Origin of the sequence: Streptomyces sp. NPDC012935, assembly GCF_042900345.1 — a bacterium.
GTDB lineage: Bacteria > Actinomycetota > Actinomycetes > Streptomycetales > Streptomycetaceae > Streptomyces.
Map to the genome: position 1 here is coordinate 171,428 of NZ_JBIBBC010000017.1, position 40,774 is coordinate 212,201.

Here is a 40,774-nt window from a genome sequence, read left to right on the forward strand (position 1 = left end):
GGCCATGTCCTCGGCAACGACCCCAAGCCGCACTTCATCCACCAGTCCAACCTGGCCGAGGACCGGATCGCCTACCCGGTCCTGGACGGCGTGCTCGACACCTACGACACGCTGTTCGCGCAGAACACGCCGATGGTGAACCTGCGGATGAAGGACATCGGCAACGAGCTGAAGCAGCGCGCCTCCTGGCGGGCCGCGGTGGGCGACGGGACGGTCAACGCCTACCGGATCGGCGACACCGTCACCGTCGAGAGCCCCGACGGCGTGGCCGTCCCCGCCACCATGCCCGAGGGCACCGCACGGGCCGGCTCCGTCTTCGGCCAGGCGTACGCGGGCGAACGGTCCGGGTGGACCACCCCGGCCGCCGGGCCGCTCACCCTCACGCTGCCGCAGTCCGCGGCCTCCTCCACGGCCCCCGGCGCGGGCGGTTCCGCGCCGGCCACCGACCCGGCACCGGACGCCCGCGTGCCCGAGGGCGTGGCCGAGCCGGTCCTTCCCGCGGGGAGCTGACCGGCGTACCGGCAGCGAGGTCCCGGCCGCCAGACGGCAGGCCGGGACCGGCACCCCTCCCCACACCTCGGCCGTGGAGCACATCAATGCACGTTCACCACGGCGCGCGACGCAACGACGCCGCGCGCGTCACCCTGCTCACCGAAGGCACCTACCCGCACAGTCATGGCGGTGTGAGCGTCTGGTGCGACCAGCTCGTCACGGGCATGCCCGACATCGAGTTCGACGTCATCGCCGTCACCGGCACCGGACGGGAGCCGATCGTGTGGGACCTCCCCGACCATGTCCGCGGCGTCCTGTCCGTTCCCATGTGGGGTTCCGCTCCGGAGGGCCGCCCGCCGCGCGGCCGGTCCCGCAGGCGCCTGGCCGCCGCGTACGAGCGGTTCCTGACCGCGCTCGTAGACCCCGGCGCCGAGGACGGCTTCGCACCCGCCTTGCACGTCCTGGCGTGGGCTGCGGCGGGCGGCGAGCTCAGCCCCTTCCTGCGGGGCGACACAGCGATCTCGATCCTGACCGCCGTATGGACGCGTCCCGGGCTGGCCGTGCGCGAGGCGCGGCCGACGCTGCACGACGCGCTCACCGCCACCGCCCTGCTCGAACACGCGCTGCGCCCGCTGGCCGCGCCGTCCCCGCAGGACGGCGTCGCGCACGCCGTCAGCGGAGGCGTCGCCGTCCTGCCGGGGCTGGCCGCCCGGGAGCGGCACGGTGTTCCGCTGCTGCTCACCGAGCACGGGGTCTACCTGCGCGAGCGCTACCTCGGATACCGCACCGCGCCCTACCGCTGGCCCGTCAAGGAGGTGATCCTCGGCTTCTTCCGGCTGCTGGCGGAGGAGAGTTACCGCCAGGCGGCCCTGATCACCCCCGGCAACCGCTACAACCGGCTGTGGGAGGAGCAGGGCGGCGCCGACCCGGAGTCGATCCGCACCGTCTACAACGGCGTCGATCCCGCCGCGTTCCCGCCGGCCGGTCCGGAGCCGGAGGCTCTCACCCTGAGCTGGGCCGGGCGGGTCGACCCGATCAAGGACCTGGAGACACTGATCCGCGCCTTCGCCCTCGTCCGGGACCGGCTGCCGGACGCCCGCCTGCGGTTGTTCGGGGGCACGCCCCGGGGCGGCGAGGCGTACCGGGAGCGCTGCGAGGCCCTGGCCGCCGAGCTGGGGCACGGCGACGCGGTGACCTTCGAGGGCCGCGTCGACGACATCAAGGACGCCTACGCGGCCGGGAACGTGGTGATGCTGTCCAGCATCAGCGAAGGGTTCCCGTTCACGCTGATCGAGGCCATGTCGTGCGGCCGGGCGACCGTCTCCACCGATGTCGGCGGGGTGCGCGAGGCCGTCGGCGACACCGGCCTGGTGGTGCCGCCGCGCGACCCGGCCGCCATGGCCGCCGCCGCGCTGGAGCTGCTGGACGATCCCGTCCGGCGTCGGGCGATGGGCGAGGCGGCGCGGCTGCGGGTGATCGAGCAGTTCACCCTGCGGCAGACCATCGACACCTTCCGCGCCATCTACCACGAACTGGCCGCAGAAAAGGCGGAGTTGCCCGCCAGAGTCGTGCTGCCCGCTCCGGTGGTCACCGGCACGAGGAGCCTCACCGGATGAGCGGGCCGATATCCCTCGAACCCGGCGACGCAGGGCAGGACACCCTCGCCCTGCGGCTGGCGGAGCCCCGCCCGCCGCGCCGGCGCCCACGCTGGGCCCTGGACGACGCCACACTCGCGATACGGCTGCCCGGCCACGGTCCCGACGAGGAGGCGGTCAGCACGCTCGCCGCCGAACTCGCCGAGGCCATAGGGCCCGCCGTACATCCCTACGAGGTGGCGGCCCTGCTGGAGGCGGAGGGCCTGTCCGCCTCGCTGATCAAGGAGCGATACGGCCACCCCAACCTCTTCTCGCTGGCGACCGCGCTGTACGAGAGGGTGCCCCGGACGTTCCCCGAGCCGCCACCGGCGACCGACCCGTGGCGCCCCGACACCCTGCGCTGCCTGCTGCGCGGCGTGCTCTTCGCGCTGCCCGCCCTGGCCTACCTGCTCCTCGCGCCGCTGTGGCCCATCGACCGGCACGCGCCTGTGCTGATCGTCGCGGGCATCGCCTCGTGGGCGTGGGGACAGGCACTGGGCCATCGCGCGCACCTGCGGCTGGTGACGGGACGCCGGGAGGCGTCGGGCACGTTGCTGGCCGGGTCCGTGCTGGGCGCCACGGTGGCCACGGCCCTCGCTGCGCTCCCCGCGGACGGGGCGTCGGCCGTCGCAGTGGCGGCGGCCCAATCGCTGTACCTGGCCGGAGCGAGCGTGCTGCTCGTCCTGGGCCGCGAGCGACTGCTACTGGCCGCGCTCAGCCCGCTGATCGCGGGAGCCGCCGTGCTCCCGTGGTGGGAACCCGGACCGGAGCTGCGGGTCGGGCTTCCCCTCCTCGCCCTGCTGGCCACCTCGGTTGCCGCGGGACGAGTCCTGTGGGCGGGGCGCGCCGGTCCGGCCGCTTCCGACGCCGGGCGGCCGCGACTTCGCGCATCCGTGCCGTACGGCCTGTTCGGACTCGCGGCGGCGGTGCTCGTCATGCTGGAGGGCCGACGGCAGCCGTACGCGGTGATCGCGCTGACCCTCAGCATGGGCCCCGCCGAGTGGCTGCTGTACCGCTACCGCGGCTGGTCGGTCGCCGCGTTACGGGCCAGCGCGACACCCGGCACGTTCCTGCTGCGCTCGGCCGCCGTGCTCGGCCTGTGCCTGTCCGGCTATCTGCTGTTGCTGCTGCCGGCGGCCCTGCTCACCGACTCCGAGGCCACTCTGCTCCTGCTCGCCGCGGCACTGTGGACCGCCCTGCTCCTGCAGGCGTTCGGGGTGGCCTGGCCGCCCGCCGTCCTGTGCCTGGCCGCCGCCGGCGCGGCCGCAGCCGTGACCCTGCTGCACCTGCCACCGGGACCGGTCGTGCTGCCGTCCGCCTGCGGTGCGGCCGCCGTCTGTCTCGCGGCCTGCGCGATACGCCTGCTCGGCCGGCCCTCCCCGCACGCCTGACCACGCGCACCACTCCTGGCAGACCACAGACGCCGCATCCAGCCCCGTCCACGCCGGGTCTCCCGTCTGACAACCACTACGAAGGGACAAAGAGTTGACCTCCGCACCGCTCGCCGCCGTCACCGGCGCCGAAGGATTCATCGGCTCGCATCTCACCGAGGCGCTCGTCGCCTCCGGCCACCGCGTGAGGGCCATGGCCCAGTACAACTCCTTCTCCTCCTACGGCTGGCTGGAGACCCTGCCCTCCGATGTCCTCGACCAGGTGGAGATCGTCCTCGGCGACGTACGGGATCCCGGCTCGGTACGCGGCCTGCTCGACGGCGCCGACTGCGCGTACCACTTGGCCGCGCTCATCGCGATCCCGTATTCCTACCAGGCTCCGCACAGCTACGTGGACACCAATGTCACCGGCACGCTCAACGTGCTGGAGGCGGTGCGCTCCCTCCAGACCCCGCGACTGGTGCACACCTCGACCAGCGAGACGTACGGCACCGCGCAGACCGTGCCGATCACCGAGGACCACCCCATCAACACGCAGTCCCCGTACGCCGCTTCGAAGGCGGGCGGCGACCGGCTGGCCGACAGCTACCACGCCAGTTTCGGCACCCCCGTGGTGACGCTGCGGCCCTTCAACACCTTCGGCCCGCGCCAGTCGATGCGCGCCGTGATACCCACGGTCATCGGCCAGGTGGCGGCCGGGCAGCGCACCATCACCCTCGGCGACCTGCGTCCCACCCGGGACTTCACCTTCGTCGAGGACACCGCGCGGGCGTTTCTCGCGGTGGGCACCGCGCCGGCCGAGCAGGTCGTCGGCCGCACCTTCAACGCCGGGACCGGCGGCGAGATCTCCGTCGGCGACCTCGTCGCGCTGATCGGCAAGGTCATGGACGCCCCCCTGGACGTCCGCGAGGACCCCGAACGCCTGCGGCCCGCGGCCTCCGAGGTGATGCGGCTCGTCGCCGACGCGACCCGGCTGACCGCGGCGACCGGCTGGCAGCCCGGCCACACGCTGGAGGAAGGGCTCGCGCGAACCGCCCGGTGGTTCGTCGATCCGGCCAACCTGGCCCGCTACAAGACCGGCATCTACAACATCTGACCCGACCGGCACGTACCCGCAGGAGGTATGTCATGCACGCAGTCATCCTGGCCGGAGGAAAAGGCGTCCGGCTGCGGCCGTACACCACCGCGCTGCCCAAGCCGCTCGTCCCCATCGGCGACCAGCACGCCATCCTGGAGATCGTGCTGCGCCAGCTGTCCACGGCCGGCTTCACCCGCTGCACCATCGCCATCGGCCACCTCGGCGAGATCATCCGCGCCTACGTCGGCGACGGCACCCAATGGGGCCTGAGCGTCGACTACGCCACCGAGGAGAGCCCGCTCGGCACCATGGGCCCCCTGCTCACCCTGCGCGACCGGCTGCCCGAGAACTTCCTGGTCATGAACGGTGATGTGCTCACCGACCTCGACTACGCCGACGTGCTGCGCACCCACGAGGCGTCCAGCACGCCCCTGACCATCGCCACCTACGCCCGCAAGGTGCACATCGACTTCGGGGTGCTGACCACCGACGCCAGCCGGGTGGTCGCCTTCACCGAGAAGCCCAGCATCGACTACCGGGTGTCCATGGGCGTCTACGGCGTCTCCCGTGCCACCCTCGACGGCTACACCCCCGGGCTGCCGCTCGGCTTCGACGAGCTGGTGATGGACCTCCTCGCGGCCGGACGCCCGCCGCACGCCTACGAGTTCGACGGCTACTGGCTGGACATAGGCCGCCCCGACGACTACGACCGGGCCAACGCGGAGTTCACCAGCCGCAAGTCGCTGCTGCTCAAGGGGGCCTGAACAGCCATGCGCATCCTCGTACTCGGCGCCACCGGCTACCTGGGCACGCACGTCGCCGAGCACCTGCGCACCCTGCCCGGCGCGCGGGTCCTCGTCGGCGGCCGCTCGCCCGCCGCCGACGCCAGGGTGGACCTGGCCGCCGACCGTCCCCAGGAACTGGCAGCGGTCGTGGCCGAGGTCGCGCCCGACGCCGTCGTCAACTGCGCGGGCGCGACCGGGGGCGACGCCGTCACCCTCGCGGAGGTGAACGCCCGTGGCCCGGCAGTGCTGTGCGCGGCACTGCGGGACGCGGCGCCCCGGGCCCGCCTGGTCCATCTGGGCTCGGCAGCCGAGTACGGACCCACCGAGGCCGGCACGCGGGTGACGGAGTCGGCGGCGACCCGGCCGGCCGGCCCGTACGGCGCGACCAAGCTGGCCGGCACGGTGGCGGTGACCGCGTCCGGGCTGGACGCGGTGGTGCTACGGGTGGGGAACCCGGTCGGCCCTGGGGCCCCGCCCACCGGGCTGCCCGGCCGCGTCGCCGCAATGCTCGCGGGTGCCGGGGACGACCCGGCAGCCACGCTTCGGCTCGGTGACCTCTCCGCATACCGTGACTTCGTGGACGTACGGGATGTGGCGCGGGCGGCCCGACTGGCGGTCACCGCCCCAGGAGCGCTGCCGCCGGTGCTCAACATCGGCGGCGGCGACGCCCGCCCGGTGCGGGACATGGTGCGCGGGTTGGCGGACGCGGCCGGTTTCCGCGGCCGGATCGACGAGGCGGGGTCCGGCGCGTCGGTCCGCTCCGCGCAGGTGTCGTGGCAGTGCTCGGACATCACCGCCGCCCGTGACGCCCTGGGCTGGTCGCCGTCCGACACCCTCGACGCGTCCCTGGCAGCACTGTGGGCGGCCGTCCGCCCACGGGCCCGCAGCGCCGAAGGGGCACCGGCGCGGTGAGCCTGCTGATTCCGCTGTACGTGCATCCCGCCGAGGACCCGGGCGCCTGGCACCGGCTCATCACGTGCGCCGCGCGCACCTACGCCGTCGTACTGAACCCGGCGAACGGCCCCGGCCGGGCCCCGGATCCGGCGTTCGCCAAGGCCGCCGAGGCACTGCGGGCGGCGGGGGCCCGCCTGCTCGGCTACCTCGACACGGACTACGGAGCCCGTGAACCCGCCGAGATCACCGCGGATCTGCGGCGCCATCAGGAGTGGTACGCCGTCGACGGCTGCTTCCTGGACCAGGTACCGGCGGCCCCGGACGCGCTGCCGGACTGCCGCCGCCTGGTCCGCTCCGCCCGCCGGCTCGGGGCCTCGACCGTCGTCCTCAACCCCGGCGTCCATCCCGCACCCGGCTACGCCCGGCTCGCCGACCTGACGGTCACCTTCGAAGGCCCCTGGTCGAGGTACGTATCGGACTTCAGCCGCCCCTCGTGGACCGAGCGGCTGCCCGCCGACCGCCTGTGCCACCTGGTCTACGGCGTACCCGAACCGCTCGTGCCGCTCGCCACCAGGACCGCGCAGGAGCGGGGCGCGGGCGTGTGCGGGCCGGTGACGGGAGAACCACCGAACCCCTGGTCGGGGCTGACCCCGGCGCTGACCGAGGCGGACAGGTGAGGCGGGCGGCCTCGGCCGACGCACCCACCTGGTCGACTCTGGTGACCCGTCCGTCGACGTGACCGTCCACGACCTCGACGGTAACGACCTCTACGACGACTGCCCCACGGCCGTGCGGGGTGGTGGTCGCGACTGAGCCGCGACCCGCGGTGCGAGGCCGAATGCCGTGGCCCCGCACCGCGAGTCGGTCAGATGCCGAAGGGCGCGGCGTAGCGGACCGTTCCGCCGGGGAGCGGGTGGGCGGCGTCCAGCGTGAGGGCCATCAGGGCCTCGTCGGGTACGTCGATGGTCAGGCCGATGCCGTGGGCGGAGGCGCGGTCGAAGCCGAACCGGGGGTAGTACGTCGGGTGCCCGAGGACGACGACGTGGTGCTCGCCCTTCTCCTCGGCCGCTGCGAGAGCGGCGCGGATGACCGCGGAGCCGGCGCCGCTGCTCTGCTGCTCGGGCCGCACGGCACACGGGGCCAGGCACAGGGCCGGGGCCTCGCCGATGTGGCAGCGGGTCAGCAGGGCGTAGCCGACGGGGCGGCCGTCGTCGTCCGTGGCGACGAGGGACAGCCCCTCGATCCAGGCGGGATCGGCGCGCAATGCGTCGACGAGGTCGGCCTCCAGGCGTGTCTCGAACGCGGCCAGGTTGATTTCGCGGACGGCGGGGATGTCGGCGCTGGTCTCAGCGCGCGTGATCCAGTTGCGCATGATGGATGATGATCCGTTTCCGGGTGGTGTTCGGGCAGGCGCCCCGCGAGCTCACGCTCCCGGCGAGGGCGGACAGGACGGCGTCAGGCCACGGCCCGGGACGTGAGGGAAACCCGGACACTGTGCACGGTGGCCACGAGCTCGGTCATCAACCCCACCTCCCCGTATCTCGGATCACCTGCTGACACGAACAGCCATCAGCATAACCGGGGCGCCTGTGTGAGGTGCCGTCAGGATCACTCCTCCCGGCACACCGTACGAGGGTCGGCCCCCTTGCGGCCCGGCGGTGCGGAGAGCGGCTGGTCGCTTCCCGCGGGTCGCCCGCAGACGGTCGCCGAGCGCACCTTGTGGTCGCGGTAGGTCACCCGCACGATCTTGTAGCCGTGCCCCCGCTGGTCGGCGTAGGGCTGGCTGCCCGCGAAACTGACCGTGCCGACGGGAAGGTTCGGGTTGGGGCGCCAGCGCAGGTCTGCCCAGGTCTCCGGTGCGGTCTGCGGGGCGTCGCCGTTCTTCGAGGCCCGGTACAGCACCGCGGTGGCACTGTAGGCCAGGACCGACTGACCGCTGGAGAACAGCGCGTCGTTCCACGGCCGGACAGGGTCGGCGAGCGCCGTCGCCCCGGTGCCCGCAGGGAGCAGGTCGCTGATCACGCGGTGGGCGTCCTGATAGAAGCCGGTCGCGCCGACGAGGTCCATCGGTGCCAGGGCGAAGTGGTAAAGGGTGACCTCCGGAGGGATGCGTAGACTCTCGCCCTCCTCGTAGTTGCTCTTGGTCAGGTCGTCGCCGGTGAACACGGTCATGTGCCGGCCGGAGCAGCCGGGCATGGAGCCGAGCTGGGACATCAGGTTGGGCACGTCCTCCACCCGGCCCGCGAAGTACAGGGCCCGGGGCACGGGTTGACTGGCGCAGATCGCCTCGACCGGATCGGTGAGTTCCGGTTCGCCGTTGGGGCTGAGCCGGTAGGACCGGGAGGGCAGCAAGCTGAAGCCGGCCCGGTCCAGCATCCCTTTGCCCACCCTGGCCTGCTCGGTCGTGTAGAAGTCCTTCTCGCTGCCGACCTTGCGGGCCAGCACCACGGCCCGGGCGCCGTCCTCGCGTTGGGCGAGTTGCCTGGCGACGACGAGCAGCGCGTTCGCCTCCTCCTCGTCGGTGGCCGCCAGACCGAACCAGTTCGACAACTCCCGCGCCAGGTGGCTCCCGGAGTTGGTGGTGCTCACCACGGGCAGGCCCGCACCCTTGAGGATCTCCACGGCGTCATCGCTCTCCGTGGTGTCCCGTCCCAGGCCGACGACGCCGACGACGGACCGGTCGCGCCGGGCCAGCTCGGCTATGTGCCGGGCCATGGGCAGCACCTGGAGCATGTTCTCGCCCGCGTTGGCCAGCAGGACTCTTATCTTCGTCGGCTGGTGAGTGCTGACATTGGCGTACCTCTGGTAGAGGTAGACGCCCGTGATCTCCTCGAGCCCCTTGCGGGTGCCGGACTCGTCCGCCGCGGTGACCGGGCCGGCGTAGACGATCGTCACGTACTTGTCCTTCGGGCCGATCTTCGCGTTCTCGGCCCGGATCGCCTGCTCGACGGCGTCGAAGGTGACGCCCTTGCCGGCGCCGTACAGTTCCAGCTCGTTGCCCGCGGCCAGCCGTACGTCCCCGGTCGCCACCCCCACGCACTCGCCGCCCACCAGGACCGAGTCCGTGTTGGAGCCGACCAGCCGGCCCTCGCAGTAGCGCTGGGCCATCCACCGGTTGCCCAGGAAACCCAGCCCGAGGGCGATGGCGAGGACCACCGCCAGACAGGGCCTGGACCACAGCAGCCAGGCCGCAGTACGGCGGATCCTGGTGGTGGAGTGCTGCGTGGAGTGCCGACGGACCAACTCGTCGGCGGACAGCGGTATCCGCAGGATCCAGGGCAGTGCGGCCGACCGCCCGGGGGACTGGCCGACGTTGAGGCCGGTCACCCACTCCTGGTACCTGGCGTCCGCCCCGAAGGCGCGCTCCGGATCGTCCCCTGCGGCACCGGAGGGATGGGGTGCGCCAGGAAGCCCGGGCTGCCCCGCATGCAGCCCTGGCTCCTCGGATCCCGGTGGCCGCAACCGTTCGGCCGCCGGGATCGCGGCCAGCACCAGCAGCGGGTCCACTTCGCTGCGGCGGGTGCGTACGTTGCTGATCGCCCGCAGCAACAGCAGACCACCGTCGTCCTCGGTGGCGCACGGCAGATACACCACGGGCGGGACCGTGCGCTTACGGCGGCGCAGGTCCAGCGTCCTGGGCCGGAAGTTCTCGCGGAGGTCCTCCAGCAGCGCCAGCACCCGCAGCTCCAAATGGAACTGACGTGCCGTCACGTCACCGGACTCGGCGGCGACGATCTGCTGGGCGGCGGCGAAGGCCCGGCCGCGGATGGTCTCCCAGGACTTCGTCGGCCGCCACCGGGACCACTCGGCGGCGGCCGGCCGGTCGCTCGAAGGTGCCAGGAACGTCGTGGTCGCGAACCACCGGCTGGCTCGGCGCAGCCACAGTAGCGGCGGCGCGCTGCGCGCCAGCAGGTGCGCCACGCCGAAGGCGGCCAATGCCAGGGCACCGCCCCACACAGCCGTCTGCCAACCGCCCTCGCCCAACAGCACGCTCAGGCAGGCGATGAACATCGCCCCCACGAAACCGGACGGGTTCACCACCGCGCCGACGGTGTCCGCCAGCGCCGAGGCGCGGTTCGCCTCGTCGGCGCCGTCCGGGTCGCGCCCCGGACGCCAGCGCAGTTCGGCCAGCCGCCGCATCAGCCGTTCGCGGCGCTGGGCGGCCGACCACACTGTGCTGACCTCACCGCCGACCTCCGGCGCGGCCTGCTCGATGGCCCGCAGCAGCCGAGAGCGGGGAAAGGTGAACGGCTTGTACTGCGACTGGTTCTGGTTGTCCCAAGGGTGCTCGCACAGCTGGCGCACCATGTCGATCGCGGAGGAATAGGCGTCCACGCCGCCTGCGCCGTCCAGCCGTTTGGCGATCAGCCCCCGCGGCTGATGGCCCTGGCGGACGAAGTCCACGACCTGTTCCACCCGCCGGTCGAGAGTGCCGGTGTCGTCCTCCTCGATGGCCTGCAGCACCACCAGCGGCGTCACCGGCGGGTTGTCCCGGAAGTTGTCGATGAGTCGCCTCATCAACTCGAACACGGCGTCGGCCGCCTCGATCCCGGCGCTGCCGCTCCACACCTCTCTGCCCACTCGCTCCGCCCCCGTCGCATCCGCCCGACCCGGCACTCCCGGATCCGAAGGAGATACCCACAGCCAAACACCCTGCACCGTACGGGCGTTGCGAATTCTCACGACTCGTCACGAGCGGGTGTGCGAGTCGACCAAGGTCAGCCGGTGGGATCGAGAAGGATCTTGCGGACCCCGTCCGAGCGGTCGGCGAAGAGTTCGTACGCGGCAGGGCCCTGGGACAGGGGGAAGCGGTGCGACACCACGACCTCCGGCTTGATCCGGCCGGCCTGGGCCAGCGCGATCAGGGTCGGAAGCTCGTAGTGGATCGAGCACAGACCGATGGCGAACTCGAGTTCCTTGATCTGCGCCAGTCCCATGTGGAAGGGGAACGCCTTGCTGTGGCTGACTCCGACGACACTGACCCGGCCGGCCTGCCGGACCGCCTTGAGGGCGAGCTCGATGGTGGCGTCCGAGCCCACGGCCTCCACCACCGCGTCCGGTCCACGCCCCCCGGTCATCTCCCGTATGGCGGCCTTCGTGTCCTCGCCCTCGACCGGCTCGACGCCGAGGGACGCGGCGAACGAGCGTCGCTCCGCGACCAGGTCCGCACCGAGCACACGCGCGGCGCCCATCGAGAAGGCGGACTGGGCGGCCATGAGGCCGACGGGTCCCAGACCGATGACCAGCACGGTCTCGCCGGGCTGGATGCGGGCGCGACGGCAGCCGTACCAGGCCGTCGGAGCATTGTCCGTCAGGACGACGGCGGCCTCGTCGGAGATGCCCTCGGGCAGGTGCACCAGGTTGATGTCGGCATGGGGCACCGCGAGGGCCTGGGCCTGGCTGCCGGGGAGCTGAGGGCTCACGCCGTAGCAGAGCTCCGTACTGGACTTGGCGTTCTCGCACCGGGCGGTGAACCCGGCCGCGCAGGCACGGCACCGGGTGCAGCCGGCCGAGGCCGGGACCAGGACCCGGTCGCCGGGCTTGAACCGGGTGACCTGGTCGCCGATGTCGACGACCACACCGACACACTCATGGCCCGGTGTGTAGCCCAGTTCCGGGCTGAACGGGTTGCCGTGGTAGATGTGCAGGTCGCTGCCGCAGATGCCGGCCGTGGTCACCTGGACGACCGCGTGCGTGGGGCTCGTGACGGCCGGATCGGGGACGTCGCCGTAACGGATGTCGTGGCGGCCGTGGTAGGTGAGTGCCTTCATCGGATCGTTCCTCCCCCCGGCCCGTCAGTCCGCGATCTTCAGCACGAGCTTGCCCTGGTTCTCACCACGGAACAGGCGCATGAGCGTGTCGGGGAACGCCGCCACGTCACCGGACACCACGTCCTCGAGTGACTTCAGCCGGCCTTCCTTGCGCCACGTGGCCATCCGGGCGATTCCCTCGGCGTATCGGTCGGCGTAGTCGAAGACCACCATGCCCGTCATGGTGGCCCGGTTGACCAGCAGCGACAGATAGTTCGCGGGGCCTTGCGGCTTGACGCTGTTGTACTGGGAGATCGCGCCGCAGACGACGACTCGGGCGCCGCGTGCGAGCCGCAGCAGTACGGCGTCCAGGACGTCGCCGCCGACGTTGTCGAAGTACACGTCGACGCCGTCCGGGGCGTGGGTGCGCAGCGCCTTGCGTATGTCCTCGTTCTGGTAGTCGATGGCGGCGTCGAACCCGAACTCGTCCACCAGCAGCCGGCATTTGGCCTCGCCGCCGGCGATGCCGATGACCCGGCAGCCCATGATCTTGGCGATCTGGCCGACGACGCTGCCGACCGCTCCCGCCGCGCCGGAGACGACGACCGTCTGTCCCGGCTCGGGACGCCCGATGTCGATCAGGCCGAAGTAGGCCGTCAGCCCCGACATGCCGAGGGTGCCGAGATATGTCGGGAGGGGGGCCGCCGCCGGATCGACCTTGATCACATCTCGGCCGTCCGCCAGGCAGTACTCCTGCACGCCGAACGACCCGGACACATGGTCGCCGACCGCGAATCCGGAGTGCCGTGAGTCGATCACGCGCCCCACCGCGCCGGCGCGCATGACCTCGCCGATCTCCACGGGGCGGATGTAGGACCTGCCCGCGTTCATCCAGCCGCGCATCGCCGGGTCGATCGACAGACAGAGCACCTGCACCAGGAATTCCCCGTCGCCCGGTTGCCCTACCGGCTCCGTCACGTGCTCCCAGTCGGTGGGCCGCGGCTCGCCCACGGGTCGGGCGGCCAAGCGCACCTGGTGGTTGGTTCGGCTCATCTTCGGCGGCTCCTCAGTCGGACGCGGTGACTCTGGTTCGGGACATACCATCCGGTCGGTATGGCTCGTGAGCGTACGGGCCCGATGGGTGTGGGGCAAGAGATGATCGGCCCGGGACACGGAGCAGGTTTCACATAGGGCGCCGCCAGAGGTCGGACGCACGGGTTCGCTGGGCATCCGGACAGGGAGCAGCTGTACGACGGGTAGCTACGAGGGGTAGCTACGACCAGTAGCTACTACAAGGAGGGTCGACGCCATGGGTACCGCCGTCCACGTGCCGCAGACCCGGGACATGATCGGGGAGGAACTCTCCGGTGACGAGGCGTTCGCCGCCCTGCGCCACTACGGGGGACTGCGGCTGCTGGCCGACTCCTTCACACGGTTCCGTTACGCGGACGGGTTCACCAACGCGCGGGCGCTGGCCTTCCAGGTGGTGCTCGGGCTGGTTCCCTGCACCGTGGCGCTCGTCGGCCTGGCGACATCGGTGCACACCGAGGTCGTGGGCCGGGTCATCGAGGACACGCTCGGCCGGCTCGTGCCGGGCGCCAGTGCGGGGATCGTCGAGGACGCCTTCGAGGGGACGCGGCGCACTGCGCACGGCGACGTCTGGAGCACGCTCGCGCTGTGGCTCGGTCTCGCCTTCGCGCTGCTGAACCTCGCCTCGGCCATGGGCCAGATCGAGCGCGGCGCCAACCGTATCTACGGCATCGAGCGGGACCGTCCCTTCCCGCGCAAGTACGCGCGGGCGATGGTTCTCGCGCTCGCCGCCGGTCTGCCCCTGGTGCTGGGGTTCGTCGTGCTCGTCGCCGGCGAGGCCGTGGGCGACGCGGTGGCGGACACCACCGGCCGGGAGGGCGGCGGGCCCCAGTGGTGGGGTGCGCTCGACATCCCGGTGGGGCTCGCACTGGCCTGGGTGGCCTCCGCCGTGATCTTCCGCTGGTCGCCGCGGCGCGTCCAGCCCGGCTACACATGGCTGGCCTTCGGCTCGGCCGTGCACCTGTTGCTGTGGGTGTCGGCCACCTGGCTGCTCGCCCTGTACGTCAAGGAGAGCGGTGCCTTCGGCGCCGTGTACGGGCCGCTCACCGCCTTCATCGCCCTGCTGTTGTGGGCCAACCTCACCGCGGTCGCGCTCTTCCTCGGCATCGCGTTCGCGGCCCAGCTGGAAGCGGCCCGCGCCGGCATCGAATCAGCTGTCCGGCCGGACCCCGGACCGGGCAGGTGAGGCCGAGCGGCCAGCCTGCCGTTCCCCCTGACGAGGGATCACGGTGGTCTGCAGGCATAGACCTTTCGGCGCGGGGCACTTGGATCTCTGCTCGCGCTGCTCTGTGCCGATCAGCGGCGTGAGCCATCTATGCAGCCTGTTCCTCGCGGCGGCGTCGGCCGCCTGGCGAGCTGTGCTTGGAGAGAGGAATCGCCATGCTCCTTCCGGCTGAGAAGGAACTGCGTGCCGCGCTGGCCCGGTTCGCCGAGGCGCGCATCGCCCACGACGTGCTTCCCACCGGCCGCACCAGCCGCGCTCTCGAGGACGCCACGCACACGCTCTGCGTGATCACCGGCGCCCGCACCGCCGAGGACGCCCTGCCCGCAGCGGACGCACTGCTGCACGGGTACCGCGCCGACCGTGAGGGCCCCACGCGAGACGACACGACGCTGGCGGCGTAGGAGGCCCGGACCTGTGTCACGAACCGGCGGCTCTCGTCGGACGGCATGGGAGGTGACGAGTCCGCCCGCTCCGACGCTGAGATCAACGTGATCATTGACGTGACGTACGGGGAGGGCTGGGACTCCGCCTCCCGTACGGTCCTCGGAGCCATCAGCCGGAAGCTCGCCGCCGAGAGGGACGCCGCGGGCGAGCAGTACACCGTGGTGCTGCGCGAACAAGGGCGCCCCCAGCCGATCGCCGTGCTCAACATCGCATGGGCATACGACTATGCCGGCGTGTGGGCGTACGACGAGCAGGGCCGCCGATTCCGTGAGTTCGACCTGCGCCGCCTGGAACCCGGCCGGCTCTTGTGCCGCCACATCGCGCAGTGGCGCTACGCCACCGAGGCACTGAAGGAGTTCGCGGACGACGCGGGGCGCGTCCTCATCGACCTCTACCCGGACGGCACGGGCCGGAAGGTCTCCCAGCCGAAGGGCGCCCTGGGCAGCTCGCTGCACACCCTGGCCGACGTCACGGACGAGCAGCGCTGGGTACCGGTCTCGGCCTTCGGCGACTGGGCGTGGGCGGTGGCCCTGGTGACCGGCGGACTCGCAAGCGACGTCGGCCTGCGGGACGTACCGGAGGAAGCTCCTCGGCGAGACGGCACCACGCAGGACCAGGAGGAGGACGGCCGTGCCACCGCCCCCGGGTGGTGCCCGCCCCGCTCTCTGCGTCCCCGCCACCTCGACGAGATGTTCCTGCCGGGGACCCGTTTCTCACCGCCGGACAGCCATGCGACCGGCCCGTACGTCGTCGAGCGGATCATCGATGCAGGCCTGCTGCGGCTGCCGACCGGTCGCGTCGTCGCCTGCGATCCGGGCTGGCGGACTCCCGAGGAGCCGTTCACGGTGGCCGTACGTCCTGGCAGCTACCGCATGCAGATCGCGACCGCGGCCTACCCGGTCGAGCACTGGGGCAAGGCGCTGCACATGGAGGGCTTCACCGGGGCGCGCATCCTCGTCTCCGAGGAGCCCACGGCTACTTGGGAGTTGGCGCTGCGGCCCGGTGAGGACCCGCGGATGCTTCGGGAGGGTGAGTTCTACGGCTTCGGCGTGGACAGCGGCACCGGTTGCTTCGTCGACGCCGCTGCGGCCGACAGGCTCACCGGCGGCGAACGGACGGTCCCGGACCGCGACAGCGCCGACGGCATCTTTGCCCTCGACGACCCGGAGTCCGGGGGCAACCTCATCGGCTACCCGAGCGGGATGGGAGACGGCTCCTATCCGGTGTGGATCGGCCGGGACGCCGACGGCGAGGTCACCTGCTTCGTCGCCGACATGCTGACCCTGAGCCGTCAGGACCTGCTGTCCGGTCGAGACCGGCAGGACGCGTAAAGCACGCGACCATCAGCCGAACTCTTCGGCGAGCGCGACGATGACGCCGCCGGGTCGCGGACGTAACAGATCATGCTGGTCTCCTCGGCAGGATGCGACCACGGCCGCCGCGTCCGCCCCTGGGACGGAGCCGACAGGCCGTTCCCGACATCTTCCGCCACATCTCCGCGCCCGCCTTCCCGACCGCAACATCGCCCCCAGTCGCTCGCCCGGCCGGTGGGGGGTCGTGGAACCGAAGCGCCGGGGCGAGGGGACGACCCCCGCTCCGCCACCACCGATCCTGCTCAACACCCGCCCCGCAGACGTCCGTCACCGGTCGTGACGTCGCCCCGCCGTGCGGATGAGTCTGCCGGTGCGGCGATACCTCTTACGAGGCAGGCGACCACGAGAGCGGAGCTGAACCAAGGCGTGTCCGAGGGATCGCGTGACCGAGCCGGGCACGGGACGACCTGGCCGCCGACATCGGAGCCGACCTTCGGCTGGGCGGGATCCGGGGTGCCGGACCCTCTCACGTCACTGCGGCCAGGGACGGGCGTGTGTGCTGGCCGCGCCGATCGCCGCCCGCGCCGCCCGTTCGACGAGCGAGATCCCGCTTTCCATCGTCGGGTTGCCGTCACTGAGGACCGACACGAGATACCGGCGGCCGTGGACCTTGACCTGGCCGACACTGTTGATGACCCACAGGTCGGTCGTGGTCCGCCGCAGCCAGCCGTTCTTGAGGGCCCATCGGGAGCCGGGGGAGCGGGCGGCGGACACCCCCCAGTCCTGGTCGTCCGTGATGCCGCCCATCAGGTCCCCGATGGAGGCACGGGACGCCTGGGTCAGCCCTCTGGGAGCGGGCGGAGCCCATCGGCCCTCCGCGAAGACTGCGCGCAACAACTTGACCTGGTCCGTTGCGGTGGTCCGGGTGAGGCCCCAGCTGTTGCCGCCTTGCGTCGAGGAGAGCCCCAGCCGCTCGTTCGCCGCGTCGAGGCCTTCCGCCCTGCCGATCGCCCGCCACAGGACGTTCGCCGCTTCGTTGTCGCTCGTCCGGATCATCTCCTCGGCGTAGCGGCGCTCCGCAGATGTCAGCTCGCGGCCCTCGTCCTGAGCCTGGAGCAGCAGCGTCGCGAGGATGTTCACCTTGCTGATGCTCGCAGTGACGAACGTCGCGTCCTCGCCGTACGACGTGATCTGCTGGTAGGCGCTGTCCAGGTCGACGACCGCCACCGCCAACCGCGTGTCGCCGTCCGGCAGAACCGGCCTGAGAGCACGCGTGAGAGTGGCACGCAGGTTCTCGCGCGGAGGCGCCGCCAGTCCGGGGGCCGGCGCGCCCTCCCGCGCGGAGGGCGCCCGCGCCTCGCGGGGCATGCCGGTGGCGGAACAAGCGGCGAGCGACGCCACGACCACGGTGGCGGCGCAGGCAGCGCAGACCCTCAGGGTGCGCGCGAGGCGGTCGTTTGTCGGGTGCATCCGGTTGGGCTGTCCGTCGGGCATGGCAGGGCAGGCCTCGGTGTTCCTGTCGGAGAAGGTGGAGAGCAATCAGAAAATATGACAAACCGGATTCAGTGACAGGGATTGAGATCTGGACCGGCGTGTCATGCCGCTCGCCCCCGCCTGGTGTGCCGCCCGTCGGCGGCTGCCCGTCGCGCACCTTCGGCTATTGCCTTCGTCGTCATCCATTGCAACGCCACGTTGCATTCAACGACACGGTCATTGCATCAATTTGCCGTCGCTGTGCTGGAGATATGTGTTTCGGGCGATTGACGCAATGATGAATGCAACGTAGCTTTCGAGCTGCGTCAAACACGTAATATCGCGAGATGAGGAATGGTCATGAGCGAGTCCCTGCACACCGTCACGACGCTTCCGACGGCGCGTCAGTCCGGCTGCCCCTTCGACCCGCCGGCAGAGTTGCTCGAAGCCCGCGGGCACGGCCCCATCAGCCGCTACACGCACCCCGGCGGAAAACCCGGCTGGCTGATCACCGGCTACGACCTGGTCCGGTCGGTCCTGGCCGACCCGCGGTTCAGCTCGCGCAAGGAGCTCCTGAACGTGGGCGACTTCGAGGTTCCTCCGGCGCCGCCCGGCGAGTTCCTCCTGATGGACGAACCGCAGCACGGGCGCTACCGCAAGCCGCTGGTGGGCAAGTTCACGGTGCGGCGGATGCGGCTTCTCACCGAGCGCATCGAGCAGATCACAGCCGACTGCCTGGACGCCATGGAGAAGACCGGGCCGCCGACCGACCTGGTGACCGCGTTCGCCAAGCCCATCCCCACCATCGTCATCTGTGAACTGCTGGGTGTGCCTTACCAGGACCGGGGCTCGTTCCAGGAGCAGATCGACACGTTCATGGGAGGCGCGACGAGCGACGAGGAACTGATCGCGGCCTACACCGCGACGCAGGAATACCTCGCCCGACTGGTGGCCGCCAAGCGCGCGCACCCCACCGACGACGTGCTCAGCGAACTCACCGACAGCGACCTCAACGACGAGGAGCTGAAGGGGATCAGCCTGATCCTGCTGGCCGCCGGCTTCGACACCACCGCGAACATGCTGTCCCTCGGCACCTTCGCGCTGCTGCAGCACCCGGCACAACTGGCTGCGCTCCGCGCCGACCCCGCGCTCACCGACAGGGCCGTGGAGGAGCTGCTGCGGTATCTGAGCGTCGCCAAGACGTTCATGAGGACGGCCCTCGAGGACGTCGAGCTGGGCGGCCGGACCATCGAGGCCGGCACGACCGTCGTCCTGTCGTACAACACCGCCAACCGCGACCCCGAACGCTTCGCCGACCCCCACGCGCTCGACCTCCAACGGCCCGACACCGCTGGGCACCTGGCTTTCAGTCACGGCATCCACCAGTGCCTGGGTCAGCAACTGGCCCGTGTCGAGATGCGGGTCGCCTTCCGCGCGCTGGTCGACCGGTTCCCCACACTGCGTCTGGCCGTACCGGCCGAAGAAGTCGGCCTGCGACCCGAGACGGCGGACATCTACGGCGTGAAGAGCCTCCCCGTCACCTGGGACAAGGAGTAGCCATGAGAACGACGCACCTGCGCGTCGACCGCGAGCGCTGCATCGGCGCCGGGATGTGCGCCCTGACCGCCCCCGAGGTCTTCGACCAGGACCCCGACGACGGCCGCGTGCTCCTGCTGCACCCCGAGCCGCCGACCGCCCATCGCGCGGCCGCGCAGATGGCCGCCGGAGTGTGCCCCTCCGGGGCGATCACCTTCCGCGCGCCGGGGTCCAGCACTGCCTGACGGCGACGCCCCCGCACTCGGACTGAGAACCACGCGCCGTGCGTCGGCGGGGGCGCTCGCGTGCACCGCGCACGGTGTGCATCCGTGGAACAGGCATCACGCTTCCTGCCCGGTGGTTGCCATGTACGTGTCGACGACCGTCTCGGCGACCACTTGCGGGGCAGGACCCTTCAGTCCACCGGATGCCCGGGCTCAATGGAGAGGGCATCCGAGAGCCGCAGCAGGGGCGGGCCGTCGGCCTTCGCGCCCTCGCTGTACTGCACGGGATCCAGGACGAAGCCGACGTGGTCGCCGCCGTCGATCTTCTGCTCGATGCTCCCGACGAACCACGCGCACGCATCCTGCAGGACGGAGGCCCCGCCGTGCCCCCGGGTCCAAGCCGCACGCGCGAACTTGTCCACCTGATGACCGGTCTCGCCACCGAACAAGGCGGCGAGTTCCTGCTGCTCCCGGGTCAGCAGATGGACGGCGAGGAAGTCGGCCGCACCGGCCACTTCATAGGTCCGGTTGACCTTCGACAGCCACACCACGAACCGCACCGGCCGGATGGAGCACTGCGAGGCGAACCCCACGAGACAGCCCGCCCGCTCGTCGCCCTCCGTGGCCGTGACCACGTACATATCGGGGTCGAGTCTTTCGGTGAACGCGTCCATGCCCACCATATTCACGTATTCGTAGTCGCAACGGCCGCTGAGGCTGCGGTGCGTGTGCCGGCCATCCTGGACTCGTGATCGGGAGATGGCGGTCGCGGGACGGCGGTACGCAGCCGGCAGCGGGTGCGGACCAGCCGGCTACATCGTCGGCCGTACCGTCCGAGAGGCAGGCCTCAGCGCTGGGCGATCGCGGCTTCGGCCGCCGCCTTGATCCGGGTGCCGAAGGCGTCGGCATCCTTGCGGGCGGCGGCGAGCGCCAGGCCCACCAGGAGCTTGCCAACGCCGTGGCCCTCCAGCACGTTGTGGATTCGGACCCGGGTCCTGCCTCCGGCCAGCGACTCCAGGTCGTAGCCGCCTTCGCGGGCCGTGACGGTGTTCTTCGACACCTCGGCCCAGCGGATTCGCACCGGCGCTTCGAGGTCGGTGATCCGGAACTCCCGGGAGGTCTTCATCCCGGCGTCCTTGACCGTGCTGCGGAAGACGGTACCGACGGTGGTCGGTGCGTCGGGAACCCGCTCGATCTCGAGAACTCGCGGGCTGAACTGCGGATCGTTGCGTCCGTCGGCGAGGTAGTCGAACACCGCCTCGACAGGACGATCGACCTCGACCGTCGCTTCAAACTGTCCTGACATCAGCGCTCCTCCATCGCCTGAGCCGCAGCAGCATGACCACGGCTCCCCGGGAAACGTCCGCCGGACCGTCGGGCCGTGGGGAACTGCTTCGTACGTACGCCGGCGGCGCCGCCCGTCCCGCCGTATCGGCACCGTGACCCTATGGGACCACCGAGCATCCCGCGAGGCGAGGAACGCAGCGATAGTCCACGAGCGCGTGCGCGCGTGACATCCGCGCGGTGCCCCAGTCCGGGCGGACCACCCACGTCACCGACAGCGGCGCGGCAGCCGAAGCGCTACGCGACCGGTCTTCGACCGGGAGACGCCCGAACAGGGCAACAGCAGCATTGCCGTGCGAAGCATCGACCGCCCGAAGCACCGGCGAGCTTCGTCACCCATCCCCTGCGACCACACAGAGCTCCCCGCTTACGCGTGGTGGCACAAACTGCCATCACGGCAGAATATGTCGGCCTTCCGTCGTTCACTGCGATGTCGGTCCGTGCGCACAGCATCCGGCTCATGAAGAACCTGATCCGCGCCGGTGCCGCCTTCGCGCTCACCGCTGCCGCCGCCTCCGCCACGGTCACTCCGGCCGCCGCCCACACGTCGACGACGCACCGCATCCCGTTCACCGCCGCCACAGTGACCGCCGACGGCGACGGTTCGTACCGCATCGTCTGGCAGGCGCCCGGCGTTCGGAAGGTGACCGTCATGGCCGGCGGGAAGGTCGTCGCGCGTGGTGGTTCACGCGGTGATGTCACCGTGCGGGATCTGGCTGCCGCCGACCGGCAGTGGTTCGACCTCGTTCCCGACCGTGGCGGCTCGCTCCACCTGGCCGACCGGCTCATCGAGCTCGACGGCGCCGTCAACTTCCGTGACGCGGGCGGTTACCGGACCAGGGACGGGCACTGGGTGAAGATGGGTGAGGTGTACCGGTCCGACGCCCTCAACCATCTCTCCGACGCCGACCTCGCCAAGCTCGAACGCCTCGGCATCGACGCGGTGTACGACCTGCGGACGGCGTCGGAGCGAACGGCCGACCCGGACCGTGTGCCGGCCGGCGCGACCTACACCGTCGCCGACGTCATGGGCGACTCGGACGCCATCACCATGCCGCGCACCGAGGCGGAAGCCGTCCGGATGATGACCGACATCGAAAAGGTCATGGTCAGCGCCGACTCCGCGCGCACCGCCTACACCACGGTGTACAGCGGTGTCGTCGACGACGACCAGGCGGGCGTCCTCTACCACTGCACTGCCGGCAAGGACCGCACGGGCTGGTCCAGTGCGGCTCTGCTCACGGCGCTGGGCGTGCCCCGTGAGACGGTCATGGCCGACTACCTCGCCAGCAACACCTACCGTGCCGCCGTCAACGAAGCCACCCTCGCGGCGCTGCCCGCCGAACAGGCCAAGATCTACAAGACCCTCCTCGACGTCCGCCCTGAGTACCTCAACTCCGGGTTCCAGGAAGTAGGGGACGACTACGGCTCCTTCAACGCCTACCTCCGCGAGGGCCTCGGCATGGACGGTCGCGAACTGCGCGCCCTCAAGAACGACCTCCTGGTCGGCTGATCCCCAGGCAGGGACGCGCCTTCGTCAAGTGGAGGGACCTCCGCACGGAGCTGATCGCGGCCGCCCACCCCAACGGCTGACCGCCGGCCAGCGACTCGACGCGCTCGACCAGTCCACTACGACACGGCGCTTCAGGTGGCCTCCGGCGCAAGTCGTGCCGGGGCCACCTGAATTCGTCCAGCAGATAGTGAATTTCCTCTGCGGGGGCCGCTTATGGCTGCGCGCTGGGGGAGCGTTCCGTAAACGGACGAGGACGGTACTGGCTGCAATTGCCGACTCTCGGATGGGAAGTCCCAACAGAATTTCTACAGAATTCGCTGAGCGTGACGCCGGAACTCGTAACCCTGGAACGGCAATTGCGGTATTACGGCGGCAGCGAAGTAAGTCGGCGGCCGAAGTCTCACTCGCGCTCACGGAGATACCTCTCCAGCTCCGCGGCCCCGGTCAGCATCGCTCGCCCGCGAGCGGACAGCCGGGTGCGCCAGTCGCACAGCGCGGCCTCCAGCGGCTCCAGACCGCCGGCCGCCCGCACCTGGGCGATCAACGGGGCGATCTGCTCCAGCAAGTAGCCGCCCCGCCTGAGTTGATGGGCCAGCCGGGCGTCCCGCACGTCGGCCTCGTCGTAGAGGCGGTACCCGGTCTGCGGGTCACGGCGCGGGCTCACCAGCCCGACGCGCTCCCACTTACGCAGCGTCGCGGGCCGGATTCCGAGGTCCTGTGCCAGCGACCCGATGAACATGGCGCCGGGCCCGGACGCCGCGGCTGACACGGGTCCCCCTGCGGGCTCGACCGGCGCATTGGGTTCCAGGTCGCGGAGGGCGTCTTCGACTGCCTGGAGGGTCCGCCGGTCGTCGAGGAGCTGGGCGTGGCTCTCGTCGATGAGGCGGAACGCCTCGTCGTCCGCGCCCTGGTTCACGGCCCGCATGATCGACGTCGCCCGCTGGTGGCCGTGGCCGGGCACCAGGGCGAGAAAGGCACGCAGGGCCCCTGCGTGCAGCGAGGTGTAGGTGCGGTAGCCGTGCGGTGTGCGACCGGCGGTCGGGAGGATGCCGGCCTCCTCGTAGTTGCGGACCGCCTGCGTGGACAGACCGTGCCCGCGCGCCAGGTCAATCGGCCTGAGCTGCTCACCGGTTTGAAGGTTTTGCCCCATGCCCCTGCCGATGTCGCGAGAAACTTTCAACCGAAGGTTCAACGATACCGTTGAAGGCATGGCGACTCACACCAAGGAATCCCTCCATGCCTTCGAGGCTGCGGCCGTCATGGGACTGCTGCCCACCCGGCCCCGGCTGCTGGCCCTGGGCGAGCCCACCCACGGCGAGGACACTCTGCTCGAAATGCGCAACGAGCTCTTCCGGCAACTCGTCGAGCAGGAGGGCCACCGAACGATCGCGATCGAGAGCGACTGCATGATGGGCGTGGTCGTGGACGACTACGTCACCTCGGGCAGGGGGACTCTCGATGAGGTCATGAAGCACGGGTTCAGCCACGGCTGGGGCGCCTTCGCGGGCAACCGCGAGCTCGTGCGCTGGATGCGCGCCCACAACGAGGGCCGGCCCGCGTCCGACCGAGTCCGCTTCGCCGGGTTCGACGGCCCGCTGGAGATCACCGGCGCTGCGAGCCCCCGACGGGCCCTCACCGCACTCCACGGCTACCTGGCGGCCCAGGTCGACGCGGATCTGCTCCCCTGCACCGCGCAAACGCTGGACCGACTGCTCGGTGCCGACGAACGGTGGACCGACCCCGCCGTGATGACGGAGCCGGCGCGGTCCGTGGGGCAGTCGGCCGACGCCGGACGACTGCGGCTGCTCGCCGACGATCTGACCGCGCTGCTGGACACCCAGACTCCGCACCTGCTCACGGTGACCTCGCGGGACGAGTGGGACCGGGCACGCCTGTACGGGCGCACTGCCAAGGGCCTGCTGCGCTACCACCACTGGATGGCCGACACCACACCGGCGCGCATGACCCGCCTGTGCGCAGAGCGGGATCTGATGATGTCCCACAACCTTCTCGCCCTCGCCGCTCGCGGCCCGGTATTCGTCCACGCCCACAACTCCCACCTCCAGCGGGAGAAGAGCACGATGCAGATGTGGGAGGGCCCCGTGGAGTGGTGGAGCGCCGGTGCGTTGGTGAGCGCTCAGCTCGGCAAGGAGTACGCCTTCGTGGCCACGGCCCTCGGCACGATCCGACACCAGGGAGTGGACACCCCGTCCCCCGACACCCTCGAAGGGCTCCTGTACGAGCTCCCGGACGACCGCTACGTCATCGACGCCCCGCGCCTGGCCACCGCTCTCGGCGACACACGGCCCGCGCTGCGCGAATCCCCCTGGTTCGGCTACGCACCCTTCGACCCGGCCCGCTTGGCGGACAGCGACGGCATCGTATTCGTCAAGGACGTCCCGCACGGCTGAGGCCGGCGAAACCGGACCTCAACGACGCCCAGCGCGACCGCGCGGCGACCGCGCTCGCCCGCCGGCTGCGCGAGGTGACTCTCCTGGTCAACGACTTGATCGAACTGGCCCGGGACGAGGGACCGGACCCGCTGATCGAGGACGTACGGCCGGCTGACGTCGTGGCGCATGCCGTCTACGCAGCCCGCGACCACCAGCCGGCCGTGCCCTTCGCGCGCTCGGCCGACCCCGAAGTGCGCACCGCCACGGTCGCCGGCGTGCCGGCCCGGCTCTCCCGCTCGCTGTCGAGCCTGGACAACGCCGGTGGCCATGGCCCGTCAGATCGCCCCCGCACACGACGCCGAGCTGACGGCCGAGCACGCCGCCGGGGAAGGGGTGCTCTTCCGGCTCCGGGTTCCGTGTCGATGCGCTTGACGCTGCGGCGGCCACGGCGACGGAGTCCACTTGTGCGGCAGTGGTCGGCGGTATGTGCCGTACGGCTATACGAGGTTGCGGTCCGGCCTCGAACGCCACTGAGGACGTTGCCGGGCCGGCCGGCCGTGGGTTGAACCGCACATGGACGATCGGTTCGCAGCGCTGGACGGAGCGCACCAGACCCCACCCGATCCCGCGGGCTGCCCCTACTGCGCCTGTCTCCTGGCCGCACACCCGGCTGACGGTGCATCTCCCGAAGCAGACCAGTGGGAGGTCGGCGACAACTTCGGGAGGTGGCTGCGCCTGTGCATGGTGCTCGTCGCAGGGGTGAGCGTCGTACTGACGTTGTCCGGAGCGTGGGCAGGATGAGCTGCGCACCCATCTGAAGACAGTCGCAGCCGCGGAGTCGAACCGGGGGTTGGCACGTCGGACGCCCGAGGACGACGACGTGCTACCAGCCCTTCTCCTCGGCCGCTGCGAGAGCGGCATGGGAGAACGCCGAACCGGCGCCGCTCCCTTGCTGCCGCGCGCGGGCGGGACCGCCGCGGCCGTCGCGATGACTGCCACGGTCGCGGCGGACGACATCAGGGCCCGCGGTACGCGCCCCAGGTGAAACCGTGGGCGCGGAGACACCGGGTCGCATCCACGTCGAGTGAGCGTTCGATGCTGAGGTGTGACTGGGCGTCAGCGACCGGAGGCGCCGGTGCCGGCTGCCTCCGCGGTGACGGGCGTGAGGGCTGGAGATCCGCTCCGGCCGATCCGCCGGGCGAGCGGTACCAGGGCGATGGCGAGCGCGCCCAGCAGGCCGGCCAGGGCGAACGTGGTGAAGCCCCAGCTCTGGTTGCCGTTGTTGGCGAGCGCTCCGATGAGCCAGGGCCCGACGACGGCGCCGGTGCGGCCGACTCCGGTGACCCAGCCGAGGCCGGCGGCGCGTTCGCTGTCGCGATAGACGGTGTTGGTGGCGGCGTAGACCATGACCTGTGCGCTGAACAGGAACACGCCGGTGACGGCGACCACGATGTACGTGGCGCCCAGCGGCAGGTGGGACTTGAGCAGCAGGGCGCCGGCAGCCGTCAGGACGAACCAGATGGCTGACACGCGTACCGCGCCGAACTTGTCGGCCGTGCGGCCGGCGATGAGCAGGCCGATGATGCCGCCCGCGTTGATGACCATGAGGAAGCTGACGGAGGAGTTGAGGCCGTAGCCTTCGGCCCGCATCATCTGCGGCAGCCAGGTGCTCACGCCGTAGACGAGGAGCAGACCGCTGAAGGAGGCCAGCCACAGCAGCGGCGTCGCCCAGCGGGAGTCCGGATGGAACAGGGCCCGTACGGCGGCCAGTCGGCCCGCCGCGCCGGCGGCCGGGGCGGCCACCGGCGTGGGCCGGGGCAGCCCAAAGCGGTCGGCGACGGCGTCGGCCTTCTCGCGTTCACCACGTGCCAGCAGCACGCCGGGAGACTCGGGCAGCAGCTTCAGCAGCAGCGGTACGACGATCACGGCCGGGAGCACACCGGCCCAGAACACCCAGCGCCAGCCAGCGGCCGGGGCGAGGGTGAGGCCGAGGCCGGTCGCTGCCATGCCGCCGAAGTGGTACGAGGTCATCAGCAGGCCGGTGGTCAGGGCGGCCCGGCGGGGCGGCGCGAACTCCATGACCATGGCCAGGCACAGCGGCATGAGGCCGCCGAGGCCGAGTCCGGAGATGAAGCGTCCGGCGCCGAAGAGGCCTACACCCGCGGCGACGGCGCAGACCGCCGAGCCGACGGAGAACAGCGTCACGCTGGCGACGAGCATCAGCCGGCGGCCGAGCCAGTCGGTGAGGTTTCCGGCGGTGAGTGCGCCGATGAGCATGCCGAACGTGGTCCAGCTGCCGATGGTGCCGGCGGTGGCCGGGGTCAGTCCGAGGCCGGCGTCGTCGAGCATGTGCGGCATCACGGCGCCATAGATGTTGACGTCCATGCCGTCGAAGAACACGGCCAGCCAGCACAGGGCCAGAACCGGGAAGACGGTGCGGAATGTATGCGGGGGGCGGGCTGCGACAGTCTCGGGGGAGCGGGGCATCTTCGTCCTTGGAGATGGGGGAGGAGCTCTGAACAGGAGGCGCCCTGTTCGCCTGGTGAAGTGTGCTTCACTGAAGGCTGGCCATGAGTCTCGGGCGGTGCCCGGCGGGTGTCAATGGCGCGGAGTGAGGCAATCCCCGGGTTGCTCGATCTCGGGTCATCTGATTGATACTTCAAGGACACCGGGGCAGGATGGCCGCGCCGACGTGGGCCGCTTCGCCCGCCGGACACCGAAGGGCCGTCCTGGCCGTTGCACGAGGAGTCATCATGAGCGGTGCCGAGTTTCCCGAGGTCATGACCGCAGCGGGTGCGCTGCGCGGCCGTCGCGAGGAGGGCCTGGTGGTCTTCCGCGGTGTCCCGTACGCGCAGCCGCCGGTGGGTGAGGCACGCTTCGCGGCGCCGCGGCCGGTGCGGCACTGGGACGGTGCGCGGGAGGCTTTCGCGTTCGGCCCGCCGCCCCCGCAGGAGCCGCTCGGGCCCGACGCGGAGCCTGCCGGCCGCGCCCCGGCCGGTGGTGACGACTGGCTGACTGTCAACGTCTGGACACCGGACACGGACGCGGCGGCCCGCCGACCGGTGATGGTGTGGATCTACGGTGGCGCCTACAAGTTCGGCTCCGCCGACGACCCCGCTTACGACGGCAGCCGCCTCGCCCGCGACGGCGACCTGGTTGTCGTCACCCTCAACTACCGGGTCGGCATCGAAGGGTTCGCCCGGATCGAGGGCGCCCCCGCCAACCGTGGACTCCTCGACCAGGTCGCGGCCCTGGAGTGGGTGCAGGAGAACATCACCGCATTCGGCGGCGACCCCGACCGGGTCACCGTTTTCGGCGAGTCGGCCGGCGCCGGGTCCATCGCCGCGTTGCTGGTGATGCCGCCGGCCCGGGGACTGTTCCGGCGGGCCATCGCCCAGAGTGTGCCGGGTACGTTCTTCTCGGAAGCGCTGGCCACGGACATCGCCGGAACGATCGCGGGTGAACTCGGACTCCAACCGACGGCGGCAGACCTGTCCGGTGTCGACCCGCGCAAGCTGCCGGCGGCGGGGGCCGCGGTGAGCGCCCGGATGCGCGAGTACGTGCACCGGTGGGGCCCGGTCGCTCTCACCCCGACGCCGTTCTCGCCGGTCGTCGACGGCGAGGTCCTGCCCACCACGCCGTGGGACGCGTTGGCGAGCGGCGCAGCCCGGGACATCGAACTGATCGTGGGGCACAACCGGGACGAGTACCGTCTCTTCCTCATGCTCGGCGGGCTGCTCGGCCAGGTGGACGACAGCCTCGCGTCCATGGCTCTGGGTGTGTTCGGCCCCACGCCGGACGCCGACAGTGCCTACCGGTCCGCGTACCCGGAGGCCTCCGCGGAGCACCTGTTCGAACTCGTCCAGTCCGATTGGCTGTTCTGCATGCCCTCGCTCCACCTGGCGCAGGCACACGCGGCCGGCGGCGGCCGGGCGCACCTGTACGAACTCACCTGGTCCGCCCCGGCGAACGGGGGCGTCCTGGGCGCCTGCCACGGCCTGGACGTGCCCCTGACCTTCGGTACGTACGGCGGCCTCGGGGCCATGCTGATCGGCCCCGTGCCCTCACCCGAGACGGAGGCGCTCTCCGCCCAGTTCCGTTCCGCCTGGACCGCTTTCGCCCTCACGGGCGACCCGGGCTGGCCCGCCTACGACACCGAGCAACGCTCCGCCCAACTCCTCGACACCGTCCCCACGGTGGCCACCTACCCGGAGGAGCGCTCCCGCCGCCTCTGGGAGCACCACACGTTCTCGCCGCTGACCCTGGTGACCTCATGACGGTCCCGTGCCGACGTCGTGGCGGCCAGGCCGGCCGAATCGGTGGCTCGTGGAACAGAACATCCTTATGCCCGTTGCATCGTTGAGCCGAGCATGAAGATCATCGCCTCCGCCGCGTTTGCCGGTGCGGTTCTCCTTACGGCCGCCATTCCCGCCTCAGCAGACGACGGACCCATTGACTTCGGCATCTTCCAGGGCGTCAACGACACCAAAGGCTCAGGTTTCTCCGACTCGAGCCCGACCTGGAGCCAGCCAAATGGCGGGTCCGGCGAAACCGTTCCGAAGTCGGCCTTGACGATGCTCGTAGACAATCTGACCGCGTCCGGGGAACAGTGACCGGAGGACCCTGACGAGAACCGAGTCCGTCGAATTCCTTACTCGACCTCTCGAAGCGCGAGGGACGGTCAGGCCTTGCCGTCCGTGAATCGGCGAACCCCGGCGCGAGACGAACGCGCCGGGGTTCGTGGACAGACTCAGTATCGCGTGGGGAACAGCTGGAGAGCGGCCTTGTTGCCGGAGACCGACTTCACCCAGATCTTCAGGTTGTTGAACTTGACGGTGCCGCCCGGGCTGGTGCTGCCGCTGAGGCTCCCGCCTGCGGCCGACATCTTCACGGATCGGGAGCTGACGCTCGTGATCTTCAGACTCCCGAACCCGAACTTGCGGCTGTCGACCTTGATGGTCCTGGGCGCCGACACGGTGGTCTTGCACCGCCCGTCGTAGCAGGGCCCGTTGGCGGCGGACGCCGCCGGAGTCATCAGGCCGAACCCGAGTGCGCCCGCCATGGTCAGCGTCACGGCAGTCGTCGCAGCCCGCCTGCCCGTACCGGCGGTGTTCACCGGACTGGCGGCTGTCAGTCGGCGGATACGGTTCACGTCATCGCCCTTCGATCGGTCGGAAACGGTACGGCGGAAGTTCCTGCCGCCGTACGGAGCCCAGACGCCCGGGGGCTCGGATCCGAGCCGGCCGGCAGGTGCCCCGCTGCACCGATTCCAGCGCCGACGTGGTTGTTCGGTAACCCGCTCCCTCGCGCTGAACAACCCTGCGGCGGGTCACGTACGGGGAGGCGTCGGCAGGCGCGCACCGGACACCCACAAGCCCCTCGGCCGCTCAGCGGGCAGTCGTATGGGCGGGTGCGGTGCCGGGATGAGGGCGGCGCCATCGGGCGGGCTGTCCCGGACACCTGAGCGGCCTCCTCTTCCCCGCTGCCCCTACAGTACGTCCGTGGAGATCAAGTGCACCCAGTGCCAGGCCGCCCCTCTGCAGCCCGGGTTCATCGAAGACAGCGGAGACCACTCGAGTGGGTTTGCCCGCTGGATACCCGGACCCCTCGAGCGGGGCATCTTCGGTGGAGCGAAGCGCTGGGGGCGCCCCAGGTACCAGATAGATGCCTACCGCTGCTCCTCCTGCGGCCACCTCGAACTGTTCGCCCCGCATGAGACCTGACGACGGACCCTGGACGGGGTACGTGGACTGCGACGGCGACGGTCCCATGGCGGGGTGGCCATGGGACCGATCGCGGCGTGGAGTGCCCTGGTCGAGAATCTGCTGACCAGCGGGCGGCCTGGTGCGGAGTCAGGGAGCGGAGCTCGCTTTCCGCACCGACAGGGATCTCGGCTCAGGCGAGGTCGAACCGATCGAGGTTCATCACCTTGTCCCACGCGGCCACGAAGTCGCGCACGAGCTTGTCGCCGGCGTCCTTGGACGCGTAGACCTCCGCGACTGCTCGGAGTTGGGAATGCGAACCGAAGATGAGGTCGACTGCGGTGGCGGTCCACTTCATCTCGCCCGTGGCGCGATCCCGGCCCTCGAAAACGTTCTCGTCCGAGGCCGAAGCCTTCCACTCCGTGCCCGAGTCGAGCAGGTTGACGAAGAAATCGCTGGTCAGCGTCTCCGGCCGGTTCGTGAAGACGCCGTGCGGGGATCGCTTGAAGCCGGTATTGAGTGAGCGCATGCCGCCGAGCAGAACCGTCATCTCGGGAGCAGTCAGCGTCAGCAGGTTGGCGCGGTCCAGCAGGAGAGTCTCCGGCGACAACTTCTCTCCCGCCCGGAGGTAGTTGCGGAACCCATCTGCCCGGGGCTCGAGTACGGCGAACGACTGCACGTCGGTCTGTTCCTGCGAGGCATCCGTGCGTCCCGGCGCGAACGGGACCGTGATGTCGTGCCCGGCGTTCTTCGCGGCCTGCTCGACGGCTGCGCACCCGCCCAGGACGATCAGGTCAGCGAGTGAGACCTTCGTTCGGCCGGTCTGTGAGGCGTTGAAGTCCCGGTGAATCTGCCCGAGGGTCTGCAATACCTCGGCCACCTCGGGGACGTCATTGACCTCCCAGTCCCGCTGCGGCGCGAGCCGGATCCTCGCCCCGTTGGCGCCGCCGCGCTTGTCGGTGCCGCGGAAGCTTGCCGCAGCCGCCCAAGCGGTCGTGACCAGCTGGGAGATGGACAGTCCCGAGCCGAGGATCATGGCCTTCAGGGCCGCGATGTCCTCGTCCCCGACCAGTTCGTGATCGACCGCGGGTACGGGGTCCTGCCACAGCTGTGGCTCCGCGATCCACGGCCCGAGGTAACGCGAGAGGGGTCCCATGTCACGGTGCAGCAGCTTGTACCACGCCTTGGCGAACGCCTCCGCGAGGTAGTCCGGGTTCTCGTGGAAGCTCTTCGCGATCGGTCCGTACACCGGATCCAACTTCAGTGCGAGGTCCGTCGTCAGCATCATGGGAGCGTGCCTCTTCGACGGATCATGAGCATCGGGCACAGTGCCCTTGGCCGAGGGATCCGTGGGAGTCCACTGTTTCGCACCCGCGGGGCTCGTCGTCAGCTCCCAGTCGTACCTGAACAGGTTGTCCAGGTAGCCGTTGTCCCACTGGGTCGGTTCGGACGTCCATGCGCCCTCGAGCCCACTGGTGAGCGCGTCACCCCCCGCGCCGCTGCCGTACGTGTTCCGCCAACCGAGACCTTGCTGCTCGATGGGGGCCGCTTCGGGTTCCGGGCCGATGTACCCGGAGTCGACCGCACCATGACACTTGCCGAAGGTATGGCCGCCGACGATGAGCGCGACCGTCTCCTCGTCGTTCATCGCCATGCGCCCGAACGTCTCGCGAATGTCCCTTGCGGCAGCAATCGGATCCGGGGTGCCGTTGGGCCCCTCAGGATTGACGTAGATCAATCCCATCTGCACGGCTCCGAATGGGCCCGTGAGTTCCCTGTCACCGGTGTATCGCTCATCGCCGAGCCAGATGTCCTCGGGCCCCCAGAAGATCTCCTCGGGCTCCCAGATGTCCTCGCGTCCGAATCCGAAACCGAATGTCTTGAAACCCATCGATTCCATGGCACAGTTGCCGGCGAAGACCAGGAGATCGGCCCAGGAGATTTTCTGGCCGTACTTCAGCTTGACCGGCCAGAGAAGACGCCGCGCCTTGTCGAGGCTTGCATTGTCCGGCCAGCTGTTGAGGGGGGCGAAGCGCTGCGCACCGCTGCCGCCCCCGCCCCGCCCGTCAGCGATGCGATACGTTCCCGCGGCATGCCAGCTCATCCGGATGAAGAGCGGCCCGTAATGACCGTAGTCGGCAGGCCACCAGTCCTGGGACGTCGTCATGACCTCGAAGACGTCCCTCTTCAGCGCGTCGACATCGAGGGTCGCGAACTCCTTCGCGTAGTCGAAGTCCTCGTCCATCGGATTGGAGCGGGACGAGTGCTGGTGGAGTACCTGAAGGTCCAGCTGATTCGGCCACCAGTCCCGGTTCGTCCTGGGCCGTGTTGCCGTGGGAGTCGGGGAGGGGATTACTGGGTTCTCGCTTTCGCTGCCGGACATGCCCGACCTTCTTCCTGTCTCCGTGATTCCTTCTGCTGCCTGGCCATGGCGCCGACCGGCTGGAAAATGTGCCGTGTCGGCGTCCGTATGGTCGCGCACCGCAGACCGCATCGCTACGAAACACGCAGAGCACCCCCGCATAACAAAAGCGCGAGAAGTGTCGGACTTCAGGGGCGGAGTTCTGTCCGAAAGAGACGGTCTACACGTCCCGGCGTGATCCCGGACCTCAGGGAGCGGCCGGAAGCCGGCTGCCTTGTACGTGGCGACAGCGCCGGCATCGGAGCCCGGGGTGCACGCCCATCGGCTCGAGCAGCCCGGGCTTCCCCGGACCGGCCGACCACACCGCCACCGCCGCGACCGCGTTGCCCTGGTCGTCGTAAGCGACCAGACACCTGGGTCAAGAGACTGTGGCGGCCGGTGGGTTCCATCGGTGGGTGCGGGGCACGTCGTGGGAGACGCCGTAGTCCTGCTTGAGCTGTTCGGGGATGGCGTAGTGCATGACTCGTCCGCGGGTGAGGGAGGACAGCTCGAGGATGGTGGTGAGGTGGCCGAGCCGGTCCAGGGCCCAGGCGCCGAGCGGGGAGCGGTCTTCGATGGTCTCGAGGATGCCCAGGAGGTGGGGCAGAGTCCTGACGACGGTGTCCCATGGGGTCTGCGGCACGTGGAGCCAGTCGGCGCAGGTGTCGCCGATGAGGTGGCGGATGAGGGCGGAGACGATCGGATCGAAGAAGGTGCCGGGCACGACCTCCTCGTAGAGGTCGATGAGGTGCCGGGTGAGGTGTGTGCCCTCCTGGGAGGGCCCCATGTGCCGGATCATGTACAGATCTAGGAACGCGCGCGCCTCCTCCAGGGTTTCGGGGACGGCGTCCTGGTCGACGCCGAGCATGGCTCCGACGACGCGCCACGCGTAGTAGTAGGCTTCGGCGCCTTCCTGTGACATGTGGATGCCGAGACGGTGCAGGCTGTCCAGGACGAGCATGGAGAAGAACATCTGCCCGCCGATCATGTCCTCCTGGCAGATCGGCGTCCCCAGTGCGGTGGTGTCCCACCGGTTCTCGCGCTTGAGGTGGTGGCGGATGGAGGCGTGCAGGAGGCGCACCTTCTGGGCGGCGGGGATGAAGCGGCTGCCGCTCTCGAAGGCGTCCGGCTGCATCAGATAGACGGTGAACTGACCCGTCTCCGCCATGCGCTTGGAGGGGTACTTGAGTCCGTGGGTGGCCGACAGCAGCTTTGCCACGTGGGGGACGAGGTAGCAGGCAGGCATGGAGGCGAAGGAGAGCGCGGTGGAAATGTGCACGTTGTTGTCGATGAAGAACAGCCGGGCCTTTTCCATTTCCGCCCAGTCCACCCAGCGCGGCGGGACGCGGGTGGCTTCGAGGTATTCCCGCGCGACATCGGGCAGCCCGTCCGGCAGCGGCGCCCCGGCGGTGGAGACGTAGCGCATCAGTGTGTTGAACGTGCCTACCTGGCCGCTTTCGAACAGTGCGGCGACGGTGGCGTCGGCCAGTTCGTCGCCGACGTGCCGTAGGGTGTCCATGGATGCCTCGGTGTAGGTCATGGCGGGGCTCCTAGTTTCTTCGGGACGGTCGACGACCGGTGCGGGGGTCGGCGGCCGGGCATGGCATGGGTGTGGCGCAGGGTGCAGAAGTTCAGGACTGGCGGTCCGCCGCGGACTGCGCCAGCGCGGTCAAGGCGCTTGCGGCATGCGCCGGTACGGCCAGCTCGTGAAGAGCGCCAAGTGCCTCATGGACGCGCGCGCTGATCATGTCCTCGATGCGGTCGGGTGCCATCAGCCGGCGCATCACCTCGCGCACCGCGTCCAGCGCATCCGCGTCCGGGCGGCGGCGGCCCAGCAGGGTGCGCAGCCGTTCGCGGTCTCCGGCACCGGCGAGGCGCCAGGTCTCCGCCAGCAGAGCCGTGGGCCGGTGGCCGCGCACATCGTCGGCGTTGGCCTTGCCAGTGCGTTCCGGGTCTCCGAACAGGCCAAGCAGGTCGTCCCGCAGCTGGAAGGCCTCGCCCAGCGGCAACCCGTAGGCGCAGTAGCCCTCGCGCAGCCGCGCCCCTGCCCCGGCCAGGGCGCCGCCGATCAGCAGGGGTTGCTCCACGGTGTACTTGGCGGTCTTGTACCGGATCACCTTCAGCGACGCGGCCGTGTCCGGACCGGCTCCGGTGCGCAGGATCTCCAGGCACTCGCCCGCGATCAGCTCGCGGGCCATCACCGACCACAAGGGGCGAGCCCGGGCGAGATATGCGGCGGGTAGCCCGCTGGTGGCGAACAGCTGCCCGGCCAGCGCCATGAGCAGGTCCCCGACCAACATCGCCAGCGACCTCGCAGCGGCGTCGGCGCGTGGCCGGCGCCGCACGGCACCACGCAGCGCGATGTGCGCTGTGGGGCGCCCGTGCCGCAGCGGGCTGTCGTCGATGAGATCGTCGTGCACGACTGCGGCGGCGTGCACCAGCTCCATGGAGGCCGCCGCCCGCACCAAGGCGTCGCTGTCCGGCTGTCCCACCGCACGCCAGCCCCAGTAGCAGAAGGCCGCCCGCAGCCGCTTGCCGTCCGCGACCGCCGCCTCCAACTGCTCGGCCACCGGCGTCAGGAGCGGGTCGATCTCGGCGAACTGGTCGGCCTCCTGGGCGACGAACTGGTGCAGTCCCTCGTCGATGCGGGCCTTGAACGCGGCCGGCTCCCACCGCTCAGACGTCATCGGCTGCCTTCCGGGCCTGGGCGTGCCGGGCGAGAATCTCCAGGTGAGCCGGGGGCACGGCAGCGTACCGGTCCAGCGCCAGGCGCCCACGTGCCATCAGCTCGTTCTCGGCCTGCGCCGCCAGCTCCGCGGTGTCCGAGCGGCGCAGCAGCCCTCGCAGCGTCCCCACGGCCGAGCCCAGCGTGCTCACCGCCAGATCGGCCAGGCCGGCCACGAGCAACACCGCCTGCTCGTCCAAGCCTTCACGCCGTCCCGCTTCTCGCGTCATGGTCTTCCCCACCCCACAGAACGTTCCAGCGGCGCCGGTCACGCGCCGTGCTTCCGAGCATCGGGCAGACCGGGCACGAGGGCAGAGGAACTCACGATCGGGTGATCACATCGCTCGGCAGTACGGAACGCGGATCAACGGTGCCTCCAGCGTCCGTGTGTCCGTGCGTCCGTGCGTCCGTGCGTCCGTGCGTCCAGCGTCCGCGTGTCCGTGCGTCCGCGTGTCCATGCGTCCGCGGGTCCGTGCGTCCGCGCTTCGCGCTGCAGTTGGCGGCCTGGTGCTCGGCGACGGTGCCGTCGCGATCCGATGCCAGGCCGCCTACCCCCCGGCCGTCATCCCTGGCTGATCCTGGCCGTGTCCGGCAAGTGCAGGTGCTCGCCCCGGAACTGCGTCCGCAGTGCGCGGTCATGAGTGACCAGGACGATTGCCCCCGGGTAGTGGGCCAGCGCGGCCTGCACTTCTTCGACCAGCGCGGGGGAGAAATGGTTCGTCGGCTCGTCGAGCAGAAGGAGATCGACGGGCTCGGACACCAGCCGCGCCAGGTCCACGCGGCGGCGCTGGCCGTACGACAACTCGCCGATGCGGAGCCGGAGTTGCGCCGGGCGGAAGAGGCCCAGGGCAAGCAGGGCGTCCGCGTGCTCGTCGGCGGAGCCCACGCGGCCCAGCGCGAACGCCTCCGCCACCGTCAGGTCCGGCGGCCATGGCGTCTCGTCCTGGCGCAGATGGCCCACCCGGCCCGGCACCTGAACCGAACCCTCGTCGGGCCGCACCTCACCTGCGAGCAGCCTCAGCAGCGTGGTCTTGCCCGCACCGTTGGGTCCGGTGACCAGCAGCCGCCCGGAAGCACCAAGGGTGAGGGAGTCCAGTCGAAGGCGGTGCCCGACGCGTACGTCCGACAGCTGAAGCGAGGGGAGATCCGTCGCTGACACATCTGCGCCGTCCCCGGTCGTCCCGATGCGCGCGGTGAAGGTCAGCGGCTCCGGCGGCGGCGCCACCGGGTTCGCTGTCAGCCGGCCTACCCGCTCACGCGCGTTGCGGATTCGAGCCATCGCGCCGTGCGCCCGGCCGCGGGCCCGGAAGCCGCCGTGGCCGAAGTTGGCCAGCGGCGCCTTGCGCGGGATGCCGTCGAGGCGGACGGCATGGCCGGCCGCCAGCCGCTCGTTGCGGGCCAGTTCGGCACGCCAGTCCTGGTACTCCTGGAGCCTGTTGCGGCGTTCCGCCGCCTTGGCGGTGCGGTAGCCGGCGTAGCCGTCTCCGTACCGCGTGACCTTTCCCGCCTCGGCCTCGAGGACGGTGGAGGTCAGGCGCTCCAGGAAGACGCGGTCATGGGTGACCGCGAGAACCGTGCCGCGGTGTGTCCGCAGCTGCGCCTCCAGCCACTGAACGGCATGGTCGTCCAGGTCGTTCGTCGGCTCGTCCAGGAGCAGCAGCTCCGGGCGGCCGGCGAGGACGGCGGCCAGGGCCAGCCGGGAGCGCTCGCCGCCGGAGAGGGTGCCGAGTCGTCGGTCGCGGGGAAGTGCGGGCAGGCCGAGATGGTGCAGTGCGAGGTCGACGCGATGTTCGGCGGCGTAGCCCTCGCGCGCCTCGTAGCGTTCGAGGAGGGCGGCGTACGCCGCGAGTGCCGTCGGGTCGGTGCCGTCGCCGAGCGCCTGCTCGGCCCGGCGCAGCTCCGCCTCCAGTGTGCGCAGATCCGCGAGGGCCAGGTCGACGGCCTCCTGGACGGTGGCGGTCGGGGGCAGGGGGATGGTCTGCGGCAGGTAGCCGATGCCGTCGGCGGCGGTCACGGTCAACTCGCCGCTGTCCGGGCGTTCCTGGCCGGCGATGAGCCGCAGAAGGGTGGACTTGCCGGAGCCGTTGTCACCGATGAGCCCGGCCTTCTCGCCCGGCTTCAGGGTGAAGGAGACCTGGTCGAGGACAGTGCGGCCGGGATAGCGCTTGGTGACGTGATGAAGGGTGAGTTGTGAGCAGTGCATGAGTGGGTCCCTCCTGGCCGCGGGCTTCGGCCCGGGCCGGATCGGGTGGATGAGAGGGCACGGTGGGGCGCGGCGATGGCGGAGCGGTGCTCTACGCCGTCGGCGCCGGCTTTCTCACAGGGAACCCATGCGGAGGACGGTACGACATCACGGTAGGTTTGGCAAGACGATACGTCTCGTAGCGTAGCCAGGGGAGTTGAGAACCCGGGTGACATGGGACGGCCGCATCGCCCTCGCGCCGGTGCCGCCCCCGCCCGGGCTTCGTGCTTGGTGAACGACGTGAGTTGTGCCGTTCGCGCTCCTGCCCCTGCACCAGCCCCTCGGCGAAGGCGGCCGAGCAGCGGGTTATATGCCGTCAAGGGACGCCGTCCGACGGGGAGTTGGGCCCCCGTGTTGTCTGTCCCGGCAGCGTGTGGGGCGGCGATACCACTTGCGCTCACCCGGCACGATGGGGGCCGCACCGGCGACGAACTGTCCCCATTCGGTGATCGCCGACGACGGGCTGTTGTCCGGTCGGCCGGCCGGATGCGCGGGCCCGTGGAACTCGTGCTGGAGCGTGCGCCTCACTGGGTCAGTTCGCACTCCTCGGCGTAGCGGGCCAGTCCCGCCGCCATGTCCTGCATGAACTTCTGGAGATAGCGCGGCATGACCCAGCGCAGCAGCCGGTTCGTCTCGTACTCGCCGTACCAGTGGATGATTGTGCCGTCGCTGGATGTCGGCTCAAGCTCGATGCGCGCTCGATAGTTGTGCAGAGACGGATTGAACGCGTCCTCGTAGGCCAGGAGGCGTTGCTCGACCTTCTCGGTCAGCCGTTCGCCGGTCACTGTGCGTCCCGTCCGGAAAGCCCGGACGGCGCCGATGCCGTCGTCGCCGCCGGGGTCGAGGCCGTGCGACCGAGTTGTGTCCAGGCTGTCGACTTTGGACCACACTGGCCAGGTCGTGGCGTCGACCAGCAGCCTCCAGACGATCTCCGGCGAGGCGCTGGTGGTCACGGTGACGTCGTAGTGATGCATGGCCAAGGGCTCCTGTGCGCGGATGCAGGCGGCGTCGCCGGTCAGGACGACGCAGTCCAAGCGGTGGTGGGGCTGGGCGTTCAGCGTCCGGTCGAGCCGTCGATCAGTTCGCGCAGGATGTCGGCGTGGCCGGCATGACGGCCGGTCTCTTCGATCATGTGGACGAGGGCCCAGCGGACGGAGGGAGCGGGCCTTTCGGGCCGGGAGCGGGGGAGTTGTGCGTCGAGATCGGCGCACTCGTCGAGTACCTCGTTGGCGAACTCGACCGTCTGCCGGTAGCGGGCCGTGATGTCGGCGACGGTGTCCGCCGGTTCGGCCTGGAAGGTCGCCTTCCAGTCGGAGACGGTGTCCCCGAGGAACAGCGCGCGCTCGACGAAGGTGAGGTGGTTGAGCAGGCCGAGGAGGTTCGTGCCCGAGGCCACCGCGGCTGTGCGGACCTGCGGTTCGGGTGCGCCTTCGACCTTCGCGGCGATCGAGGCGCGGAGGTAGTCGAGGAAAGCGCGCAGGATCTCTGTCTCGCTGCCCCCGGTGCGGGGCGGCGGAGTATCGACACGGCGGTTGCGGCGCATGGGGGCGGGCACGGCGGTCGCCTTCCTTCGTGGGGCGGCGATGGTGGCCGCCGGGTCTCGGGTCTCGGGTATCGGGTGTCGGGAGTCTGGGCCGGGTGGTACGGCGTGACCGTGACGGGGTCGGTCCGCCGTAGAAGTGCGTCGGCCTGTTCGATCGATCACGCCCCGGACTCATGGGACGGGAGGGCCAGGCAGGGGCCAGGGGTGTGGTGACCTCCCGCGGCGTGGACCGCTCGGTGGCCGTGATGTGCGACTCCTGGCCGGCGAGTCGCAACGCGCCGCAAACGTCGCCGCATCGATGGTGCTCATCAGCAAGCTCCTCGCGTCGGTATGCGCTCAGTCTTGCCGGGCCTGCCGCAGCCTGGCACGGAAACTTGCGGTTATGGCAAGGTGGCCTGGTGGAGCGCACGACGGAGGACGACGTGCTGGACGCGGTGGGGCCGAGGCTTCGTTCGCTGCGTCGTGACCGCGGCATCACCCTCGCCGCCCTCGCGGCGGCGACCGGCGTGTCGGAGAGCACCTTGTCCCGGCTGGAGAGCGGCCGGCGCCGGGCGAGCCTGGAACTGCTGCTGCCGCTGGCCCGGATCTACGACGTTCCGTTGGACGACCTCGTCGGTGCCCCGCGCACCGGCGATCCCCGGGTACACCTGAAGCCGGTCCGGCGATTCGGGATGACCTTCGTGCCCCTGTTCCGGCAACCGGGCGGGGTCCACGCCTTCAAGATGATCATTCCCGCCCAGCCGGAACCCCTCGAGCCGACCCCTCAGACCCACGAAGGCGTCGAATGGCTCTACGTACTCAACGGTCGCCTGCGGCTCGTGCTGGGTGAGCGCGACCTGACTTTGCCGCCCGGGGAAGCAGCCGAGTTCGACACGTCCCTGCCGCACTGGCTGGGCACCGCCGACGGTGGCGCGGTCGAGCTTCTCATCCTGTTCGGCCTGCAAGGGGTGCGTTCGCATCTGCGTACGGCGCCCGACCCGTCGCCGTACGGTGGAGGCCGGGAGTGAACTCAGCGAACTGAATGGTCTGCCCCGGCAGGCATCGGACAGACCGCGTCACCCGCACCAGGGGGGACAGGAGGCAGGGCGAGGCGGCGGCCGCCTTCGCCAACTTGAGTCAGACTCGGGCGGCTTGGGCGTCTGCATCCGCGCTGCTGGACCCTTGGGAGGTCGGGTGCTGTCGGCCCGTGCTCGTCGCTGACTCCGCTGCCTTCCTGTCCCCGCGATCCGGCGTCACCTTCAGTACTGCTCGGTCTCCACAAAGCCGGCGTCCGCGTCGTCGTCGGCGCCGAAGGCGTCGGCAGCGGCGGTCGGGTCGAATCCGGGCGGGCTGTCCTTCAGGGCGAGACCCAGCCCGGCCAGCTTCGCCTTGACCTCGTCGATGGACTTCGCACCGAAGTTACGGATGTCCAGGAGGTCGGCCTCGGAACGCGCCAGGAGCTCACCCACGGAGTGGACGCCCTCGCGCTTGAGGCAGTTGTAGGAGCGGACGGTGAGCTCCAGCTCCTCGATCGGCAGCGCCAGATCAGCGGCGAGCGCGGCGTCCGTCGGGGACGGACCCATGTCGATGCCCTCGGCGTCGAT

Annotated in this window: 36 protein-coding genes and 1 pseudogene (1 of these 37 only partly in view); 18 read left to right on the forward strand and 19 right to left on the reverse strand. The window is 70.5% G+C overall.

Going from position 1 to position 40,774, the window contains the following annotated elements:
* The 7 genes from ACFY5C_RS32630 to ACFY5C_RS32660 form a co-directional block, all read left to right on the forward strand.
* On the forward strand, positions 1 to 510 hold the final stretch of the coding sequence (locus tag ACFY5C_RS32630) for a hypothetical protein (protein WP_389451081.1). It extends 1,617 nt beyond the left edge of the window; the window shows 510 of its 2,127 coding nt (coding positions 1,618-2,127); its start codon lies off the left edge, out of view; the stop codon is at positions 508 to 510.
* A gap of 86 nt (positions 511 to 596) precedes the next feature.
* Positions 597 to 2,108, forward strand: a complete 1,512-nt coding sequence (pelF, locus tag ACFY5C_RS32635) for a GT4 family glycosyltransferase PelF (protein ID WP_389451083.1) — start codon at positions 597 to 599, stop codon at positions 2,106 to 2,108.
* Positions 2,105 to 3,517, forward strand: coding sequence for a hypothetical protein (locus ACFY5C_RS32640; RefSeq protein ID WP_389451085.1), 1,413 nt, complete (start codon positions 2,105 to 2,107; stop codon positions 3,515 to 3,517). Before pelF ends, ACFY5C_RS32640 begins: the two co-directional genes overlap by 4 nt.
* A gap of 94 nt (positions 3,518 to 3,611) precedes the next feature.
* Positions 3,612 to 4,613, forward strand: coding sequence for a GDP-mannose 4,6-dehydratase (locus ACFY5C_RS32645; RefSeq protein ID WP_389451087.1), 1,002 nt, complete (start codon positions 3,612 to 3,614; stop codon positions 4,611 to 4,613).
* Between the two features lie 32 nt (positions 4,614 to 4,645).
* Entirely contained in the window at positions 4,646 to 5,359 is a 714-nt protein-coding gene (locus ACFY5C_RS32650; protein ID WP_389451089.1) for an NDP-sugar synthase, read from the forward strand.
* A gap of 6 nt (positions 5,360 to 5,365) precedes the next feature.
* A complete protein-coding gene (locus tag ACFY5C_RS32655) occupies positions 5,366 to 6,292 on the forward strand; it encodes an NAD-dependent epimerase/dehydratase family protein (RefSeq protein WP_389451092.1) in 927 nt (308 codons plus the stop codon).
* Positions 6,289 to 6,951, forward strand: a complete 663-nt coding sequence (locus ACFY5C_RS32660; protein ID WP_389451095.1) for a spherulation-specific family 4 protein — start codon at positions 6,289 to 6,291, stop codon at positions 6,949 to 6,951. Before ACFY5C_RS32655 ends, ACFY5C_RS32660 begins: the two co-directional genes overlap by 4 nt.
* A 188-nt stretch (positions 6,952 to 7,139) precedes the next feature.
* Here the strand turns inward: ACFY5C_RS32660 and ACFY5C_RS32665 are convergent, their stop codons facing one another.
* The 4 genes from ACFY5C_RS32665 to ACFY5C_RS32680 form a co-directional block, all read right to left on the reverse strand.
* Positions 7,140 to 7,646, reverse strand: a complete 507-nt coding sequence (locus ACFY5C_RS32665) for a GNAT family N-acetyltransferase (protein WP_389451098.1) — start codon at positions 7,644 to 7,646, stop codon at positions 7,140 to 7,142.
* Positions 7,647 to 7,882: 236 nt separating this feature from the next.
* Positions 7,883 to 10,855 carry a hypothetical protein gene (locus ACFY5C_RS32670; protein WP_389451101.1) on the reverse strand — a complete coding sequence of 991 codons (2,973 nt, stop codon included), beginning with the start codon at positions 10,853 to 10,855 and terminating at the stop codon, positions 7,883 to 7,885.
* 137 nt (positions 10,856 to 10,992) lie between these two features.
* The gene (locus tag ACFY5C_RS32675) at positions 10,993 to 12,045 is read right to left on the reverse strand and encodes an alcohol dehydrogenase catalytic domain-containing protein (protein WP_389451104.1); all 1,053 of its coding nucleotides are present in this window, start codon (positions 12,043 to 12,045) and stop codon (positions 10,993 to 10,995) included.
* Between the two features lie 24 nt (positions 12,046 to 12,069).
* Positions 12,070 to 13,077: an NADP-dependent oxidoreductase gene (locus ACFY5C_RS32680; RefSeq protein WP_389451107.1), complete on the reverse strand. Its 1,008-nt coding sequence runs from the start codon at positions 13,075 to 13,077 to the stop codon at positions 12,070 to 12,072.
* A 256-nt stretch (positions 13,078 to 13,333) separates the two neighbouring features.
* On the opposite strand from ACFY5C_RS32680, the gene ACFY5C_RS32685 reads away from it, so the two are divergent.
* The 3 genes from ACFY5C_RS32685 to ACFY5C_RS32695 all read left to right on the forward strand — a co-directional run bounded on the left by ACFY5C_RS32685 (position 13,334) and on the right by ACFY5C_RS32695 (position 16,113).
* Entirely contained in the window at positions 13,334 to 14,299 is a 966-nt protein-coding gene (locus tag ACFY5C_RS32685) for a YihY/virulence factor BrkB family protein (protein WP_389451110.1), read from the forward strand.
* A gap of 194 nt (positions 14,300 to 14,493) precedes the next feature.
* Entirely contained in the window at positions 14,494 to 14,739 is a 246-nt protein-coding gene (locus tag ACFY5C_RS32690; RefSeq protein ID WP_389451113.1) for a DUF5133 domain-containing protein, read from the forward strand.
* 45 nt (positions 14,740 to 14,784) lie between these two features.
* On the forward strand, positions 14,785 to 16,113 hold the full coding sequence (locus tag ACFY5C_RS32695; protein WP_389451116.1) for a DUF4241 domain-containing protein: 1,329 nt from the start codon (positions 14,785 to 14,787) through the stop codon (positions 16,111 to 16,113).
* Between the two features lie 513 nt (positions 16,114 to 16,626).
* Here ACFY5C_RS32695 and ACFY5C_RS32700 read toward each other — a convergent pair.
* Positions 16,627 to 17,634, reverse strand: a complete 1,008-nt coding sequence (locus tag ACFY5C_RS32700; RefSeq protein WP_389451119.1) for a serine hydrolase — start codon at positions 17,632 to 17,634, stop codon at positions 16,627 to 16,629.
* Between the two features lie 294 nt (positions 17,635 to 17,928).
* Here ACFY5C_RS32700 and ACFY5C_RS32705 point away from each other — a divergent pair, with 294 nt between their 5' ends.
* Positions 17,929 to 19,125, forward strand: a complete 1,197-nt coding sequence (locus tag ACFY5C_RS32705) for a cytochrome P450 (protein ID WP_389451122.1) — start codon at positions 17,929 to 17,931, stop codon at positions 19,123 to 19,125.
* Positions 19,126 to 19,127: 2 nt separating this feature from the next.
* Complete coding sequence (locus ACFY5C_RS32710) at positions 19,128 to 19,349, forward strand: ferredoxin (protein ID WP_389451125.1); 222 nt, start codon at positions 19,128 to 19,130, stop codon at positions 19,347 to 19,349.
* A gap of 170 nt (positions 19,350 to 19,519) precedes the next feature.
* Here ACFY5C_RS32710 and ACFY5C_RS32715 read toward each other — a convergent pair whose 3' ends face one another.
* Positions 19,520 to 20,011 carry a flavin reductase family protein gene (locus ACFY5C_RS32715; RefSeq protein ID WP_389451128.1) on the reverse strand — a complete coding sequence of 164 codons (492 nt, stop codon included), beginning with the start codon at positions 20,009 to 20,011 and terminating at the stop codon, positions 19,520 to 19,522.
* Positions 20,012 to 20,175: 164 nt separating this feature from the next.
* Positions 20,176 to 20,634 carry an SRPBCC family protein gene (locus tag ACFY5C_RS32720; RefSeq protein WP_389451131.1) on the reverse strand — a complete coding sequence of 153 codons (459 nt, stop codon included), beginning with the start codon at positions 20,632 to 20,634 and terminating at the stop codon, positions 20,176 to 20,178.
* Positions 20,635 to 21,132: 498 nt separating this feature from the next.
* Between ACFY5C_RS32720 and ACFY5C_RS32725 the strand changes: the two genes are divergently transcribed.
* Positions 21,133 to 22,185, forward strand: a complete 1,053-nt coding sequence (locus tag ACFY5C_RS32725) for a tyrosine-protein phosphatase (RefSeq protein ID WP_389451134.1) — start codon at positions 21,133 to 21,135, stop codon at positions 22,183 to 22,185.
* 400 nt (positions 22,186 to 22,585) lie between these two features.
* On the opposite strand, the gene ACFY5C_RS32730 is transcribed toward ACFY5C_RS32725, so the two are convergent.
* The gene (locus ACFY5C_RS32730) at positions 22,586 to 23,335 is read right to left on the reverse strand and encodes a TioE family transcriptional regulator (protein WP_389451140.1); all 750 of its coding nucleotides are present in this window, start codon (positions 23,333 to 23,335) and stop codon (positions 22,586 to 22,588) included.
* Positions 23,336 to 23,393: 58 nt separating this feature from the next.
* Here ACFY5C_RS32730 and ACFY5C_RS32735 point away from each other — a divergent pair, with 58 nt between their 5' ends.
* Positions 23,394 to 24,596 carry an erythromycin esterase family protein gene (locus tag ACFY5C_RS32735; RefSeq protein WP_389451143.1) on the forward strand — a complete coding sequence of 401 codons (1,203 nt, stop codon included), beginning with the start codon at positions 23,394 to 23,396 and terminating at the stop codon, positions 24,594 to 24,596.
* A 1,098-nt stretch (positions 24,597 to 25,694) separates the two neighbouring features.
* On the opposite strand, the gene ACFY5C_RS32740 is transcribed toward ACFY5C_RS32735, so the two are convergent.
* Positions 25,695 to 27,065, reverse strand: coding sequence for an MFS transporter (locus ACFY5C_RS32740; RefSeq protein WP_389451146.1), 1,371 nt, complete (start codon positions 27,063 to 27,065; stop codon positions 25,695 to 25,697).
* A 266-nt stretch (positions 27,066 to 27,331) separates the two neighbouring features.
* On the opposite strand from ACFY5C_RS32740, the gene ACFY5C_RS32745 reads away from it, so the two are divergent.
* Entirely contained in the window at positions 27,332 to 28,855 is a 1,524-nt protein-coding gene (locus tag ACFY5C_RS32745; RefSeq protein WP_389451149.1) for a carboxylesterase/lipase family protein, read from the forward strand.
* A gap of 93 nt (positions 28,856 to 28,948) precedes the next feature.
* Positions 28,949 to 29,191: a hypothetical protein gene (locus ACFY5C_RS32750; protein WP_389451152.1), complete on the forward strand. Its 243-nt coding sequence runs from the start codon at positions 28,949 to 28,951 to the stop codon at positions 29,189 to 29,191.
* Between the two features lie 137 nt (positions 29,192 to 29,328).
* On the opposite strand, the gene ACFY5C_RS32755 is transcribed toward ACFY5C_RS32750, so the two are convergent.
* Positions 29,329 to 29,730 (reverse strand): hypothetical protein, encoded by a 402-nt coding sequence (locus ACFY5C_RS32755; RefSeq protein ID WP_389451155.1) that lies wholly within the window; start codon positions 29,728 to 29,730, stop codon positions 29,329 to 29,331.
* A gap of 355 nt (positions 29,731 to 30,085) precedes the next feature.
* Between ACFY5C_RS32755 and ACFY5C_RS32760 the strand changes: the two genes are divergently transcribed.
* Positions 30,086 to 30,301 (forward strand): hypothetical protein, encoded by a 216-nt coding sequence (locus ACFY5C_RS32760; protein WP_389451211.1) that lies wholly within the window; start codon positions 30,086 to 30,088, stop codon positions 30,299 to 30,301.
* A gap of 172 nt (positions 30,302 to 30,473) precedes the next feature.
* Here ACFY5C_RS32760 and katG read toward each other — a convergent pair whose 3' ends face one another.
* The 8 genes and pseudogenes from katG to ACFY5C_RS32800 all read right to left on the reverse strand — a co-directional run bounded on the left by katG (position 30,474) and on the right by ACFY5C_RS32800 (position 39,191).
* Entirely contained in the window at positions 30,474 to 32,663 is a 2,190-nt protein-coding gene (gene katG / locus ACFY5C_RS32765) for a catalase/peroxidase HPI (RefSeq protein ID WP_389451158.1), read from the reverse strand.
* Between the two features lie 216 nt (positions 32,664 to 32,879).
* A pseudogene (locus tag ACFY5C_RS32770) lies at positions 32,880 to 33,057 on the reverse strand (GNAT family N-acetyltransferase); the annotation flags it as partial.
* A gap of 3 nt (positions 33,058 to 33,060) precedes the next feature.
* Positions 33,061 to 34,221: an oxygenase MpaB family protein gene (locus tag ACFY5C_RS32775; protein ID WP_389451161.1), complete on the reverse strand. Its 1,161-nt coding sequence runs from the start codon at positions 34,219 to 34,221 to the stop codon at positions 33,061 to 33,063.
* Positions 34,222 to 34,312: 91 nt separating this feature from the next.
* Entirely contained in the window at positions 34,313 to 35,368 is a 1,056-nt protein-coding gene (locus ACFY5C_RS32780; protein ID WP_389451164.1) for a polyprenyl synthetase family protein, read from the reverse strand.
* Positions 35,358 to 35,636 carry a polyprenyl synthetase gene (locus ACFY5C_RS32785; RefSeq protein WP_389451167.1) on the reverse strand — a complete coding sequence of 93 codons (279 nt, stop codon included), beginning with the start codon at positions 35,634 to 35,636 and terminating at the stop codon, positions 35,358 to 35,360. The genes ACFY5C_RS32780 and ACFY5C_RS32785 overlap by 11 nt, the downstream gene beginning before the upstream one ends.
* Positions 35,637 to 35,968: 332 nt before the next feature.
* The gene (locus tag ACFY5C_RS32790; RefSeq protein WP_389451170.1) at positions 35,969 to 37,609 is read right to left on the reverse strand and encodes a TlrC/CarA/OleB/SrmB family ABC-F type ribosomal protection protein; all 1,641 of its coding nucleotides are present in this window, start codon (positions 37,607 to 37,609) and stop codon (positions 35,969 to 35,971) included.
* A 563-nt stretch (positions 37,610 to 38,172) separates the two neighbouring features.
* Complete coding sequence (locus ACFY5C_RS32795) at positions 38,173 to 38,622, reverse strand: SRPBCC family protein (protein WP_389451172.1); 450 nt, start codon at positions 38,620 to 38,622, stop codon at positions 38,173 to 38,175.
* 80 nt (positions 38,623 to 38,702) lie between these two features.
* On the reverse strand, positions 38,703 to 39,191 hold the full coding sequence (locus ACFY5C_RS32800; RefSeq protein WP_389451214.1) for a DinB family protein: 489 nt from the start codon (positions 39,189 to 39,191) through the stop codon (positions 38,703 to 38,705).
* A gap of 398 nt (positions 39,192 to 39,589) precedes the next feature.
* Here ACFY5C_RS32800 and ACFY5C_RS32805 point away from each other — a divergent pair, with 398 nt between their 5' ends.
* Positions 39,590 to 40,198 carry a helix-turn-helix domain-containing protein gene (locus ACFY5C_RS32805; protein WP_389451175.1) on the forward strand — a complete coding sequence of 203 codons (609 nt, stop codon included), beginning with the start codon at positions 39,590 to 39,592 and terminating at the stop codon, positions 40,196 to 40,198.
* A 231-nt stretch (positions 40,199 to 40,429) separates the two neighbouring features.
* Here ACFY5C_RS32805 and ACFY5C_RS32810 read toward each other — a convergent pair.
* Positions 40,430 to 40,774, reverse strand: a 345-nt coding sequence (locus ACFY5C_RS32810) for a DNA-directed RNA polymerase subunit alpha C-terminal domain-containing protein (protein ID WP_389451178.1), incomplete at its 5' end; no start/stop codon positions are given.

What these genes read in the sequence shown, in the direction of transcription:
- ACFY5C_RS32650 (WP_389451089.1), top strand. Translation starts at nt 4,646, where the DNA reads ATGCACGCAGTCATCCTGGCCGGAGGAAAAGGCGTCCGGCTGCGGCCG.
- ACFY5C_RS32720 (WP_389451131.1), bottom strand. Translation starts at nt 20,634, where the DNA reads ATGTCAGGACAGTTTGAAGCGACGGTCGAGGTCGATCGTCCTGTCGAG.
- ACFY5C_RS32640 (WP_389451085.1), top strand. Translation starts at nt 2,105, where the DNA reads ATGAGCGGGCCGATATCCCTCGAACCCGGCGACGCAGGGCAGGACACC.
- ACFY5C_RS32785 (WP_389451167.1), bottom strand. Translation starts at nt 35,636, where the DNA reads ATGACGCGAGAAGCGGGACGGCGTGAAGGCTTGGACGAGCAGGCGGTG.
- ACFY5C_RS32730 (WP_389451140.1), bottom strand. Translation starts at nt 23,335, where the DNA reads ATGGGGCAAAACCTTCAAACCGGTGAGCAGCTCAGGCCGATTGACCTG.
- ACFY5C_RS32705 (WP_389451122.1), top strand. Translation starts at nt 17,929, where the DNA reads ATGAGCGAGTCCCTGCACACCGTCACGACGCTTCCGACGGCGCGTCAG.
- ACFY5C_RS32735 (WP_389451143.1), top strand. Translation starts at nt 23,394, where the DNA reads ATGGCGACTCACACCAAGGAATCCCTCCATGCCTTCGAGGCTGCGGCC.
- ACFY5C_RS32780 (WP_389451164.1), bottom strand. Translation starts at nt 35,368, where the DNA reads ATGACGTCTGAGCGGTGGGAGCCGGCCGCGTTCAAGGCCCGCATCGAC.
- ACFY5C_RS32680 (WP_389451107.1), bottom strand. Translation starts at nt 13,077, where the DNA reads ATGAGCCGAACCAACCACCAGGTGCGCTTGGCCGCCCGACCCGTGGGC.
- ACFY5C_RS32690 (WP_389451113.1), top strand. Translation starts at nt 14,494, where the DNA reads ATGCTCCTTCCGGCTGAGAAGGAACTGCGTGCCGCGCTGGCCCGGTTC.
- katG (WP_389451158.1), bottom strand. Translation starts at nt 32,663, where the DNA reads ATGTCCGGCAGCGAAAGCGAGAACCCAGTAATCCCCTCCCCGACTCCC.
- ACFY5C_RS32675 (WP_389451104.1), bottom strand. Translation starts at nt 12,045, where the DNA reads ATGAAGGCACTCACCTACCACGGCCGCCACGACATCCGTTACGGCGAC.
- ACFY5C_RS32750 (WP_389451152.1), top strand. Translation starts at nt 28,949, where the DNA reads ATGAAGATCATCGCCTCCGCCGCGTTTGCCGGTGCGGTTCTCCTTACG.
- ACFY5C_RS32665 (WP_389451098.1), bottom strand. Translation starts at nt 7,646, where the DNA reads ATGCGCAACTGGATCACGCGCGCTGAGACCAGCGCCGACATCCCCGCC.
- ACFY5C_RS32710 (WP_389451125.1), top strand. Translation starts at nt 19,128, where the DNA reads ATGAGAACGACGCACCTGCGCGTCGACCGCGAGCGCTGCATCGGCGCC.
- ACFY5C_RS32685 (WP_389451110.1), top strand. Translation starts at nt 13,334, where the DNA reads ATGGGTACCGCCGTCCACGTGCCGCAGACCCGGGACATGATCGGGGAG.
- ACFY5C_RS32790 (WP_389451170.1), bottom strand. Translation starts at nt 37,609, where the DNA reads ATGCACTGCTCACAACTCACCCTTCATCACGTCACCAAGCGCTATCCC.
- ACFY5C_RS32795 (WP_389451172.1), bottom strand. Translation starts at nt 38,622, where the DNA reads ATGCATCACTACGACGTCACCGTGACCACCAGCGCCTCGCCGGAGATC.
- ACFY5C_RS32745 (WP_389451149.1), top strand. Translation starts at nt 27,332, where the DNA reads ATGAGCGGTGCCGAGTTTCCCGAGGTCATGACCGCAGCGGGTGCGCTG.
- ACFY5C_RS32800 (WP_389451214.1), bottom strand. Translation starts at nt 39,191, where the DNA reads ATGCGCCGCAACCGCCGTGTCGATACTCCGCCGCCCCGCACCGGGGGC.
- ACFY5C_RS32715 (WP_389451128.1), bottom strand. Translation starts at nt 20,011, where the DNA reads ATGGTGGGCATGGACGCGTTCACCGAAAGACTCGACCCCGATATGTAC.
- ACFY5C_RS32695 (WP_389451116.1), top strand. Translation starts at nt 14,785, where the DNA reads ATGGGAGGTGACGAGTCCGCCCGCTCCGACGCTGAGATCAACGTGATC.
- ACFY5C_RS32725 (WP_389451134.1), top strand. Translation starts at nt 21,133, where the DNA reads ATGAAGAACCTGATCCGCGCCGGTGCCGCCTTCGCGCTCACCGCTGCC.
- ACFY5C_RS32655 (WP_389451092.1), top strand. Translation starts at nt 5,366, where the DNA reads ATGCGCATCCTCGTACTCGGCGCCACCGGCTACCTGGGCACGCACGTC.
- ACFY5C_RS32775 (WP_389451161.1), bottom strand. Translation starts at nt 34,221, where the DNA reads ATGACCTACACCGAGGCATCCATGGACACCCTACGGCACGTCGGCGAC.
- pelF (WP_389451083.1), top strand. Translation starts at nt 597, where the DNA reads ATGCACGTTCACCACGGCGCGCGACGCAACGACGCCGCGCGCGTCACC.
- ACFY5C_RS32740 (WP_389451146.1), bottom strand. Translation starts at nt 27,065, where the DNA reads ATGCCCCGCTCCCCCGAGACTGTCGCAGCCCGCCCCCCGCATACATTC.